Genomic DNA, 56,365 nt, shown 5'->3' on the forward strand with positions numbered 1-56,365 from the left:
GGCGCCGAGCGTGGGCTGCGGACGGCCCGTGTCGTCGGGCTCGCCGGCGCGCAGGACGCCGATGATCTCCCGCAGGTCCTGGAGTGCCTCGTGGGCGCTCTCCCGGATGACGCCGGCCGCCCTCGCGACCTCCTCGCGGGGCGCGTCCGGCCGGAACTCCAGCGCGCCGGCGTGCACGCTGAGCAGGGTCAGCCGGTGGGCGAGCACGTCGTGCATCTCGCGGGCGATGGCCTCCCGGGCGAGCCGCTGGGCCTGCTCGGCGCGGAGCTCCGCCTCGGTCTCGGCACGCCGGGCGCGGTCGCGCAGGCTGAGCATGAGCTGCCGCTTGGAGCGGACGAACATGCCCCAGCCGATGACGGTGAGGGTGAACAGTTCGGTGAACGCGACCGCGCCGGCGTACGGCAGGTCGGGGTCGGGGCGCAGCCAGAAGAAGATCGGGGTGAGGGCGAGCTGGATGCCGCCGATCCAGGCCACGTACCGGAAGGGGCGGTGCACGGCGAGGGTGAAGAGGGCGACCAGACCGGCGCCGCCCGCCGTGGTCGAGACGATGCCGACGGGGATCATGGCGATCGCCAGCCCGACCGGCCAGCGGCGGCGCAGCCACACGGTGAAGCAGGCGAGGACGCCGATCAGCTGGTCCACGACGGCCAGCGGGTGCGGGGTGGAGGTGTCGTTGTTGAGGGTCTGCGCGGCGGCCAGCCCGATGAGCACGGCCAGCAGGAAGCAGGAGGTGTCGACGACCCAGTCTCGTGCGGTACGGCGGGGCCGTCCCGGCCGTTCGACGTCGGGATCGAGTTCGTCCGCCACGGCGGACGGCAGCAGCCAGCGGCGCCCCGCGAACGCCGGCGGTACCTGCGCGGTCCTGTCATCGGTCACGGTCGACAAATCTACGCAGGGCCGGGCCCGGCAACCCCGCTCCGACGGGGATCGTCGACCAAAGTCGCGGGATCACAGACTTTCGGCGGACATGCCTCACCCTGCGGCCCATGGAGGCGGTCCCCGCCCGTGCGGGGACCGCGTGGAGACGGTGCGCGCCAAGTTAACTTCCCGAAAACTCATCGGACTTGACGGGAAAAATCTCCGTGGTTGTCATTGACATGCCACTATCTACGCGCGTCATCATGAAGCCATGAGATTCCCCCCACGGATCACCGGCATCGGCGCGGCAGCCGCCGTCCTGTCCACTCTCCTCATCGGCGGCACCGTCGCCACCGCGACCCCGGCGGCAGCCGCGGTCGGCAGCATCTGTTACAGCGACCTGCCTTCCCAGGCGTACGACACGCTCGACCTGATCGCGACGAACGGGCCCTTCCCGTACTCGCAGGACGGCGTCGTCTTCCGCAACCAGGAAGGTGTCCTCCCCAGCCAGGCGTCCGGCTACTACCACGAGTACACGGTCAAGACTCCCGGCTCGTCCACGCGCGGAGCGCGGCGGATCGTCACCGGGAAGAAGACCCAGGAGGACTACTACACCTCGGACCACTACGTCACGTTCAACCTGATCAACTTCGGCTGCTGAGCCGGTCGGTCAGCTCCGTTCCGTAGTCACCCGGGCGTCCGGATCCCATCGGCTGCACCATCGCTCACCCCTCGCCCCGCGGCTCCCCCCACGATCATGGGCCGCGGGGCGAGGCACGTCCTCAGGTCTGCCGCTCCGGTGCGTACGCCTCCTCGTCCAGGCCGAAGGTCCAGGCCACTCCCGCTCTGGCCGTGCGCGTCGACGGGGGCACCCGCAGCCAGTACGTGCGGTGGGTGCCGTCGGGCTCCGGTGTGGAGTTGAGGACCTCCACCATGACCACGGGCTCGTCGTCGGCCAGGTCGATCCGCCACAGCGTGCCCGTCTCGTCCCGGTGCAGGGGGCGGGCGCCCGAATCGGCGAGGTACCGGTCGTAGCCGTAGTACTCCAGCATCACGCGGCGCAGCTCGGCGTTCTCCTCGGCCCGGACGCGTTCGGGGGTCAGGGCGGGCAGTTCGGCCAGGAAGGCGGCCGGGACCGGCATGCCGCGCCAGGCGTGCAGGGCGAAGCCGTCCGGGTACGCGAGCGCCGGGCCGTCCCCGTGGTCGAGCCGTCCCGCCTCGTCGCGGTGGAGGGCCGAGGGGCGCTCGGACAGCACCGCGACGCGTGCGAAGGGCCACCACCAGCCGGCGCCGCGGCACACCTCGGACAGCGCGTCGATCGGGCCGTCGTCGGCGGGGAACGCCGCGAGCCACGGCGCGTCGTGCTGCCCGAGCACGGCGTCCAGGAGAAGCAGCCGGATCTCCGCGGCCTCCTTGCCGGTGTCGCTCCCGGCCAGGTCCTCGATCACGCCCGTACGGATCCGGTCCACCAGGGCCTGCGTCGACGGCCACAGCCGCCCGCCGGTCGCCGCCCAGTGCGCCGACCACCCGGCGGGCCCCAACTCCTCGTGCAGCCGCCGCCTCGCGGCCGCCCACGGCGCGCTGCGCACCGCGTCCCGGACGCTCGGGCCACGGTCCGTCAGCTGCCGGACGAGAGCGACCGCCGCGCGCGGTGAACCCGCCCAGACCACACGCTCCGGTTCCGCGAGTCCCGCGAGCCGGTAGGCCCGCCGGACGCCGTCCTCGGTGCTCGCCCGGTCGGCGGGGCCGGTCGCCGAGGCCCACGCCCGCCACTGCGCGAGGTCGGGCGATGGCCCGAACGGCGTTCCCCCATCGCCGAGTCGGGGCCCGTCGGCGCCTGACTCCTCGACCGCCACAGCACTCTTCCAGTCCATCGTCCCGTCCACTCCCGCGTCCGTCCCGCCCACGTGCCTCTCCTCCACTCCCTGTCCGGCGCTCTCGTACCGCCGGTGCGTCCCGGTCCGTCCCTCAGTCGGCCACGATCCGTACGGACCCGGGCACGTACTCCCGCTGTCTGACGACCCGGAACCACCCCCTGGGCAGCACGATCACCGCGTGCTCCTCGTGCACCACCCGCCCGCCCTGCGGCAGATGGAGCAGCAACGGACCGTAGGGACCCGGTTCGCGCACCAACTCCCCCGACCCGACGACCGCGTGGGCGTGGCCCGTCACCTCCCCCAGCGCCAGCACGAGCCGCCCGCGTCCGTCGCGCCGCTCGCGCGGGGCGTGCGCCGCGTGGGCGGGCACCGCTTCCTCCGCGACCGGCACGATCAGCACGTCTCCTTGTCGGTACATGGCTGTCCCCTCACCGCCGGGTGCTTCGCGCACCGGCCTCATGACCACGACGTTAGGCGCCACCACTGACAACGCACGTGCCGCGCCCCGCCGTTGGGCACTGTCAGTGCCGGTTGGTAGAAATGCGCATCACACACCACGCACTCTTCTTCTCAGGAGCGGCCGCATGACCATCGGTGAGCACCTCGACGCGCTGTACCGGCTGCCGTCGTTCACCTTTCCCGGGCCGGACGCCCCGGCCGACCGGCTGCCCGAGCCGGACGCGGTCGCCTGGCGTCTGGGCGGCAACGTGTACGACGACGACGAGGCGTGGACCGACTCGTTCGCCCGCTTCCGTGCCGCCGTCGACACGACCCGGGTGCGGGCGCTGATCATCGGCGGCTGGGAGGACGCCTACGACTCCGCGCCCACGCCGATCGTCGAGGCCCTCGTGGAGGCCCGGGACGCCTTCCCCGCGCTGCGCGCGCTGTTCCTCGGCGACCTGGTGATGGAGGAGTGCGAGATCTCCTGGATCCACCAGTCCGACGTCAGCCCGCTGCTCAACGCCTACCCGGCGCTTGAGGAGTTCGGGGTGCGCGGCGGGACCGGCCTGGAGTTCACCGCGCTGCGGCACGGCGCGCTGCGCAGGCTGGTGGCGGAGACCGGCGGACTCCCCGTCGAGGTCGTGCGCGGCATCGGCGCCAGTGACCTGCCCGCCCTGGAGCACCTGGACCTGTGGCTCGGCACGCCGGACTACGGCGGTGACAGCGAGGCCGCCGACCTGGAGCCGATCCTCTCGGGTGCCCGGCTGCCGCGGCTGCGTCATCTGGCCCTGCGCAACAGCGAGATGCAGGACGCGGTGGCCGCCGCCGTCGCCGCCGCCCCGGTGGTGGAGCGGCTTGAGGTGCTGGACCTGTCGATGGGCGTGCTGACCGACGAGGGAGCGGTCGCGCTGCTGAGCGGGCAGCCGCTGACGCATCTCAAGAAGCTGGACCTGCACCACAACTACCTCACCGGGGCCGTCGCGGAGCGGGTGCGGGAGACGCTGGTGGCGGCGGGCGTGGAGGTCGACCTGGACCGTGACGACGCGGACGAGGACACGGAGGACGACGGCACGGTCTGGCGCTACGTCGCCGTCGGGGAGTGACCGCGTCCGCCGCGACGGGGCCGGCCGCCTTCGCATCGTCCACCGCGGCCGGTCCGGCCGCCGTCACGTCGCCGGCCCGCACCGGCCTCCGGTTCGCGGTGGTCGGCAACCCCGAGAACCGCAGGGTGTCCCTCTTCGCGGAGGCCGTGCGCGCGGCCGGGCTGCCCGCGCCCCGTGTCGTCGCCTGGACGGACGTCCTGCGCGCGGGGGGCGCGGACTTCGCCGCCGACGAGTTCGTCCGGGTCGACTCCCCCGGTGAGAACCCCGAGGTCGACCGGCTGCTGCGGGGTGCCGCGGATCCGACCCGGGTGGAGGGCTCGGCCCGCTGGTACGCGCGGTTCACCGCCGCGCTGCGCACCCTGCGCGGCGGCATCCCCCTCGCCGACCCGGACGACCTGGCGGTGCTGTTCGACAAGCGGACGTGTCACGCCGTGCTGGACGCGGCCGGTGTGCCCGTCCCGGAGTCCCCGACGTCGGGTGCGCGCGGCGCGCGTGTGCGCGGCTGGGACGACGTACGGGCGCTGATGCGCGAGCACCGGATGCCCCGCCTGTTCGTCAAGCCTGCGCACGGTTCGTCGGCGTCGGGTGTCCTCGCGGTGGAGACGGCGGGCGGCGGTCGGATCAGGGCGACCACGTCCGTCGAGACCGGCCTTGACGGCGCGCTGCACAACTCCCTGCGGGTGCGGCGGTATCACGACGAGCGGGACGTCGCCCGCATCGTGGACGCGCTGGCGCCGGACGGGCTGCATCTCGAACGCTGGGTGCCGAAGGCCTCCCAGGCGGGCCGGGCCGCGGATCTCCGGGTGGTCGTCGTGGCCGGCCGGGCCACCCACGTGGTGGTCCGCACCAGTCGCGGGCCGCTGACCAACCTCCATCTGGGCGGCAGCCGCGGTGACTTGGCCGGCGTCCGGCAGGCCGTCACCGCCGCGGGCGCCCGGTGGTCCGACGTCCTGGACGTGTGCGAGCGCGCCGCGTCCTGCTTCCCGCGCACGCTGTGCGTCGGGGTCGACCTGCTGCCGGCCGTGGACTGGCGGCGCGCCTTCGTCGGCGAGGTCAACGCCTTCGGCGACCTGCTGCCCCGGCTCACCGGCCTGCCCGGCAGCGGCGCGGAGGGCCTGGACACCTACGGCGCGCAGGTGGCGGCCGTCCTGCGCGCACCGGCCGGCGACGGCCCGCGTCATCCGTACAGAACAGGAACTGCCCATGCCTGAGCCCGACATGAACGCGGTCGTCGGGGACCACGACATCCTGCTCGTCACCCTCGACACACTGCGGTACGACGTGGCCGCCGAGTTGGCGGCCGAGGGGCGCATCCCGCACCTGGCCCGCCAACTCCCCGGCGGGCGCTGGGAGAAGAGGCACGCCCCGGGCAGTTTCACCTACGCCTCGCACCAGGCGATCTTCGCCGGGTTCCTGCCCACTCCGGCCCGACCCGGCCCGCATCCACGGCTGTTCGCGGCGAGCTTCGCCGGCAGCGAGACGACCGCCGAGGGCACCTTCGTCTACGACACCCCCGACCTGGTGTCCGGACTGGCGGCGGCCGGCTACCGCACCGTCTGCGTCGGAGGCGTGGGCTTCTTCAACCGGCGCGGCCCGCTGGGCTCCGTGCTGCCCGGCCTGTTCCAAGAGGCGTACTGGGAGGAGGAGTTCGGCGTCACCTCGCCGCACTCCTTCGAGAACCAGATCGCCCGCGTGGAACAGGTGGTGGACCGACTGCCGGCCGAACAGCGCCTGTTCCTCTTCGTGAACGTGTCGGCGCTGCACCAGCCCAACTGGTTCCACCTGCCCGGCGCGACCCGCGAGGCGGGTGACACGAGGGAGACGCACGCCGCCGCGCTGGAGTACGTCGACCGGCACGTCGGGCGGCTGTTCGCCGCCGCGAGCTCCCGGCGCCCCTGTTTCGTCATCGTCTGCTCCGACCACGGCACCGCCTACGGCGACGACGGCTACACCGGCCACCGCCTCGGCCACGAGTCCGTGTGGACCGTGCCGTACGCCCACTTCTTCCTCGACCCCGCGGAGGCCGTCCGATGACCACCGCGCAGCGGACCAGTCCCTACCAGCACTACGTGTACGCCTATCCGCACAAGACGGCGTACCGGCGCCTCCAGGACCGGCCCGCGCTGCGGGAGTTGTGGGCGGCGGAGGACCGCAGCGCCCTCTCGCTGTACCTGCACATACCGTTCTGCGAGGTCCGGTGCGGGTTCTGCAACCTCTTCACCCGCATCGGTGCCCCGGACGGGCTGACCGGCGCCTATCTGGACGCCCTGGAGCGGCAGGCGGACGCCGTCCGTGCGGCGCTGGGCGACGCGGAGCCACCGCGCTTCGCCACGGCGGCGTTCGGCGGCGGCACCCCGACCTTCCTCACCGCGGCCGAGCTGGAGCGCCTGTGCGACATAGCCGAGCGGCGCATGGGCGCCGACCTGCGCGCGGTCCCGCTCTCCGTGGAGGCCTCGCCCGCCACGGCCACTGCCGACCGGCTCGCCGTCCTCGCGGAACGCGGCGCGACCCGCCTCAGCCTGGGCGTCCAGAGCTTCGTCGACTCCGAGGCCAGGGCCGCCGTACGCCCGCAGCGCCGCGCCGACGTGGAGGCGGCGCTCGACCGGATCCGGGACGCGGGCGTCCCCGTCCTCAACATCGACCTCATCTACGGCATCGACGGCCAGACCGAGCGGACCTGGCGCGACTCGCTCGACGCGGCCCTGGCGTGGCGGCCCGAGGAGCTGTACCTGTACCCGCTCTACGTACGGCCGTTGACCGGTCTCGGCCGCCACCAGGGGGACGCCGCAACCGATCCGGCGTGGGACGAGCTGCGGCTGCGCCTGTACCGGGCGGGACGCGACCACCTCCTCGCGCACGGCTATGTCCAGCAGTCGATGCGGATGTTCCGCCGGGCCGACGCCCCGCCCCAGGGCGCCGACGACTACGCCTGCCAGACGGACGGCATGATCGGGCTCGGCTGCGGGGCGCGCTCGTACACGTCGGCGCTGCACTACTCCTTCGACTACGCGGTCGGCATGCACGAGATCCGCGGCATCATCGACGACTACGTCACGACGGCGGACTTCGCGCACGCGGAGGTCGGCTACCGAGTGGACGGACACGAGGCGCGCCGCCGTCATCTCCTCCAGTCCCTCCTCCAGGCCGAGGGGCTGTCCGTCGCCGACTACCGCGCCCGCTTCGGGAGTTCACCCGACGACGACTTCGGGACGGAGCTCGACCGACTGGCCGCGCGCGGCTGGCTGGCCGACACGGCGGGGGGCCTGCTCGTCCTCACCCCGGAGGGCCTGGCGCACTCCGACGCCATCGGCCCGGAGCTGTTCTCCCCCGAGGTGCGGTCCGCGATGGCCGCCTACGAACGGAAGTGACGGACCGTCATGGATCTCACCGTCCTGTACCGGGGCCCGCTCGCGTCCTGCGACTACGACTGTCCCTACTGCCCGTTCGCCAAGCGCCGCGACTCGACCGCCCAACTCCGCGCGGACCGCGATGCGTTGGAGCGGTTCGCGCGCTGGGCCGCGGACAGCGAGGACGAGTTGTCGCTCCTGTTCACGCCCTGGGGCGAGGGGCTGGTCCGCTCCTGGTACCGGCGCACCCTCACCGAGCTGTCCCGACTGCCGCACGTGCGCCGGGTCGCCATCCAGACCAACCTGAGCTGCCGCACCGGCTGGCTCGCCGAGGCCGACCTGGACACGCTCGCCCTGTGGTGCACGTACCACCCGGGCCAGACCCCCTATGACCGTTTCCTCGCCAAGTGCCGTGAACTGGCCGACCGCGGGGTGCGGTTCAGCGTCGGCGTGGTGGGCCTGCCCGGCCATCTGGCGGCGGCCCGCCGGCTCCGCGCCGACCTGCCCCCGCACGTCTACCTCTGGATCAACGCGGCCGAGGGACACACCTACGGCGACACCGAGGCCGACGACTGGACCGCGCTCGACCCCCTCTTCCCGTACAGCCGGCACCCGCACCGCAGCGCCGGACTCCCGTGCCGTACCGGCGAGTCCGTGATCTCGGTCGACGGCACCGGCACGGTCCGCCGCTGCCACTTCGTCCGCGACGAACTGGGGAACCTGTACGACGGCTCGTACCGGGCGGCGCTGCGGCCACGCGCGTGTCCGCTGGCCGTGTGCGACTGCCACATCGGCTATGTCCACCTGGAATCACTGCCGTTGTACGACGTCTTCGCGGGCGGCGTCCTGGAACGGGTGCCGGCCGCACTCCCCTGAGCCGACGGGTCGATGTGCATCGCAATGTCGAGATCGTGTCCTCAGTGATGCCGTCCCTTCTCAGACGTGTCTCAGGAGTGTCATCGGCTGAGGGATCGCCTCGGGGGCCCCGTGATGGAGGGAGAACGACCGCGGGGCAACCGCGGATCGGCAATCACGGGGAGAACGAGACACATGATGTTCAAGCGATTCGGGACCGTCGCCGCGGCCGCGCTCACCGGCACCCTGCTCCTGACCGCCTGCAACGGCGTGGACGGTGCGGCCGACGCCACCGTGTCCCATCCGGCGGCGGGGGCGACGCAGGCGGCGGGTGCCGTCGGCCGCTACACCCAGAACGCGCCGGGGGCGCGGTACTTCACCACGATCCTCACCGGTGACAACGAGGTGCCCGTCAAGGGCAAGCCGGCGGTGGGCGACAAGGACGGCAGCGCGGTGGCCCTCATGCGGATCCAGGGCGACGAGGTGTCCTTCGCGTTCGCGTGGACCGGGATCGGCACCCCGACCATGGCCCACCTCCACCAGGGTGCGCGGGGCACCAACGGTGACGTGAAGATCCCGTTCTTCATGGAGAAGCTCAAGGGCGGCACGCCGTTCGTGTTCGGCACGGTGAAGGTCAAGGACGCCGGCCTGCTGCGCAGCATCAAGGCGCATCCCGAGCAGTTCTACTTCAACCTGCACACCGCCGAGTTCCCCGGTGGCGCGGTCCGCGGACAGGCCGTCGCGCTGCCGGGCGCGGTCTCGCTGCCCGACGCCATCCGGCACTCGGCGCTGGCCGGTGTCGTCAAGGGGGCCCAGATCTACGCCTGCACCAAGCAGGAGGACGGCTCCTACGCCTTCACCCAGGACAACGTCGACGCCACCCTCCAGGGCGGCATCCAGCACAGCTTCGCCAAGCACGGCCCGGCCGGCCCGCCGCAGTGGATCGCCCCCGACGGCTCCTCGGTGACCGGCACCGTCGTCAACAAGTTCGACAACGGCAAGGGCAACGTCCCCCAACTCCTGCTCCGCGCCCAGCAGACCGGCAGGAGCAAGGGCCTCCTGTCCAGGACCACCTCGGTCCTGCGGCTCAACACCGCCGGCGGCGTCGCGCCGTCCGGCACCTGCAACCCGACCACGCGGCCCACGGCCCGCGTCCCGTACACGGCCGACTACCTGTTCCTCGCCACCAAGTAGCACCTCCCTGGCCGTCCGGCCCGAACACCACCAGGCGATGCGAGTCCCGCGCGGACTCGCATCGCCGTGTGTTCCGTCCCGGTGCCGTCAGGTGCCGCTCGGCGTCCGGGATGCGGGCGAGGCGGGCTCGGGGTCACCGTGCGGCGCCGCGCCCCCACGCCGTCCCCACCAGGACGAGCACACCGCCCGCCAGGCCGAGCGCGCCGAGCCGTTCCCCGCCGAGCGCGATGCCGGCCGCGGCGGCCCACAGCGGCTCGGTGCCGAGCAGCAGACTGACCCGGGAGGGGGAGGTCCGGCGTACGGCCCACATCTGGACGAAGAACGCGAAGAGGGTGCAGCACACCGACAGGAACAGCAGCCCGGCCCACTCACGCGCCCCGAAGTCAGCCGCCGTCGCCCACGGTGTGGTGTCGGCGCCGGCCGACAGCAGCGCGAACACCCCTACGGCGGCGCCGAGTTGGACGGTGGTCAGAGGCAGCGCGTCGGCGCCCCGGACGGACTTCACGCGGGACATGGCCAGGACGTGCAGGGTGCGGGCCAGGGCCGCGAGCAGCATGAGGAGGTCACCGAGGGAGGGGCGGCTGAAGCCGGCGCCCTGGGTCAGCAGCAGTACGCCGAGCACGGAGAGGGCGGCGGCCCCGAGGAAGGCGCGGGAGGGCCTCGTGCGGGTCACCGCGGCCTCGGCGAGCGGGGTGAAGATCATGGTGAGGCTGATGATGAGGCCCGCGTTGGTCGCCGAGGTGTGGACGACGCCGTAGGTCTCCAGGAGGAAGATCCCGGCGAGGATCAGCCCGAGCAGCCCGGCGCCGCGCCACTGGGCGGCCGTCAGGGCGCGCAGCGAGCGGTGGCCGACGACCGCCAGGACGGGCAGGACGAGGGCGAAGCGCAGGACCAGGACGGCGAGGACCGTGCGGGCGGTGGTGATGTCCTTGGCGGCGAGATAGCTGGCGCCCCAGACCACGGCGACCAGCAGGACGGGCAGGTCGGTCTGCCAGGTGCGGCGGGGCGCGGCGGCGCGCGGTACGGCGATCGAGGACATGGGGGCGGCTCTCCCGGTCTCCGGCGAAGGGGTGGAGACATCGGCGGCTGCCACACGGAACGATCACCGTACCCGCGCGGACCTCGGCTGACTAGGCGTTTTCCGGGTCGGCGTACGAGCCGTAGGTCGGGCGGCCCGCAAGGTCGTACGACTGGATGGAGACGCCGGTGCTGGTGACGGTGCCGCCCGTGCGCTTGAAGGCCTTCGGCGTGGTGCCCTCGGGGAACAGGCGCAGGCCGGTGCCGAGCACGACCGGGAAGGTCACCAGGTGGACGGTGTCGAGGAGGTCGAGTTCGAGGAGGGAGCGGACCAGGGCGCCGCTGCCGTGCACCTGGAGCTCGCCCTCGGTGCGCTCCTTGAGGTCGGTGACCTCCTTGGCGAGGTCGCCGCCGAGGACGGTGGTGCCGGCCCAGGATGGGTCGGTGAGGGTGGCCGAGGCGACGTACTTCGGCAGGGCGTTCAGCTTGGACGCGATCGGGTCGGCGGGGTCGGTCATGTTCGGCCAGTACGAGGCGAAGATGTCGTACGTCCGGCGGCCGAGCAGATAGGCGCCAGACCGGTCGAAGACGTCGACCACGAACCGGCCGAAGTCGTCGTCGCCGTACACGAAGCTCCAGCCGCCGTGCTCGAAGCCGCCGCGGGTGTCCTCTTCGGGGCCGCCGGGGGCCTGGTAGACGCCGTCGAGGGTGACGAAGATGGTGGAGACGAGCTTGCCCATGTCGGGTGCCTGCTTCCTGGTGCGGGGGTTGGTGTCATCAGCTCAGACCCGGCCCGCCCCCGCAACTCATCGGTCGTCGCTACGGCACCTCACCCGGCGTGGGTCGAGAACATGCCGCCGGTCGGGCCCTGCTTGTCGCCGCCCTGGGCCTTCTTCAGGGCGTTGGCGAGGCTCTCGATGGTGAGGGACTGGAGGATGACGCGGCCGTTGCCCTCCAGGGTGGCCAGGGAGAGTCCCTCGCCGCCGAAGACGGCGTTCATCAGGCCCTGGCGGTTCAGGCCGCCGATGCGCTGGACGCCGTACTGGATGCCCTCCTCGAAGGCGACGAGGCAGCCGGTGTCGACCTCGATGCGGCCGCCGAAGTCGGCCGGGTTCAGGTCGATGAAGTTGCCCGCGCCGGCGATGATCACCGTGCCGCGGCCGGTGAACTTCTCCAGGATGAAGCCCTCGCCGCCGCTCATGCCGGTGCGGCCGCCCTGGAAGGCGATGCCGAACTGGACGCTGGACTCGGCCGCCACGAAGGCGTCCTTCTCCGCGAACCACGCGCGCGTGCCGTCCAGTTCCAGCGCGCGCATCTCTCCGGGGAGTACGCCCGCGAAGCCGACGGTGCCCTCGCCGCCCTGGGAGGTGAAGTACTGGAAAGCCAGCGACTCGCCCGCGAGCGCGCGCTGGCCGACCTGCATGGCCGTCCCCATGGCCTGCCGGAGGATGCCGCCCATGCCGCCGGAGCCGGCGCCGCCCTGCTGCTGTCCGGCGCCGGGCGGGCCGCTCAGCCGGGTCTCCATGGTCACGTTCGTCGTCTTGAAGAGGAACTTCCCGGCCTCGCAGTACACGGTCTGGCCGGGGCTCAGGTTGACGACCGCCATCTGCATGGCGTTGCCGACGATTTCTTGCTGAAGGGTCACAAGGGGAGAACGCCGGAGACAGCGGAATCAGTTCCGGCCCCCGCGAGGTCGGCGTCCGTCCGCCGCCGGCACGCGGGTGCGCGGGCCGCCGGGATGGGCCGATGACGACGACTTACGGAACTCTGAACGGCAAGGTCGCCCTGCTCACCGGCGGCAGCCGCGGCGACGGCACTGCGGCTGGCACGGGACGGCGGACGAGGTGGCCCCTGGGGGCTGCGCCCCCAGCCCCCGCTTCGGCCCTGAAGGGGCCTCGTCCTCAAACGCCGGACGGGCTGGATATTGCTGGCCTGTGTCGAGAAGGCGCCGGACAGGCCGAGGATGCCTGTCCGGCGTTTGGAAGCTCGCCTCAGCCGCCCAGCTCCTGATGCCTGGCCGCCAGTGCCGCAGCCCCCTGTTCCGTCAGGGAACCGAACAACCGCAGGCGCGAGATCCCGCCGTCGGGATAGATGTCCACGCGCGCGTGCGTTCCGATAGCCGGGGTGGGGAGGACGAAGCGGTGGTTCGTGTCGGGCTGGAGGCGGGTGCGCGGGAGGATCTCGTGCCAGTCGCCGGACTCGCCGTCGCGTACCGAGACCGATGCCCAGCCCGCGCTGTTGCCCTTGAGGTACGCCGTGTCGATCTCGACGGCGCGGATCTGCGCCTGGGCCGCGAGGGCATAGCGGATCCAGTCGTTGCCCCGGTCGCGGCGGCGGCGGGTCTCCCAGCCGTCGTCCATCTTGCGGGAGCGGCCGGGCTGGATGGTGTTGGTGGCGGGTGAGTAGAAGAGGTTGGAGGCGTCCTCGGCCCGGCCGCCGTTCTCCAGGGCGACCACGTCGAAAGTACCCAGCGCCGCCAGCCAGTTGGGGTCGGGGACCACTTCGCCGTAGACCCGCAGGCGGGCGATGCCACCGTCCGGGTGCTGGTTGACGCGGAGGTGGGTGAAGCGTTGCTCGACCGAGATGGCGAAGCCGTTCGCCGCGTGGCCGCCCACCGGCGTGCGCGGGACCAGGGTCGTCCACTTCACGTCGTCGGAGAGCAGGTCCTCGGGGGACGGGGAGCCCGGCACCGAGGTGGCTTCCACGGACACCGCCTGGGGGTAGTTGCCCCGGAAGTGGGCCGTGTCGACGACGATCCCCCGGATCACGCCCGGCGCGCCGAGCCGGACCAGTGCCCAGTCGTGGTCCTCCGGCGTCGGCCAGGGGTGGTCCGCCGAGGCGCCGCGGCGGCGACGCGTCTCCCAGCCGTCCATGATCTTGCCCTTGTGGCCGAAGTGCTCGGGGTCGAACTCGGCGGGCCCGGGCACCAGGAGGTTCTCGCGCTGGGCGAAGAACTCGTCGTTGGCGGCGATGACTCCGGCGCCGAGCTGCCGGTCGGCGAGGTTGGCGTACTGGGTGAAGGGGAAGTCGGCCGTGCGGTAGTCCGCGTACGGGTCACCGCCTCCGTAGGGGTTCGCGTCGCCGGTGAAGTTCGGAATCGCCGTCACTGAATGTGCCTTTCGGGAGTCGGCCGCTGCGGGTGCGGGGAATCGGTCGATCAGGGGGTACGGGTCAGGAGTTGGCCCTTCGGGTCGGTGAACTCGCCGTCCAGCACGATGCGTTCGCCGCGCAGCCAGGTCGACTTCACGACACCGCTGAGGGTCTTTCCGGCGTACGCCGTGACGCGGTTGCGGTGCTGGAGGGCGGCCGGGTCCACGGTGAACGTCTCGTCGGGCGCGAGGACCGCGAAGTCCGCGTCGCGGCCCGCCTCGATGGCACCCTTCCGCTCAAGTCCCGCCAGTTGTGCGGTCCTTGACGACATCCAGCGGACCACGTCCTCAAGGCCGTACCCCCGCTTGCGCGCCTCCGTCCACACCGCCGCGAGGCTCAGCTGGAGGCCGGAGATGCCGCCCCACGCGGTGGCGAAGTCGGCGGTCTTGAGGTCTGCCGTGGAGGGCGAGTGGTCCGTCACGACGCAGTCGATCGTGCCGTCGGCCAGCGCCTGCCACAGCAGGTCCTGGTTGGCGGACTCGCGGATGGGCGGGCAGCACTTGAACTCGCTCGCGCCGTCCGGGACTTCCTCGGCCGTGAGAGTCAGGTAGTGGGGGCACGTCTCCACCGTGATGCGGACGCCCTCGGCCTTGGCGGCGGCGATCAGCGGCAGCGCGTCGGAGGAGGAGAGGTGCAGGACGTGCACGCGCGCGTCGAGGCGCTTGGCGGCGGCGATCAGCCCGGCGATGGCCGTGTCCTCGGCGTCGCGGGGGCGGCTGGCGAGGAAGTCGGCGTACTTGGGGCCGCCGTGCTGCGGGGCCGCCTCCAGATGGTGCGGGTCCTCGGCGTGCACGATGAGCAGGCCGCCGAAACCGGCGATCTCGGCCAGGGAACGGGCCAGTTGGTCCTGGTCCAGGTGCGGGAACTCGTCCACGCCGGACGGCGACAGGAACGCCTTGAAGCCGAAGACACCGGCGTCGTGCAGCGGGCGCAGGTCCTTCACGTTGTCGGGCAGGGCGCCGCCCCAGAAGCCGACGTCGATGTGGGCCTTGGCCGCGGCGACCTCCTGCTTGGTACGGAGGTTGTCGACCGTCGTCGTCGGCGGAAGGGAGTTGAGCGGCATGTCGATCAGGGTGGTGATCCCGCCGGCCGCCGCCGCGCGCGTGGCGGTCCAGAAGCCCTCCCAGTGAGTGCGGCCCGGGTCGTTCACATGCACATGGGTGTCGACCAGGCCGGGCAGCAGGACGTCGTCGCCGAAGTCCTCGAACCGTGCTCCGGACGGGACTTGGGCGTCGTGGGGGAGAACGGCCGTGATCCTGCCGCCGGTTGCGGCGACCGCCGCGGCCCGCGTCCCCTCGGGAGTGATGACGCGCGTGGAGCGCACCACCAGTTCAGCGTCGGACACCCTGACCCCTCTCTGCCGCCGTCGTCGCTTCCGTTACTTGCGGGAAACGGGATTTACGCCCACGTAACGGAATTCAACGTTCTGTTGAAGGAGTCTTCACTCCCGCTCCCGTACCGTCAAGGGCACACTTCTCCACGGTGCGCCCACCGCGCACACTCTGGACGTTTCCACAAAGCGGAATTAAACTTCCGACAAGCAGAACGTAGCTACGCACAGGCGGGGAGTCAACCGACCCCCGGGTAGGCTTCAGCCCTTCCCGCCCGTGCCGAAAGGAACGCGCCGTGCCGCCGTCCAGCGCCAGCAGCACCGACTCCACCAAGTCCGCCACGGGTGGGGTCCAGTCCCTCGAGCGCGCCTTCGACCTGCTGGAGCGGATGGCCGACGCGGGCGGTGAGGTCGGCCTGAGCGAGCTCTCCGCGAGCAGCGGCCTGCCGCTGCCCACCATTCACCGGCTGATGCGCACGCTCGTGGTCTGCGGTTACGTCCGCCAGCAGGCCAACCGGCGGTACGCCCTCGGCCCGCGCCTGATCCGGCTCGGCGAGTCCGCGTCCCGGCTGCTCGGCACCTGGGCCCGCCCCTACCTCGCCCGGCTGGTCGAGGAGACCGGAGAGACGGCGAACATGGCGCTGCTCGACGGCGACGAGATCGTGTACGTGGCGCAGGTGCCGTCCAAGCACTCGATGCGCATGTTCACCGAGGTCGGCCGGCGCGTCCTGCCGCACTCCACGGGCGTCGGCAAGGTGCTGCTGGCCAACACCCCCGACCAGGAGGTGCGCGCGCTGCTCGCCCGGACCGGCATGCCCGCCGCGACCGAGAAGACGATCACCACGCCCGACGGCTTCCTCGCGGCCCTGGACGACGTGCGCCGGCTCGGCTACGCGATCGACGACAACGAGCAGGAGATCGGCGTCCGCTGCCTCGCGGTCTCCGTGCCCAACTCCCCCACCGCCGCCGCGATTTCGATCTCGGGCCCGGCGGGCCGGGTCACCGAGTCGGCGACCGGGAAGATCGTGCCGATCCTCCAGCAGGTGGCCGGCGAACTGTCGGAGGCGCTCGCCAGCCAGAACCCGGCGTGAGCGCCACGCAGCGCTGGCCGGGCCGGTACACCGACCGGTACGGCGCCGAGGACCTCGTCTTCGAGTCGGACGGCCGCGAGCTGATCCGCACGACGATCCGGGGCGTCCGCTTCGAGGGCGACAGCATGGACGACCTCGGCGCGCTCGGCGGCGAGCCGCCGGAGGCCCCGTTCGCCTTCTTCGACGGGGCGCTGTGCTCCTGCCTGCTGGAGTGGGAGGTGCCGGTGTCCGTCACGGCCGAGGGGCAGGGCGTGCGTACGGCGGTGCTGGACTGCTCGTTGCGGCTCGGGGGACCGGCCGGACCCGGCAGGGGCCTGGATGCGGAGACACTGACCACCGCCCTGCGCCTCGACGGACACGAGTACCGCAGCACCAAAGGGCACGACGTCTTCGAGAACGCGCTGAACGAGCTCCAGCGCCGACTCCCGCCAGGGATACGGCTCCGGTCCTGCGTCGCGTGCGCCTGGTCCGACTACAGCCCGTTCGGCAACGGGCTGATGGCGGGGCTGGCCTGCTTCCGTGACGTCAAGGACCGCTACCGCCTCGTCGACGGCAAGCACGGCCCGACGGGCATCTTCGAGCTCTGGGACGAGCACACCGAGTTCGTCCAGGAGACCTGGCTGTGCGGGGAGTTCGAGCACCGGTCCGGGAACGCGGGCTACCGAGGAGCGTTCCCCGCGCCGTCGAACTAGCCCTGCCCGCCCCGCGGTTGCCCGAACAGGTCCACCGCGTTGCGTACGTCCGTCAGACCCCTCGTGAGGGCGCTCACCGAGCCGATCGCGCCGGCGATCAGGAGCAACGAGCGGCGCAGACGCGGGATTTCGGGGATGCCGTCGATGGTCATCGCGGCCAGCGCCGCGAGTTCGTCCTCGGCGATGACCCGGTCGGGGAACTCGGCCGGATGCGCGGCCAGTTCGCGGCGCAACCGGGACACCGCGGTCCGCAGTTCCGCCACCCTCGGGTCCTCGTCGCTGCCGGTCACTGGCCTCTGCCCCAAGCTCCGCAACACAGCTCTCCCCCCTCGCACGCCGTCGTGCGCAAGAACTTTGTGATCCCGCCGCGCACCCCGCGACACTGGTCGGGCACCGAGGGACGCGGGCCAGTAAACGCCACCCGGTACGGGCTGCGCCACTCCACGGACCGAAATTAAGTCGGAGGATTCCGTGCCGTCGCCGCCCGGTCAGGTATGCAGGAGGTATGACGCGAAACGAAGACCAGGTGGCCGGGCTGCTGCTCGCCGCCGGGGGCGGCCGGCGGCTCGGCGGGCGGCCCAAGGCGCTGCTGGAACACCGGGGGCGGCCCCTCGTGGAACACGCGGTCGGGGTGCTGCGCGCGGCCGGGCTCACCCGCGTCCACGTGGTTCTGGGGGCGCGCGCCGACGCCGTACGCGAGCGGGCGGAGCTGACCGGGTGCGTGGTCGTGGAGAACCCGGAGTGGGAGCGGGGGATGGGGTCCTCACTGCGGGCCGGGCTCGACTCGCTGGCGGGTACGGGGGCGCGGGCGGTGCTCGTGTCGCTCGTCGACCAGCCCGGGATCGGTGCGGAGGCGGTGGCGCGGGTGCTGGCGGCCCACCGCTCCGAGGACTCGCTCGTCTCGGCCGCCTACGACGGGGTGCGCGGGCATCCGGTGCTGTTCGGGGCCGCGCACTGGGCCGGGATCGCGGAGAGCGCGACCGGGGACCGGGGGGCGCGGGCCTACCTCAAGGCGCACGCGGATTCGGTCGTGCTCGTCGAGTGCGGGGATGCGGCGGAGCCGTACGACATCGACACTGAGGCGGATCTCGTCCACCTTGAGTGAACGGGGTGACACTGAGCGCCACTTTGGCTCGATGCGGAGAATCTCGACGTCAACAAACCATTGAACTTCCACGATGAGGAAACTAGTATCCACTGTTCAGAAGCGCCCGGCGGCCCCTCGGGTGCTCTCCGTCCTACCCGGGTCATCTGGCACCCGGTGCCACGCTCGCTGAAGGAAGTGACAGTTCATGTCCGCACCAGCGCCGTCCTCGCCGGTCGTCGTCGACGCCGAACCGCTGCCCCGGCAGGAGGAGGTCCTCACCGACGAGGCCCTCGCCTTCGTGGCCGAGCTGCACCGCCGGTTCACGCCCCGCCGGGCCGGACTCCTCGCCCGCCGGGCCGAGCGCCGCGCGGAGATCGCCCGTACCTCGACGCTCGACTTCCTGCCGGAGACCGCCGCGATCCGCGCGGACGACTCCTGGAAGGTGGCCCCCTCCCCCGCCGCGCTGAACGACCGGCGGGTCGAGATCACCGGCCCCACCGACCGCAAGATGACGATCAACGCCCTCAACTCCGGTGCGAAGATCTGGCTCGCGGACTTCGAGGACGCCTCGGCGCCGACGTGGGAGAACGTCGTCACGGGCCAGCTCAATCTGATCGACGCCTACACCCGCGCGATCGACTTCACCGACCCGGGCTCCGGCAAGTCGTACGCCCTGAAGGCCGATGACGAGCTGGCGACCGTCGTGATGCGGCCCCGGGGCTGGCATCTCAACGAGCGGCACCTGCTGGTCGACGGTGAGCAGGTCCCGGGCGCCTTCGTGGACTTCGGGCTGTACTTCTTCCACAACGCGCAGCGGCTGCTGGACCTGGGGAAGGGCCCGTACTTCTACCTTCCGAAGACCGAGTCGCACCTCGAAGCCCGGCTGTGGAACGACGTGTTCGTCTTCGCGCAGGACTACGTCGGCATCCCGCAGGGCACGATCCGCGCGACCGTGCTGATCGAGACGATCACCGCCGCGTACGAGATGGAGGAGATCCTCTACGAACTCCGCGACCACGCCTCGGGGTTGAACGCGGGCCGCTGGGACTACCTGTTCTCCATCGTGAAGAACTTCCGTGACGGCGGGCCCAAGTTCGTCCTCCCGGACCGCAACGCGGTGACGATGACGGCCCCGTTCATGCGGGCGTACACCGAACTCCTCGTCCGTACCTGCCACAAGCGTGGCGCGCACGCGATCGGCGGCATGGCCGCGTTCATCCCGTCCCGCCGGGACGAGGCGGTCAACAAGGTCGCGTTCGAGAAGGTCAAGGCCGACAAGGACCGTGAGGCGGGCGACGGTTTCGACGGCTCCTGGGTGGCCCACCCGGACCTGGTGCCGATCGCCCTGGCCTCCTTCGACGCGGTGCTCGGCGAGAAGCCGAACCAGAAGGACCGGCTGCGCGAGGACGTCGATGTCAAGGCCGCCGACCTGATCGCCGTCGACTCGCTGCACGCGAAGCCGACGTATCCGGGGCTCGTCAACGCCGTTCAGGTGGGCATCCGTTACATCGAGGCGTGGCTGCGCGGGCTCGGCGCGGTCGCCATCTTCAACCTGATGGAGGACGCGGCCACCGCCGAGATCTCGCGCTCGCAGATCTGGCAGTGGATCAACGCGGACGTCGAGTTCGAGAACGGCGAGCGGGCAACTCCCGAGCTGGCGCGCAAGATTGCCGCCGAGGAGCTGGAGAACATCCGTGCCGAGATCGGCGCGGACGCCTTCGCCGCGGGCCACTGGCAGCAGGCCCACGACCTGCTCCTGGAGGTCGCGCTCGACGCCGACTACGCGGACTTCCTGACGCTGCCCGCGTACGAGCAGCTCAAGGGCTGAGCCCTCAGGAGGCTTCGGGTTTGTCCGAGTGGCCCAGGGACCTTCCCGGGGCCACTCGGTCGCGTACGAGCTGCTTCACGGCCGTGGGTTCCGGGAAGCCCTGTTCGCGGCGGTCCCAGACGACCTCGTCGTTGACGCGGACGACGAAGACGCCGCCGGTGCCGGGCTTCAGGGACAGTTCCGTCAGCTCGGTCTCGAAGGTGGTCAGCAGCTCCTGCGCCAGCCATGCGGCGCGCGGCAGCCAACGGCACTGGGTGCAGTACTCGATCTGAACTCTTTGCGTCATGTCCGTCGTCTTCCCGTCATCCCAGGTGTACCGACCAATCCTGTTCCGCCGCCGGTTTGCCATGCAGGTCGGGGACCCGCTTGAGCCAGCTCGGGCGGCCCTGCTGAGTCTTCGCCGCGCGCCGGGCCTCCTCGGCGGCGAGTTCCTCCCTGCTCGGGAAGTCGGTGGGCAGCCAGGCCGCGGAGGCCTGCACGCGCGCGTGGAGGTGGTCGACGTACGCCTCGCGGACGATGTCCGGGGTCTCCAGGCCCGGTTCGCCGGCCAGCCAGGCGTCCGGGACCTCGGCCACGATCCGGCGCAGCAGTTCCTCGGTCACCCGGGGCGCGAGTTCCGCGTCGGCGGCCCGGGTGTCGGGCGTGTAGCGGCCGAGGGCGTGGTGGCGGAAGTCGTAGGCCTTCGTGGGGTCGGCGCCGTCCCAGCGGTGGTGGAAGACGAGGGCGGCGCCGTGGTCGATGAGCCACAGGCGCGGGGGCGCGATGCCGAGGGTCGGCCAGATCATCAGGTTCGAGCTGTGGACCGTGCGGTCGACGTTGACGGTCAGCGCGTCGAGCCAGACGATCCTCCCGGCCTCCAGCGGGTCGACCGTGCAGCGCGCGGCGACCTCGGGGGTGAAGTCCTGCGCGCCCGAGAGATAGTCCATGCCGAGGTTCAGACCCGCGCTCGCGCGGTGCAGGTCCCGGACCTCGTGGTGCGGTTCCCCGTCGGCGATCTCCGGGTCGAAGTGCACGAGCACGAGCTCGGGGAAACGCAGTCCCAGGGCGCGCGCGAGTTCCCCCACGACGACCTCGGCGACGAGTGCCTTGCGGCCCTGCGCGGAGCCGGTGAACTTCACGACGTAGGTCCCGAGGTCGTCGGCCTCGACGACTCCGGGGACGGAGCCGCCGGAGCGCAGGGGTGCGACGTAGTGAGTTGCGACGACCTCTCTCAGCATGTCCTCAGGCCACCATCCTCATCGGCCCCGGGAGAATCCGGGGCCGTCCGTCCCTTGCTTCCAGCCTGCGGCATGAAGTGAACATAGTAACCGAGGGTGATCGCCACCCGCTCGCTGTCCTCACCCCGGCGTCGGCCCGACCGGGCAATGGCTCGTATCCCGAACGGCCATGCCCCGTCGGCGGATTCACAGGCGCCGGTCACTTCTGCTGCTCCAGGCTCGCTGGTTCACTCCCTGCCACACCGCCTCGATCGATCGCCCCATGAACACCGTTGGGTCGCAAGGGAGTTGTTCATGTCCGAAGTCACCACACGTGATGCTGCCCGCCGTCGGGGACATCGTCGCGGCACCGGCACTGCTCGCACCGACCACCGCCCACGAAGCTCGACGACCTAGTGGAGCACGGCGCCGACGGCGACAAAGTGATCGTCAAGGATGCGCGCCGGCAAGAACCTGATCGGTGCCTTCCGTCGGGCCCCCCCCGCAGCGGGATGCTCCCCCTCACTCACTGCCCCCCGGACGAACTGGAGACCTCTGTGACGTCACCCCTCCCCCGCTCGTGCGTCCGGCGCATCGCCGCGACGCTCGCGGCCCTGCTCGCGCTGGGCATCGGCACCGCCGACGCGGTGACCCGGAGTGCCTCGGAAGCGGACACCACCACGGCCGCCACCGCCACCTCACCCGCCATGGACTGCGCCGGTGTCACCGGGCTCGATCTGAGCGGCATCTCCGGCGCCCCCACACAGATCGCCTCGGCGACCGTCCTGGCCGCCGCCGACAACACCCTCGGCAACTGGGCGGCCTGCGAGGTCAAGGGCCTCATCGCCCCACAGATCCAGTTCGACCTGCGGCTGCCGATGACGACCTGGCAGGGCGACTACCTCCAGACCGGCTGCGGCGGCAACTGCGGTGTGGTGACCACGGGAAGCGCCCCGGCCGCCACCGGCTGCGTCCCGCTCACCAGCGGCGCCTTCGCGGTGGCCACGGACAACCAGGGCCACTACGGCACCACCATGAGTTCCGGCCTGTTCGGCACCGACCCGACACTCAAGGTCGACTTCGGCTACAGGTCCGAGCACCAACTCGCCGTCGCCGCCAAGGACATCATCAAGCGTTTCTACGGCGAGTCCGCCGGCCACTCCTACTACGACGGCTGCTCGCAGGGCGGCCACGAGGCCCTCACCGAGGCACAGCGGTATCCGACCGACTTCGACGGCATCATCGCGGGCGCCCCCGCCAACAACTGGACCGCGCACACCTTCCAGCACGCCTGGAACGCGCAGGCGGTCTTCGCCGACGGCACCGACGCCACCCTCGTCACCGCCGACCTCGCGCCACTGCACGCGGCCGTCCTCAAGGGCTGCGCCGCCGGGACCGACGGCATCATCGAGGACCCGCTCGCCTGCACCTGGGACCCGGGCAGCATCGGGTGCGCGAGCGGACAGACCCCGACCACCGCCGACTTCTGCCTCACGTCCGAACAGGTCACCACCGTAAGGAAGTTGTACTCGGGCCCCCGCGACAGCGACGGCAGGCTGCTCTATCCCGGGTGGCAGCTGCGCGGCAACGAACTCAACTGGGCCGGTGTGATCGTCCCGAGCACCAGGACGGGCTCGACCTCGAACAAGACCAACGTCGACGAACGGGTCCGCTACCTCCTCTACCCCGAGGCCCACCCCGAACTGACCTACAAGGACGTCGAGTTCACCGCGACCGCGTACCGGCGGCTGATGCGTCTCGACGAGGGCACCATGGACGCGACCGATCCCGATCTGTCGGCGTTCGAGGCGGCCGGCGGCAAGCTGATCATCTGGCAGGGTCTCGCCGACCCGAACATCTCCTCCGTCGCGGCGATGGCGTACTACAAGGCGGTCCAGAAGGAGATGGGGGGCGCGGCGAGGACATCGGACTTCGCCCGCCTGTTCCTGCTGCCGGGTGTCGCCCACTGCGGCGGTGGCCAGGGTCCCGACAGCATCGACGCGCTGTCGGCGATCGTCGGCTGGGTCACGGCCGGGCGGGCCCCCGGCAGCCTCCTCAGCCAGTCCGTCGACAGGACCAGCGGCAAGGTCACCGCCTCCCGGCCGATCTATCCGTTCCCGTACATCGCGGTGAACACCACCGGCGGCCCGGACGACGACGCGTCAAGCTACACGGCCCGGCTGTCCACCGCCGAGCAGCACCTGACCGTCGACTACCTCGGCTCCTTCCGGTCCGGATACGAGACGGTCAGCGGCTGGGTCGACGGAAAGTGGGTCACTCGCCCGGGAAAGAGCTGAGCCCGTCCCGCTCCGGTGGCGACTGAGCCAGCCGACGCAGCAGGTCCCTGCTGGCCGTGGAGACCAGCGGGGGCACGCCGAGGTCGTCCAGCATGTCGGCTGCGGCCTGCATTTCCACGGTCCGGCGTACGGCGTGCCGGTGACTGCCCTCGACCAGCCGGTCCAGGGTCGCGGCGCTCGCGCGGGTCAGCTCGTCGGCGACGATCTGGCGCAGCCACTCCTCGCAGCCCGCGGCCCCGGCCGCTTCGAGGGCCTCGACCACGGCCGCGGCCAGGCCCTTGTAGAACACACTGCGCAGCAGCTTGCGTTCGGCGGCCAGCCCCGCCGGTCCGTCGAGGACGTCGGTTCGCGCACCCAGCGGGCGGAGCAGGTCGGCGTAGCGTCGGGCTCCGGGTCCGGAGACGAGCATCGGTGTCCGCAGGCCGTTTCCCGGCACGGTCGCCATCAAGGACACGTCGACGAACTCGATCCCGGCCTCCCCGGCGATCACCCCGAGCCGGCGCTTCACTCCGGGAGCGGCGGTGTTGAGGTCGGCCCAGAGGCAGCCGGGAGCCGCTGCGGAGAGGCCCGCCCGGAGGGCGTCCACAGCGGCCGAGGCACTGTTGACGCTCAGTACGAGGTCGCTGCCCCGGGCCGCCTCCGCCTCGCTCCCCGTGTCCACCGCGCCCGGGGGCGCCGGGGCCTTCGGGTCGTAGCCGCGTACGCGTGCGCCCGCGGCCACCAGGTCGGCGGCGATCGCGCCGCCCGCCTCTCCGAGGCCGAGTACGGCGACGCGCGGGCCCTGAACCCGAGTGGAACCCACGGGCACTCCCCTCTCCATCTCTTACCTGAGGTTCCTTACCTGAAGATCCATCAAAAACCTCACAGGCAAAGGCTGTTGCTCAACCCATTGACGCCTTCTTACCGAATGTTAACAATCTGGTTCACCAAATTGGCAACAGGGAGACGGGCATGACCGACCTACCAGCCACGCATCCGACACCCTCGGACCTTGCCCGCGAATTGGTCGCGGGGGCATACGACATCCACGTCCACATCGCACCCGACCTGATGAAGCGCCGGGTCGACGACATGACCCTCGCGTCCCGCTTCACCGAGGTCGGCCTGAGCGGGTTCGTACTCAAGTCGCACTACGTACCGACCGCGGAACGGGCGGAAGTGGTGCGCGGCGCGTTACCCGGCTTCGACGCGGTCGGAGCGATCACCCTGAACGGCTCGGTGGGGGGCATGAACCCTGTCGCCGTGGAGATCGCCGGCCGCGGCGGCGCACAGTTCGTCTGGTTGCCGACCGTCGACAGCGCCAACGAGCGGGCCTGCACGGCGAGCGCTCCGGAGGGCGCCTCGCCACCCATGTGGGTCCGGCTCCAGGACGAGATGCGGGCCGCCGGGATGGCCGCGGACCCGGTCGACGTGGTCGGGCCCGACGGCAAGGTGCTGGACATCACCCGGCAGGTGCTCAGGGTGATCGCGGCCCACGACATGACACTCGCCACCGGTCATCTCGGCTCCGACGAGATCGCCGCCGTCGTGGACGCGGCGGTCGAGGAGGGCGTCCACCGGATCGTGGTCACCCATCCGGAGTTCACCTCCCAGCAGGTGGGGATCGAGCGACAGCGCGAACTCGCGGCCCGGGGCGCCCTGTTGGAGCGGTGCTTCACCACACCGCACACCGGAAAGGTCTCCTGGGACCTGTGGCTGGAGAACATCAGGGCGGTCGGCCCGGAGCACTCCGTGCTCTCCAGCGATCTCGGCCAGCCCTTCAATCCACCGGTGGAGGACGGACTGCCGCTCCTCGCCGAGCGGTTGCTCGCCGCGGGCTTCACCGAGCAGGAGATACGGATCATGGCCGTGGACAACACCCGCCGGCTCGCCGGGGCGGGGCGGGACCGATGAAGAGCGTCCTCGAAATCCGTGATCTGACCAAGCAGTTCGTCAAGGACGACCTGGGCATCGTGGCGCTGCGCGAGCTGAGTCTGGAGATCGAGGAGGGCCGCTTCGTCACCGTGCTCGGCCGCAGCGGCTGCGGCAAGTCGACGATGCTCAACATGATGTCCGGGCTCATGCCGCCCACCTCGGGTGTCGTCAGGTTCCGGGACAAGCCGGTGACCGGGCCGCGCACCGAGGTCGGCTACCTCACCCAGTCCGACACCCTCATGCCCTGGCGCGACGTCCGCCGCAACGTCGAGATGCCCATGGAACTCAAGGACGTCGAGGCGAAGGAGCGCCGGGAACGCGCGGCGGATCTCATCGAACGGGTCGGCCTCACCGGTTTCGAACGCCACTACCCGCGCGAGCTGTCCGGCGGTATGCGACGCCGGGCGAGCCTGGCCCGGATGCTCGCCGGCGCCCCCGAGGTCCTGCTGCTCGACGAGCCGTTCGGCGCCCTCGACGCCCAGCTCCGCTCCGTCCTGCAGGCCGAGTTGCTGCGGCTGTGGCAGGGCAGCGGACAGACCGTGGTGTTCGTGACGCACGACATCGAGGAGGCGCTGCTGCTCGGCGACCGGGTCGTGGTGCTCGGGCGGATCGGCCGGATCGTCCTGGACAGGGCCGTGGACCTGCCGAGGCCGCGCGACGCCGACGAACTGCGGGTGGATCCCCACTTCGTCGCCCTGCACAAGGAAATGACCGATGCGCTGCGGGAGGCGCGATGAAGACGGTGGCCGGGACGACGGCGGACGTCGAGAAGACCATGGGACAGTCGGTGACCGTGCCGCTGAACCGCACCTGGTGGGAGAAGTACGGCGGCACGGTGGTCATCTGGGGCGGCCGGCTCGTCTTCGTCGTGGTGCTGCTGGTCACCTGGCAGCTGTCCGCCGGGCGGCTGTTCGACGAGACCTTCACCAGCCGACCCCTGGACGTGGCGCACCGGCTGGCCGAGTGGCAGCGGGACGGCCTGCTCTGGTCCAACACCTGGGTCACCGTCCAGGAAGTGCTTCTCGGGTTCTTCTTCGGAGCCGGGGCGGGAGCGGTGACGGGGTTCGTCCTCGCTTCCCTGCCGACCTTCTACCGGGTGGTCGATCCGTTCGTGGTGGCGCTGTACTCACTGCCGAAGGTGGCCCTCGCACCGTTGTTCATCGTCTGGTTCGGCATCGGCATGGAGATGAAGGTGCTGCTCGCCGCGGCCACCGTCTTCTTCCTGGTCTTCCTCAACACCGCAGTGGGCGTGCGCGAGGTCGACCGCGGGCTGATCGACGCGGTCCGGCTGATGGGGGGACGCCGCCGTGACGTCGTGCGGAAGGTCGTCCTGCCCGGCTCGATGACCGGCCTGCTCACCGGTCTGAAGATCGCCGTGCCGTACTCGCTGATCGGCGCGGTCATCGGTGAACTGGTCGCATCCAACCGGGGGTTGGGCTATCTGATCAGCGACGCGGCCGCCAACTTCGACACGGCGGGAGTCTTCGCCACGCTCGTGGTCCTCGGGACCATCGCCACGATCCTGAACCTGATCGTCGGTCTGCTCGATCGCAGGGCCAACCGCTGGAAGCCTCTGGAGGTCCGGAAATGAACCGTCGGCAGCTCGTCAAGACCCTGTTCGCCACCGGCGCGGTGGCACTGACCGGCGCGGGATGCGCCGGGTCCGGTGCCTCGACGGCGGTCGGCAAGCTGTCGGTGGGGCAGGTCAGCAAGTCGATCGCGTTCTTCCCGATGTTCGTCGCGACCGAGAAGGGCTACTTCAAGGAGGAGGGCGTCACCTTCGGCGACCCTCCGGTGCTCGGCACCGGCGCCAAGGTGGCGGCCGCCCTGAAGTCCGGCAGCATCGAGCTCGGCGGCGGGGTGATGACCGACGTCCTCAAGCTCTCGGAGATCGAGAACGACATCCGCCTGGTGGCCGACCTGGTCGACAGGTACTACATCGACATCGTCACCGGCACGAAGTTCAAGGGAGCCGCGGTCAGTGCCTCGCTGGACGAACGGATCGCGTCCCTCAAGGGCAAGAAGATCGGCATCACCGGGCCGGGCAGCGGCACCGAGGCACTGGTCGTCTACCTCTTCAAGAAGGGCGGGATGGACTCACGGAAGGACGCCGAACTCGTCAACCTCGGCAGTGAACCCTCCGCCGCGCTCGGCGCGCTCAAGAACGGCCAGGTCGACGCCCTCTCCTTCGCCCAGCCGCTGGCCCAGCAGGCGGAGGGAACCGGGGTCGGCACGCTGTACATCTCCCCGTCCCGCGGCGACATCCCCGACCTGGTAGACGTCGCCCACGGGGTCTTCTTCACCACTCAGGGTGTCCTGAAGGACAAGGCCAAGGAGATCGCCGCCTTCCAGAAGGCTCTCGTCCGGGCGAAGAGCGACATCCACGACGACGACGCCGCCAAGGTCAAGAAACTGCTCGCCGAGTACCGCAGCGGGATGTCCGACGCCACGCTCGACGCGCTGCTGCCGCTGCTCAAGACGGAGATCCCGACGACGAACGCCTTCAAGCGCTCCTCCTTCGACACCGCGGTGGCCTTCCACAAGTCCGCCGGCCTCATCACGAAGACCCCCGACTACGATCTGCTCGTCCCCGAGAACCTGCGCGCCCGGTGAACGCGGACGTCCTGGTCGTCGGCGGCGGCAACGCCGCGCTCGTGAGCGCGCTGACCGCCGCCGACGGCGGAGCCCGGGTACTCCTGCTGGAACGCGCGCCCACGCACTTCCGCGGCGGCAACAGCCGGCACACCCGCAACATCCGGTGCGCACACGACACCGGCGACGAGTTCACCACCGGTTCCTATCCCTTCGCGGAGCTCTGGCGCGACCTGTGCACCGTCGGCGACGGGCCGAGCGACGAGCGGCTCGCGGAGCTGACGGTCCGTCAATCCACCGACGCACCGGCCTGGATGGCCGCACACGGCGCCCACTGGCAGCAGGCCCTCTCCGGCACCCTGAACCTGGCCCGCACCAACAGGTTCTTCCTCGGCGGCGGCAAGGCGCTGCTCAACTCCTACTACCGGACCGCCGACCGGGCCGGGGTGCGGATCGAGTACGACACCCGGGTCACCCGCCTGGAGTGGGACGGCGACACCTGCACGGGCGTCCGCACCGAGGACGGCCGCCGCGTCCGGGCCGCCTCCGTGATCTGCGCGAGCGGCGGCTTCGAGGCCAACCTCGCCTGGCTGCAACGGTATTGGGGCAAGGCGGCGGAAGGCTTCCAGGTGCGCGGACCCGCGTACAACGAAGGATGCGTGCTGTGGGAGTTACTGGACGCGGGCGCCCAACACGCGGGGCAGGAACGAGGGTTCCACGCCGTCGCGGTGGACGCCCGCGGCCCGCAGTACGACGGCGGCATCGCCACCCGCATCGACGCGATCCCCTTCGGCATCGTGGTCGACCGGTACGGCCGCCGCTTCTACGACGAGGGCGAGGACATCTGGCCCAAGCGGTACGCGATCTGGGGACGCAACATCGCGCTGCGACCGGGCCAGATCGCCTACGCCCTGTGGGACACGAAGGTCCAGGGCGCCTTCCTGCCGCCCATGTACGGCACGTACACCGCGCGGACCGTCGAGGAACTCGCCGTATCGCTGGGGCTGGACGCGCGGCACCTCGCCGGGACCGTGGGCGCCTTCAACGCGGCCGTCGACCGCGGCGACGCCGCGTCCCGCCCGTTCACCATGGCCTGGCCGGACGGCCGGGCCACCGCCGGGCTCGAACCGCCGAAGAGCAACTGGGCCCAGCGCCTCGACACCCCGCCCTATCACGCCGTACCGATGCGTCCCGGGATCACCTTCACCTACCTCGGTGTCGCGGTCACCGACCGGGCACGGGTCCGCCGGGTGGACGGCGGGGTCTTCCGGAACGTCTTCGCCGCCGGGGAGATCATGTCGGGGAACATCCTCTCCACCGGCTATCTCGCCGGGTTCGGCATGACCATAGGCACCGTGTGGGGCCGTATCGCCGGAACGGAGGCGGTGCGTCATGCCCTTGGATGATCTCTTCGAAGAGGCCGGGCGGCAGCTCACCATCTGCAACTCCTGCCGCTACTGCGCCGGTTACTGCCCCGTCTGGCCGGCCCTGGAGCTGCGGACGGCGCTGGAGCAGCGGGACATCACCCACCTCGCCAACCTCTGCCACGACTGCGGCGACTGCCTCAGCGCGTGCATGTACGCCCCGCCGCACCAGTTCGCCGTCGACCCGCCGGCGGTCTTCGCCGCGGTACGGGAGGACACCTACCGCCGCTACGTCTGGCCCCACCGCGCACCGGGACCGCGCGGCACAGGTCTCGCCTTCGCCGCGGCCTGCGTCGTACTCGCCCTGCTGGCCCGGCTGTTCACCGGCCGGTGGTTCACCGCGGGCCCCACCCCCGGCGACCCGTACGAGATCCTCCCGCACGTGCCGCTGCTGATCGCGGTCGGTGTGCCGAGTCTGTGGGCGGCCGGCGTGCTCGGCCGGGCGGTGCTGCGGTACTGGCACGACATCCACGGCCCGTTCACCGACCTGGTCCGCCCCCGGGTGTGGCTGACGACGTTCACGCAGGCCGTGCAGTTGCGGCACATGACCGGCGCGGACGCGGGCTGCGAGCGGCCCGGCCGGCGCGGCTTCCACCTGGTGCTGCTGTACGGCTTCGGACTCTGCGTCCTGTCGACCACGGCGGCGGCCTTCGCCCAGAACGTACTGGGCGCGCATCCGCCCTACCCCTGGCTGTCCGTTCCGGTGATCAGCGGGGGCATCGGCGGGGTCGCCGTGCTCGTCGGCGGCACCGGGCTGTGGGTGCGCGGTGGCGGCAGCGGATTCCTGTGGGCGCTGCTCGTGCTCGCCGCCACCGGGATGCTCACCCTGCTCCTGCGGGACACCGTCGTCTTCGGGCCGCTGTTCCTGCTGCACGTGGCCGCGGTCGTCGTCGCCTTCGGGACCGCTCCGTACAGCAAGTTCGTCCACGGGATCTTCCGGATGCTGTCCATCCACCACGACAACCTGGAGCGATGACATGGCCAACACCGCCGCGGTGATCGCCGAGCATGTGCGTGCCTCGGGGGCCGGGGTCGTCTTCGCCTATCCGGGCGACCCGGTCATCGAGCTGATGGAGGCGCTGCGCGCCCTGGATGTGGAGGTCGTCGCCGGCACCCGCGAGGGCACCGCGGTGTTCATGGCCGAGGCGCAGGCGATGGTGACCGGGCGGCCCGGTGTCTGTCTGTCGACGCTGGGGCCCGGCTCGACCGCGATCGTCAACGGGGTGGCCGCGGCCACCTGGGACCGGGTGCCGCTGCTGGCGATCTCCGGGCAGATCGACGCGGGGCGCGAGGACCTGGTCACGCACCAGGTCGTCGACCACAAACTGCTCTTCTCGCCGGTCGCCAAGTGGGCCGGGCGGATCCACCCCCGGTCCGTCGACGCCGTGCTGCGCAAGGCCCTCCGCCTGGCCGTCGCCGAACGGCCCGGGGCGGTCCATCTCACCGGCTCCGCCGAGACGTTCGCCGCGCCCGCGCCGGACACGGTCGTCACGACTCCCCCGCTCGACGGCGCCGGCGGAGGCGTCCGGGTGCACCGGACGCCGAACGGCCCGGATCCCGAGGCGCTGCTGCGGTCGGCCCGGCGCCCGGTGCTGCTGGCCGGGGCCGGCGCGACCCGGTGCGGCGCGTCCGAGGCCCTGATCGGGCTGGCGGAGGGCGTCGGAGCCCCGGTGGTCGTCTCCCCGATGGCCAAAGGGGTGTTCCCCGAGGACCACCCGTACTTCGCCGGCGTCCTCGACATGGCCTGCAACAAGGTGCTGTGGGACTTCCTCGCGGGCGCCGACCTCGTCGTCGCCGCCGGATTCGACCCGGTCGAACTGATCAGGCCGTGGTCCGTGGCGGTACCGGTCCTGCACGTCGACACCACACCCAATGTCGACCAGGTCTACCCCAGCGCCTGCGAGGTGGTGGGGGACGTCTCCACGAGCCTGGAGTGGCTCGCGAACGGCCTTCGCGGCGAGCCCCGTTGGCGGGAGGCGGACATCGCGGCCCACCGCGACCGGCTGCGTACGGCCTACTACGCGGGCCGGGTACCCGGCCGCCTCAACCCCACGGACGTCATCGACGTCGTACGTGCCGCCGCGCCCCCCGAAACCGTCGTCACCTGCGATGTCGGCTCGCACAAACTCCTCGTCGGCCAGGGCTGGCGGGCCCGCCGGCCCCGGAGCGTCCTCATGAGCAACGGCCTGTCCTCGATGGGCTTCGGTCTGCCCGGGGCGATCGGCGCCCAACTCGCCCTCGGCGACGTTCCCGTGGTCGCCCTGATCGGTGACGGCGGCTTCGCCATGGCCGCCACCGAACTCCGGCTGGCCGCCTCACGCGGGCTGCGGCTCGCGGTGGTGGTCTTCGCCGACGGCAGCCTCAACCGCATCGAGCTCAAACAGCGGGCACTCGGCTATCCCGGTACGGCGACCCGGCTGGACGACGTCGATCTGGTCGCCCTCGCGGGGTCCATGGGGTGCGCCGGGGTGCGGGTGACCTCGACGGCCGAACTGGAGAAGGCCACGGCCGGGCTGGGCTGCCTGACCGAGCCCCTGCTCATCGAGGCACGGATCGAACCCGGCCAGTACGAGGCGCAGTTCTAGGGAGCGGAGCCGAGATGACCGACGCGGAAGCCTTGACGGACGTAGCACCCCCGACCGACGCAGAACCCCCGGCCGTCGTACAACAGCCCACTGCCGTACAGCAGTTGGCCGAGTTCGCGGTCGCCCGGCGGGCGACGCCGCTCGACGAGGACGTGCGGCACGCGGCGGTGCGCGCGACCGTGGACTGGGTCTCGGCCACCGTCCCGGGCGCGGACACCCGGGCCGCCCGCGCGCTGACCGAAGCGCTGGACCCCGGCCCCGGGGCCGCCCGGCTGATCCCGTCGGGGCGGGCCACCGACGTCCGCACGGCCGCGCTGCTCAACGGCACCGCCGCGCACGCCGCGGAACTCGACGACATCTACCGGGACGCCTTCTACCACCCCGGTGCGCCCACCATCGCCGCCGCGTTCGCCGTCGCCGACCTCCTGGACGCCTCCGGCGAGGACTTTCTGCGCGCCGTGACCATCGGGTACGAGATCGGCGCGCGGATCGCGCTCGCCACCGGACCGGAGCACTACCGCAACTGGCACACCACCGGAACGGTGGGCACCTTCGGCGCCGCCGCCGCGGCGGCGGAACTGCTCCGGCTGGACACCGGCCCCTTCGCGGGCGCGCTGGCGCTCGCCGCGACCATGGCCGCCGGGTTGCAGCAGACCTTCCGCTCGCCGTCCACGGGCAAACCGCTGCACGCGGGGCACGCGGCCGAGGCCGGGGTGGTGGCCGCGCTCGCCGCCGGGAAGGGGCTCGCCGGCGCCCTCGATGTGCTGGAGGGACCGGCCGGCTTCGGCGTGGCGACGGCCGGGGTCACCGACCTCTCGGTCTCCGGGCTGGGTGATCCGTTCTGCGTCACGGCCACGACGGTGAAGTACCACGCCTGCTGCGGTCACACCTTCGCCGCGATCGACGCCGCGCTCGAACTCCGCGCCGACGGACCGGGGTTGGAGGAGATCACCGGCATCGAGATCGAGACCTACGGGACGGCCGTCCGGGTCGCCGGACGGGTCGACCCCACCGAGGCCGACGAAGCGAGGTTCAGCCTGGCCTACACGGTCGCCGCCGCGCTGGTCCTGGGCAGCGTACGGCTGCGCGCCTTCGACCCCTCGGCACTGGGCGATCCCGCGATCCGGAACCTCATGGCGAGGACCACGGCACGGGTCGACCCGGAGCTGGACGAGCTGGCCCCCGGCCGCCGGGCCGCCCGGGTCCGGATCACCGACCGGCACGGCGTCGTACGTGAACGGCTGCGGCTCACCCGCAAGGGCGACCCCGAGGACCCCCTGAACGACGAGGAGTTGCGGGCGAAGTACGACGAGCTGGTGCCTCCCTTCATCGGCCGGCCACGGGCAGGGTCGATCGCGGGCGCGCTGTGGGAACTGCCCGCTCTCCCGCGGATGAGCGCCCTGGACTGGGGGTGAGGTGATGGACGACGGCACGGGACTTCTGGTCGCCGGGACGTGGGTGAACGGCCCCGGCAGGCTGCCGGTCGCCGACAAGTACACCGGCGACGTCATCGCCGAACTCCACGTCCCCGGGCCCGGCCAGGTCGACGCGGCGATCGCCTCGGCGGCCCGCTCCGTGGGACAACTCCCCCACCAGGAAAGGGCCTTGGTCCTGCGCCGCGCCGCCCGTCTCCTCGACGAGCGGCGTGACACGGTCGTCGACCAGTACGTGGCCGAGACCGGTTTCACTCCGGCGGACGCCGTCACCGAACTCGACCGCACCCTCCTGATCCTCGAACTCTGCGCCCAGGAGGCCCTGCGGCTCACCGGAGAGATGGTCCCGGTGCAGGCCGCCGCCGGTCACCACGACTCGCTCTGCTTCACCCTCCGCGTCCCGGTCGGTGTCGTCGCCGCCGTCACGCCGTTCAACGCCCCGCTCAGCACGGTCGCCCACAAGATCGCCCCCGCCCTCGCGGCGGGCAACGCGGTGGTCCTCAAACCCTCCGAGCAGACCCCGCTGTCCGCGATCGCCCTCGTCCACGCGCTCCTCGACGCGGGACTGCCGGAAGGGCTCGTCCATCTGCTGCCCGGCCCCGGCGAAACGGTCGGCGACCAGCTCGTACGCCACCCTGACGTCCGCTACATCACCTTCACCGGGTCGACCGCGGTCGGCCGCCGCATCCGGGCCGTCAGCGGTCTGGCCCGCACCCACCTCGAACTCGGTTCCAACTCACCGACGCTGCTCTGGCGCGACGCCGACCTCGACCTCGCCCTGCCGCTCCTCGCCCGCGCCGGGTACCGCAAGGCCGGACAGGTGTGCACCTCCGTGCAGCGCCTGTTCGTGCACGAGACGATCGCGGACGAGGCCACCACACGCCTGACCGCCCTCGTCCAGACCATCGCGTACGGCGATCCGCGCGCCGCCGGTACCCAGGTGGGCCCGTTGATCGACACCGGGGCGGCCCGGCGCGCGCAGGCCCTGGTCGAGGACGCCGTGGGCCACGGCAGCCGCCTGCTCACCGGCGGAGCCCGGGAGGGCGCGGTGATCGCCCCCGCGCTCCTGGCCGGGCTGCCCGACGGCGCCCGCCTCGCCGCCGAGGAGGCGTTCGCCCCGCTGATCGCCGTGGCCTCGGTCGGCTCCCTCGACGAGGCGGTGCGCCAGATCGAGGCCACCCGGTACGGCCTCCAGGCGGGGGTGTTCTGCCAGGACCTCGACGTCGCGCTCGGCTTCGCACGCCGGCTGCACACGGGCGGCGTGATCATCAACGACACGTCGAGCTGTCACCCCGATCCGATGCCGTACGGCGGGGTGAAGGACAGCGGTCAGGGAGTCGAAGGACCCGGGTACGCCGTCCCCGACATGACCGACTCCCGAACGGTCCTGATCCGGCACCGCCACCCCCTGGACTGACACATCGGCGAATTCGATATCAGGCGGAGAAAATAGCGCCCGCACGCGCCGCCATCCGTCGCACCGATATATCCGCGATCAACCTCAACTCGCCCTGGATTCAACCAAGTTGATAAAAAATCATGAGGAAATCAAAGTCCCCTTAGACGGCAATCACAGAGTTAAAAGATGGAATTCATTTGTCCAAACAGAAGCCCTGAGGATTTCTGAATCCCATCCACTGCGGGGAATGTTCTTTGGAAGTCCTCCGGGCCGCCCCGGAAAGGAACATTGAATTGCAGGACAAAAACTCTCATCGCAGGTCGCACCGGCGCGGAAGGAAAGCGGCGCTGGCTGTCGCCGCCGCGTCGGCCCTTCTGTTCGGAGCCCTGTACGCCAACGCGAACGCCGCCTCCGTCCAGGGCAGTTCTTCTTCCAGCACGTCGGCGGCCACGACCGCGTCCAGCACGTCCGCCACAACCGTCTCCGACGTGGTGGACGCCGCCAACACCTTCCTGGACACCCTGGACGACGACCAACAGGCCGAGGTGCTCCTCGACTTCACGGAGGCGAACGCCACCGCCTGGTCGAATCTTCCGTGCGGTTCGACCTGCCGGGTCGGCATCGAGCTGAGCACGCTCAGCGACTCACAACTCACCGCGGCCAAGGCGGTGATCGAGGCGGCGACGGGCACCGGCACCGACTCCGGATACGACCAGATCACGCAGATCCTGGCGGCCGACGACGTCCTCGGCGAGACCGCCAGCGGCTACGGCAGCGGCAACTACTACCTGGCGTTCCTGGGCACGCCGAGTACGTCCGGCACCTGGCAACTGCACTTCGGCGGCCACCACCTGGCGCTGAACCTCACCTACAAGGACGGAGAAGTCGAGGGCACCACCCCGTACTTCGTCGGCGTCGAGCCCACCAGCTGGACCGACGACGACGGCACCTCGTACGCACCCCTGTCCGGGATGCGCGACGGGATGCTGTCGATGCTCGAAGGGCTGAGCAGCACCGAACTGTCGGAGGCGAAGCTCTCCGAGTCGTTCTCCGACGTGCTCCTCGGTCCGGGTGACGACGGTGACTTCCCGGAGACCAAGGAAGGCCTCGCGGTCAGCGAACTCACAGACGCCCAGCAGCAGTTGGTACTCGACGCGATGGAGCCATGGGTCGACGTGGCGGACGACACGACGGCGGCTTCCACGCTGAGCACGTACGAGTCGGAGCTGGACGACACCTACATCGCGTACTCCGGCAGCAGCGACCTGGACGCCCAGGGCGACTACGTGCGCATCGACGGACCGGGGGTCTGGATCGAGTTCGTCTGCCAGGACGGCGTGGTCTACACGAGCCAGATCCATTACCACACCGTCTACCGGGACCACGACACCGACTACGGAGGAGAGTTCACGTTCTGATGAGCCGCCTGCCGATCTCACTGTCATCAGCACTGCGCAAGATGGCCGGGATCGCGGTGACGGCAACGGCGGCGCTGCTTCTGGCGGCGCCGCCCGCCGTCGCGCATCCCATGCCCCACTCCGTGATCCTGCTCGACGTGCACAAGACGTCGGTGACCGCCGAACTGGACCTGCCGGTCGGCGACTTCTCCACGGCGAGCGGCATCGACCTGAACGACTCCACCACGGCCGCGCTGACGAAGCAGACCCCCGCGATCCGCGCCTACCTGGCCGCCCACCTTCGCCCCACCACCCTCCAGGGCACGGCATGGACCGTCACGTTCGGTGCCCTCGCACTGGGCCGTACCGAGCAGACCTCCACCGGCCCCTACCGCGAACTGACCGTCCACGCCACGCTCACGGCGCCGCAGGGCGGGGACACCCGCCACTTCGCCCTCGGTTACGACGCCGTCGTCCACCAGGTCGTCACCCACACCGTCCTGGTCTCCGTGCGTCAGGACTGGGCCACCGGCAAAGTGGCCGACGGGGACGAGAACACCGCCACCCAGGTGGGCGTCATCCGCATCGACTCCCGGACCATGAAGGTCACGCCCCTCACCGTCGACCTGGAGAGCGGGAGCGTCTGGAGCGGGACCTTCGCCATGTTCCGCCTCGGCGCCACCCACATCCTCGAAGGCACCGACCACCTGCTCTTCCTGCTCATCCTGCTGTTGCCCGCGCCCCTGCGCGCGGCCCGAAATCGCTGGCGCGGGACGGTCGACGCCCGGACAGCCGTCGGCCGCATCGCCCGTACCACGCTCGCCTTCACGCTCGGCCACTCCCTCTCACTCGCCCTGAGCGCCTTCGGCGACCTCGACATCCCCGCCCGGCCGGTCGAGGCGTTCATCGCGTTCAGCATCCTCGTCGGCGCCGTCCACGCCGTACGTCCGCTCTTCCCCGGACGCGAGGCCGTGATCGCCGGCTTCTTCGGACTCGGACACGGCATGGCGTTCTCCCTCGTCCTCGCCGACATGCATCTCTCCACCACCCAACTGGCCCTCAGCCTTGCGGGGTTCAACCTCGGCATCGAGGCGATGCAGCTGCTGCTCGTTCTCCTCGCCCTGCCGAGCCTGCTGCTCCTCACCCGGGTGCGCGGGCGGTCCGCCCTGCGCTGCACGTGCGCCGCGCTGACCGCCTGCGCCGCCGTCGGCTGGCTGCTCGACCGCGTCGGCGTGCCCAATCCCGTCGCCCGAGCCGCGGACAGCGCCGGATCCCATACGTCCCAGCTGTTCCTCGTCCTCGCCTGCACGGCCGTGCTCTCCACGGTCCGGCTGGGCATCCGCCACCGTCGTGGACGAGGAGTGACGGGAGATGAGCATGAACCAGGAACTGCCCGGACTCCGGTACTGACGGCTCGCGGCGTCAACGAGCCTTCGCAGCAGGGTGGTTGACGGAACACGGAGCTGATGGACGGACGCGGGTGACCGGACGTGACGGCCGGGGCGGCGCGGGTCAGCGCCAGGAGGGGTGGCCCTCGGGTGTGCTGCCGGTGGTGAGCCTGCGCAGGCCCGTGCCGTCCGCGCGGACGGCCCAGATCACCGGCCGGTCGAAGGGGCCCCGGACGAATGCCACCCACTTGCCGTCCGGTGACCACACCGGGTCCATCTCCTGGGCGGCCGTCCGCACCAGGGTCCGGTCGTCGGTGCCGTCCACCTTGACGATGTGGATGTCTCCCCCGGTCCCCACGCCGGGTGCTCCGGCGGTGTAGGCGAAGTAGCGGCCGTCCGGGGACCAGACGGGGTCGAGCGCGCGCCGGGACTGGTGGGTGACCTGGCGGGGTTCGGCGCCCGGCCGCGACGGATCGACGACATGGATCTGCCAGCCCGACGTCTTCTGGAGGCAGACTGCGATGTGCTTGCCGTCGGGGGACCACGCCGGGTCCTCCACCGCCCCGGAGCCGGTGGTCAGTTGCTGTGCGGAGCCGTCCGAGACGTTCACGACGAACAGCTGCTGCACGCCGTCCGCGCGGCGCAGGACGGCCAGTCGCCCGCCGTCCGGGGACCAGGCCACCCGGCCGCCCGCGACGGCGGCGATCCGGCGGAGGCCGGTACCGTCCGCGTTCGCCGTCCACACGGCCGACCCGTCCGCCGTCTTGCGGGTGAACGCGAACGACTTGTGGTCGGGGGACCATTGCGGAAGGGCGTCACAGGTCCCGTCGATCAGCTGTTTCGGATGGTCCGTGGTGGAGTCGCGGCGGCCGATCACGCTGTGGCACGTCGACGACCCGGGATCCGTGTCCATCCGGACCAGCAGCGGGGCGTCGGGAAACGCGGCGGAGGTGGATCTCCGGGCCGACGAGGACGCACTGGAACTGGCACCGGCACCGGCGTCGTCCTGTCCGGAACCGGAACGGGAACCGGACCAGGGATGCCACACCAGCAGCCCGGCGGTGGCCGCCGCGACCAACAGCGCCGCCACGGCAGCCGTCCTGCCGCGCCCGCGCCGCGCCCGCACACCGCCCACAGGTCCGGCACCGCCCACCGTGCTCGCGCCGCCGGGCGGGACAGGAGCGGGTACGAACACCCGCGCGGGCCCGAAGCCCGGGCCGGGCGACGACTGGACGGTCGGCGGATGCGAGGCCATACCCTGCCCACCGGCAGACGCCGCCGGTGCGCCCACGGCCGACGGCCCCCCGTCAGCCGTCGGCACGTCGGTCACCACGGGCCGAAGGCCGGCAGCGACATCCGAACGCTCCCCGGCCACCGGCTCACCAGCCGCCACCGCCCCCGGATCAACACCCTCAGCCGACCACTCCCCGGCCACCGGCAGGCCGGGCACAACGGAACCGCCGTCGGCACCCACGACCGACCGCTCACCCACCACCGGCGCGCCCGGCGCCACCAGCCCAGGGCCGGCACCCACGACCCACCGCTCACCGACCCCCGACACACCAGGCACCACGGCCCCTGCATCGGCCGCGACAACCGGCCGCTCCCCGGCCACCGGGTCACCAGCCACCACCAGACCCTCCCCAGCCACCGGCGCTCCGGACAGCGCCGTGCGCGGATCGGCCGACCTGGACGGCGGGCGGTCCGGCGGTGCGACGTGCGCTGCCGCCGGGTCCTGGCTCCGTACGATCGCTGTCGCCTCGGCGGGCAGCCAGAGGTCCGACGGATGCCGGACCGTGAGCCGGTCGAGGAACTCCGACGGGTCGGGGCGGTCGCGCGGGTCCTTGGCCAGACAGGCCGCGACCAGTTCCCTCAACTGGCGCGGCACGTCCGTGAGATCGGGCTGTTCGTGGACGACGCGGTAGGGCCAGGCGGCCGACACCCCGTCCCCGAAGGGGGCACGGCCCGCGGCCTGGCAGAGCACCACGCCCAGGGCGAACATGTCGACCGCGGGTGTGAGCGTGCCGCCGGTGAGCTGCTCCGGCGAGAGGAAGCCGAGGGTGCCGATCTGGAACCCGGTCTGGGTCAGGGCCGTTCCGTCGAGGGCCCGCGCGATGCCGAAGTCGATGACCCGGGGACCGTCCTCCGCGACGATGATGTTGGCGGGCTTCAGGTCGCGGTGGATGACCCCGGCCCGGTGGATGGCCGTCAGCGCCTCGGCGAGGCCCGCGGCCAGCACGGTGAGTGTGTCCGCGGGCAGCGGGCCGACCCGGTCGAGCAGGACCTGCAACGTGGGGCCGGGTACATAGGCCGTCACCAGCCAGGCCGGCTCGCCCTGCGGGTCGGCGTCCACGACCGGCGCGGTGTGGAAGCCCCCGACGCGACGGGCCGCGTCCACCTCGTCGGCGAACCTGCGCCGGAAGCCCGGTTCCGTGCTCAGTTCGGGCCGTACGACCTTGACGGCCACCGCCCGGCCCGACCGCGACCGGCCGAAGTAGACGACCCCCATTCCACCTCGGCCGAGCCGTCCGACCAGCCGGTATCTGCCGTCACCGACAGAGGCGGGATCACCTGCTTCGAGCGGTTTCATGACTCCCCCGTCCCGCCCCGTCGAGCAACGGTAATCAGCCGCGGGACTCCCCAGTCCTGGCCATCAATCTAGGTGCTCCGCTCATGACGTCAGGGGGTCCGGGACGGTTCCCTTCACCCCTCACCTTCACCCCGCGAGCGGGTTCGGAAGGGGGAGATAGCGGGCGTCCGCACCGTCCGCGCCCGTCCAGCGCAGCAGCAGATTGGTCTTGCCGGGCAGGGTGGGCGAGGCGAGGAGGGCGGCGATCTCGGGAAGGTCGTCGCGGCGGGCCAGTTCGGCGCGGACGGCGGGCCAGGGGTCCAGCTCCGGGTGGCACTCGGCGAGGACCCCGGCGACCTCCACGAGGTGGTTGACGACGAGGCAGTACACCAGCCGCTCCCACCCGGCGGCCCGGTCCACGTCCGACAGCAGCTTCACGCCCTCGGCGTCCCGGTACAGCGCCTGCACGGGCGTCCCGTCGGCGTCGACGGCGACCACCGTGTTCTGGAGGTGCGCTTCGAGTACGACGCCGTGGTCCGCGAAGGCGCCCAGCGCGGGCGGGACGACCGTCCGCAGATACGCCTCCCACCAGGCCGCCGGGTCCGCCGTACCGTCGAGCGGGTCGCCGTCGAAGCCCTCCACCAGCCCGGCGGCGAGCAGCGGGGTGGTGGAGGGCAGGAGATGGTCGCGCAGGCCGTCGCGGACCATGACGGCGAGTTCCTCGAAGGCGAACGCGGCGGTGCGGTAGCCGCGGTCGCTGAGCCAGCCGGCCGGGCCGCCCATGGCCGCGAAGGCGTCCCGGGCGGCCGCGTCGGTGCGCCGGAGTCTCAGCAGGTCGTGGCGCCAGAGCCGGCGCACGTCGTTGGTGATCCGCACGTCCAGGCTGAACTTGAGGAACAGGTCGTCCCCAGCGGCGTTCTCGGGGCTGTACACCGTGCGGATCGCGGCCGTCGGCCACGCCTCGGTCGCGGTCGTGCCGAGCCGGATCAGCCGGCCGTCCGCGAAGGCGTCCCCGAGTCCGTCGCCGACGAGGTCGAGCTGCCAGGGGTGCGCGGGCAGCAACCGGTAGCCGGGCGGGGCCTCGCCGAGCGCGTCCAGGGCCGAGACGTCGCCCTCCTCCACGACCGCGTCCTCGCGCAGCCCGAGCAGCACCAGCGGGAAGCGGGCGTACGCCTCCGGGGCGTAGGGCAGCCAGCCCGCGACGGGGCCGCCGCCGCGGGCCTTGGGCGCGGGATGGTAGGGATGGCCGGTGATCAAGGACTGTTCGGAGCGGAGATACGGGTCGTCGGGCGCCGTCGCGCTCTCGCGCGCGGCGAGCAGCGCGGTGACCGCGTCACGGCTGTCCGTCATCTCTGCGGGCAGCTCGTGGTTGGACACCCCGGTGTGCCCGCGCAGCTCGTCGGCGACGAGTTTCACGAGTTCGGCGTGGCCGACGTGGTGCCAGTGGCCGTCCGCGTACACCTCGGGTTCGGCGGGCCGCCGCGCGCCGCGCACCCGCAGCAGTCGGCCGCTCGCCGGCAGCCGGTACACCCGCCGCTCCCCGGGATCCGGGAGCGGCCGGGCCACCTCCCGGAGCAGACAGTTGAGCAGGGGCGCCGCCGCGTACGCGTCGGCCCGCTCGGCCGTGCCCGCGCCCGGAGGTGTGAAGTCGACGCGATCCATTCGTTCCCTAAGTCCGTGTCCTGCGATCGCGATCAGTATGTCTCTCGTCGTCACCGACCCTGACGCCCCGTCCGCACCCGAGGAGTCGACCGTGGACCGTCCCCCGCATCCCGAGGCAGAGGTGGCCGAGGAGCTCGCCGCCGTACGGCCCGACCTCCTGCAACGGTACGCGGCCGAGCTGCCCGGCGCCCGTGCGGCGGTCCTCACCCGCCTGTGGCGGGCACTCGCCCACGAGCCGCTCCCGTGGATCACCGGCCGGTCCCCGGGCCTGGTCCTACGGCTCTCCGGCGGCCGGACGCTGCACGGCCCGCCCGCCGACCCGTACGCGACCGACGCCTACGTCACCGTCGTCCACCTCGACGGCACGGCCTACGACGATCCGGCGCGCCTGATGACCGACCTCGCGGTCCCGCACGGGTCCGCCTTCGCGGCCGAACTCGGGCACAGCGTCGCCTCGTTGGCGCTGTCGCGGGCCGACCAGCCCGCCCGCACGGAGGAGTGGCCGACGCACGACTGGGAGTGGGAGCAGCGGATCGTGGACGGGCATCCCTTCCACCCCAACTGCCGTTCCCGGCCCGGGTTCTCGGTGGCCGAGCAGCTCGCGTACGGGCCCGAGCACCGGCCGGTGGTGGAGCTGGGGTCGCTGCCGGTGCGGGCGGAGGAGTGTCTGCTGACCGGCGCGTGGCCGGACGAACTGCGGGACGCGGGGCGGCTGTTGATCCCGGTGCACCCGTGGCAGGCGGCCCATGTGCTGAAGCGCGCGGGGGACGCTCCGGTGGACGCGCATCCGCTGATGTCACTGCGCACGCTGGCCCTGGCGGGCGGTACGCACGTCAAGACCGCGCTGAGCGCCCGGCTGACGTCCTCGGTGCGGGACATCTCCGTCTACTCGATCGGATTGTCGGCGGCCTTGTCGGCGTTCGGGGAGACCCTGGCGGCGCGCTCGGACGGCCTGTTGCACGTCACCCGCACACTCGGCGCGGCCACGGCCAACTCCCCCGACCTGGCCGCCGTGTTGCGGGAGTCGCCGCAGACGTACGCGGACACGGAAGCGGGCGAGCGGGTGCTGCCGGTGGCCGCCCTCGCGACCACCGAACTGCCCCGATCGCCCGTCTGGCTGGCCGAGTTCACCCGTCTCGCCCTCGTCGTCGGTCTGCGCCTGCTGGAGTCCGGTGTGGCCCTTGAGGCGCACGGTCAGAACCTGCTGGTGGTGCTGGACCGGACGGGTGCCCCGATCCGCCTGGTCTACCGCGATCTCGCCGACATCCGGGTGAGCCCCGACCGCCTCGCCCGGCACGGGATTCCGGTCCCCGAGCTGAGCGGACGGATCGTCACCGACGACGAAACGACCCTGCGCCGCAAGCTGTTCGGCTCGCTGGTGGCGGGCGCCCTCGCGGGCACGGCCGGTTCCGGTACGGCGCTCAGGGCGGCGCTGGCGAGTGTCGTGCCGAAGCTGGAGCGGACGCCCGATCTCCTCGCGCTTCTCCAACAGCCGCTGCCCACCAAGGCGTTGACGCTGATGCGGCTGTCGCCGGAGCTGCCCGGGGACCAGTGGACGGGGCTGCCCAACCCGCTCGTTTTGGAGCCCGGTCCATCTGATCAATAGGATCCGGCGATGATCACAAGACAACGGCTGGCGGCGGGGATCTGTGCCCTGCTCGCCACCCTCTCGGCCGGGGTCGCCTTCCCGGCCGGAGCGGTCGCCGACGAGACGGACTCCACGGCCTCCCCCAAGGTCGAACTCGTGCTGGACGTCAGCGGATCCATGAGCGCCAAGGACATGGACGGCGGCTCGCGGATGGCAGCGGCGAAGCAGGCGTTCAACGAGGTGCTCGACGCGACACCGGAGGAAGTGCAGCTCGGCATCCGCACGTTGGGCGCCAACTACCACGGCAACGACCGCAAGACGGGCTGCAAGGACACCGCGCAGCTCTACCCGGTGGGCACCCTGAACCGCACCGAGGCCAAGACCGCGGTGGCGACGCTCCAGCCCACCGGCTGGACGCCGATCGGGCCCGCGCTGCTCAAGGCGGCGGACGACCTGGACGGCGGTGACGGCACCCGCCGTATCGTCCTGATCAGCGACGGCGAGGACACCTGCCAGCCGCTGGATCCGTGCGAGGTGGCCCGCGAGATCGCGGCCAAGGGCATCGGCCTGACCATCGACACTCTGGGGCTGGTCCCGGACGCCAAGACCCGCGACCAGCTCAGCTGCATCGCGGACGCGACCGGCGGCACCTACACGTCCGTACAGCACAAGGAGGAACTCTCCGACCGCGTGGGCCAGTTGGTGGACCGCGCGGCCGACCCGGTGGTGACTCCGGTCGCCACCGACGGCACCGCCCAGTGCGCCGGCGCCCCGACCCTCAAGTCCGGTCTCTACACGGACCGCGAGGAGTTCGGCAAGCAGCGCTTCTACCGCGTGGACGTCAACCCCGGCCAGGAGCTGCGCGCTTCGGTCAGCGTCGGCGCCGACCGTGAAGTCAACCCGGACTACGGGGTGTTGCTGCGGGCCGTCACCGTGCACGGCCGCGAGATCGTGCGCGGCGAGGGCACGGGCAACGGCCGTACGGACGTCATCTCCACCGGCCTTCGCTACCCGAAGGCGGAGAGCGACGACGACAACGCCCCGGCCGAGACCGTGTGTCTCCAGGTCACCAACTCCTTCTCGGCGGCCTCGGGCGTGAAGACCACGCCCGGCCTTCCCCTGGAACTGACCGTCGACGTCGTGGACGCGCCCAGCAGTTCGAGCGACGTGGCCTCCTTCGGCCTCGGCCGCGGCTGGTGGCTGCTCGGCGCCCTCGTGCTGACCGGCTTCGTCGCGGGTCTGCTCTGGGGCTGGCTGTCGCGCTGGCGTCTCGCGGTCTGGAGGACCAACTGATGCGGATCACACGTGTGTTGAGCACGGCCCTGCTGCTGGCGGGACTGACGGCGGGGCCCGCGATGGCGGACTCCTCGCCCTCCGCGAGCCCCTCCGCCTCCTCCTCCGACGACAGCTCGGCCCCCACCCAGGCCGGCACCTCCTTCCGTACGGCCACGGAACTCGACCAGGGTCAGCAGGCCACCGCGAGCGGCTCCACGGGTGACTACCTCTACTGGTCGTTCGCCGCCGACGCCGGCCAACGCCCCACCGTCAAGGCCACGGTGAAGCTCCCGGACACCCACGCGGGCGAGACCTGGCAGCTCGACGTCTACGACGGACTGCGGCGCCGCCAGGCCTGCCAGTACGGTGCCGCGACGCGCACCGCCGCGCAGGGCACCGCCTCCCTGGACCTGGCGTGCACGCTGCGCACGGTCCGCGCCTGGTCGGAGCAGTGGGCCAACGACCCGTTGCCCGGCACCTATTACGTCCGGCTGACGGTCGTGGACCTCCAGTCCTCGGACCTGGGCGAGCCGGTGAGCACCGAACTGCGGGTGGACTCCAAGGACATCGGCGGTTCGGCGGCGGTGGACGGCTCACTGGCGGAGCCACTGACCCCCGGGATCGCCGTCAAGTCGACGTCGGACGAGGACAGTTCGTCGACCACGTCGGCCGCGCTGTCGAGCATCGAGCCCGACGGCGGCTGGTCGTCGGGCTGGTGGTCCGACCGCTGGGTGTGGACGGGCATCGGCGGTGTGCTGGCCGCGCTCGCGGGCATCGGCGGGTATGCGCTGACGCGCGGGTCGGGACGGCCCCGGCGCGTGCCGCCGCCCGGTATGTGACGACTCATCAGAAGGCCCGCCCCTGGCGGGCCTTCTGCCGTTCCGAGGCGCTTCTTAGGCCTCCCGCAGGCCCTTCGCGAGCGTGCCGTCGCCGCTCACCTCGATGCGTCCGGCGCGCACCCCTTCGGCAAGGCTCAACTCCCCCTGGGCGACGGCCGTGCACGTCTCGACGCCGAGGACCAGCCGGGCATCGGGCTCGACGGGCGCGGGCCCTTCCCCGTACACCGCCTCCTCCCCGCCCTCCCCCACCCGCAGGTGGAACTCCCCTTCGTCCAGCCGGACTTCGACGAGCCCCTCACCCTCCAGCGCCCGCAGCAACGGCAGCGCGAACCAGTGTGCGCGTACCGCGTCCGTGGGCCGCCGCTCTCCCAGCTCGGGTGCGCCCCAGGCGCCGAGGGCTTGCAGCACGGGCAGCAACTCCCGCCCGCGTCCGGTGAGTTCGTAGACGTAGGCGGCACCGGGCGGCGGCAGCCGTCGCCGGGTCGTCAGCCCGTCCTTCTCCATGTCCTTCAGCCGTGAGGCGAGTACGTCCGTGCTGACACCCGGCAGATCGGCGTGCAGGTCCGTGTAGCGGCGCGGTCCTGCGAGGAGTTCGCGGACGATCAGCAGGGTCCAGCGGTCGCCGACGAGGTCGAGGGCCCGGGCCGCGGAACAGTACTGGTCGTAGCTTCGGCGAGGTGACATGCGACGCAGTCTAGACATGTTGTTGGACTTTCCAAGCTCACACTTGGTAAAACCAAGCAACACACGAAGCCGATGGGGCGAGGGCGCAATGGAGTTCCGGCAGTCGAGCAAGCTCAGCGAGGTCTGTTACGAGATCCGCGGTCCGGTGATCGAGCACGCCAACGCACTGGAGGAGGCGGGCCACAGCGTTCTGCGCCTGAACACCGGCAACCCCGCCCTCTTCGGCTTCGAGGCGCCCGAGGAGATCCTCCAGGACATGATCCGGATGCTCCCCCGGGCGCACGGCTACACGGACTCGCGCGGCATCCTCTCGGCCCGCCGCGCGGTCGCCCAGCGCTACCAGACCCTGGGCCTGGAGGTGGACGTCGACGACGTGTTCCTCGGCAACGGCGTCTCCGAGCTGGTCTCCATGGCCGTACAGGCGCTGCTGGAGGACGGCGATGAAATCCTCATCCCCGCCCCGGACTTCCCGCTCTGGACGGCGGTGACGACGCTCTCCGGCGGCAAGGCCGTGCACTACCTCTGCGACGAACAGGCCGACTGGTACCCGGACCTGGACGACATGGCGGCGAAGATCACCGACCGCACCAAGGCCGTCGTCATCATCAACCCGAACAACCCCACCGGCGCGGTCTACCCCAAGGAGATCGTCGAGGGCATCCTCGACCTCGCCCGCCGGCACGGCCTGATGGTCTTCGCCGACGAGATCTACGACCAGATCCTCTACGACGACGCCGTGCACCACTCGGCCGCCGCGCTCGCCCCCGACCTGGTCGTCCTCACCTTCTGCGGGCTGTCGAAGACGTACCGGGTGGCCGGCTTCCGCTCGGGCTGGCTGGTGGTGACGGGCCCGAAGCAGCACGCGAAGAACTACCTGGAGGGCCTGACGATGCTGGCCTCCATGCGGCTGTGCCCCAACGCGCCCGCGCAGTACGCCATCCAGGCCGCGCTGGGCGGCCGTCAGTCCATCCGCGACCTGACCGTGCCGGGCGGGCGGCTGTACGAACAGCGGAACGTGGTGTGGGAGAAGCTCAACGAGATCCCCGGGGTGTCGTGCGTGAAGCCGAAGGGCGCGCTGTACGCGTTCCCCCGCCTCGACCCCAAGGTGCACAAGATCCACGACGACGAGAAGTTCGTCCTGGACCTGCTGCTCCGCGAGAAGATCCAGGTGGTCCAGGGCACCGGCTTCAACTGGCCCACCCCCGACCACTTCCGCATCCTCACGCTGCCGCACGCGGACGACCTGGAGGCGGCGATCGGCCGGATCGGGAGGTTCCTGGGCGGCTATCGCCAGTAGCAGATACCTTCGCGCCGCCCTGGGTAGCTCCTCCGCATGACAGACCGCCCGCTGCTGCTCCTCGATGTCGACGGCCCGCTCAACCCGTACGGCGCCCGGTTCCTGCGCCACCGCGGCTATGTCACCCGTCGGATGTGGCCGCCGAACTGGGCGGCGCGCCAGCGGGCGGGCTCCCGGCGGCTGCGGCGCGGGCTGCGGGTACGGCTGCACCCGGGGCACGGCGAGCGCATACTCGCCCTGCCGTACGAGCCGGCCTGGGCCACCACCTGGATGCACCACGCCAACGAGATGATCGCTCCGGTGATCGGACTCCCCGGCGACCTCCCGGTGATCGAGTTCACCGACCTGTTCGCGAAGGACCCGGAGGGGCTGTACTGGAAGACCCGGCAGGTCGTGACATGGGCGGCAGGACGCCCCTTCGTCTGGGTCGACGACCTGGTCACCGACCTGGACGTACGGCATGTCGAAGCACACCATGACGGGTCGGCGCTCCTCCTCAAGGTGGACCCGCGCCGGGGTCTGCGGGAGAGCGATTTCGCGACGTTGAGGCAGTGGGCCCATAGCCTGTGAGGTATGGGTGACCTTTTCCTGGTACGGCATGGAGAGACCGAATGGTCCCGGTCGGGGCGGCACACCGGCTGGACCGATGTCCCGCTGACCGCGAAGGGGCGGGCGGAGGCACGCGGCCTGGTCCCGCTGATCCGCTCGCACCGGGTCGGCGCCGCGTTCGTCAGCCCCTTGCAGCGGGCGCGGGAGACCGCCGAGCTGATCGGCCTGACGGATGTACGGATCGACCCGGATCTGCGGGAGTGGGACTACGGCGGCTACGAGGGGATCACGACCGTCGAGATCCAGCGCACCCGGCCGGGCTGGTTCCTGTTCACCGACGGGGTCGCCCCCGGGCCGACCGACCACCCCGGGGAGACCCCGGAGCAGGTGGGGCAGCGCGCCGACCGCGTGCTGGCCAAGGTCGACGCGGCGCTCGCCAACACCGAGGGCGTCGTCGTCCTGGTGGCGCACGGTCATTTCCTGCGGGTCCTCACCGCGCGGCGGCTCGGGCTGCCGCCGTCGGACGGGGCGCTGTTCCAGCTGGCGACCGGGACGCTGTGCCGGTTGGGCACGGAGCACGGGCGGCCGGTGATCGCCGCCTGGAATGTCAGACCCCCGTCGTAGCCTTCGAATGAGCCGCGGACACCCGTCGCCCCGGCGGGGAGGAGCACGCCGTGACACGACCGCCGACCGCCGCGCAACGGCGTGTCATCGACACCGCCGATCCCGTCACCGGGCGGCTGCGGGGTACGGAGGCGCAGCTCGCCGCGCTGGTGAAGCGGGGGCTCGCGTTCCGGCATCCGCGCCCGCCGCACGACCACTTTCTGACGCCGGTGGGGCATCGCATACGGGAGGCGCCGCCCCAGGTCGCCGAACCGGTCGCGGAGTCCCCCGCGACCGCCGGGGTCTTCGCCGCGCGGATCGGCGGCGAGGATCTGCCGGACACCGGTCCGGCCCGCACCCGTGAGGTGCACAGCGCCTGGCAGGGGCTGCTGGAGCTGCGCCGGATGACCAATCCGGACGGCTCCGTGGAGCGGCCGTGCGGCTGGGAGCGCTCGCATCTGGTGCAGGCCGCCGCGCTCGCCCTGGAGGCGGCGGGGCACCGGCCGGCGGGGCGGGAGGGCACGGAGGGCTACCGGGTGCGGGCGACCCCGCAGCCCGAGGCCGTCGCCGTGCGCGACCCGGACGGGGCGGCGCTGCGCGCCTGTGCGGAGACGCTGGAGCGGGCGGGCTGGCAGGTGAGCGAGCACAACGAGCCTCGTACGGGGGCGAGTTATCTGCTGGCCTCACCGCGGAGAAGCTGAGGGGCGTGCCAAGATCGGTGGGGCAGATCGTCCGTCAGTACGAGTTCCGTCAGCGTGAGTGCCGTCAGTACGAGTTCCGTCAGCATGAGAAGGGAACGCAGTGAGCGAGCCGTTTTCCGTCCCGGTGACCGTCCGCGGATACGAGACCGACAGTCTGGGGCACCTCAATCAGAGCGTGTATCTGCAGTACGCGGAGCATGCCCGCTGGGAGCTGTTGCAGGCCGCGGGGGTGGGGCAGGCCGAGCTTCTCGCCGAGGGGATAGCGCCGGTCGTGCTGGAGACGACCATCCGCTATCTGCGGGAGCTGCGCGCGGGCGAGGACGTCGAGGTGAGCTGCGTCTTCGAGTGGGGTGAGGGCAAGACGTTCCGGGTCACCCAGACGATCACGAAGACCGACGGCACGGTCTCCGCGGAGGTCGCGTCGGTCGGCGGACTGCTGGACCTGAAGGAGCGCCGGCTGACCGCCCAACCGCGGGAGTACTTCAAGCAGTTGACCACGGACCCGGGCCTGTTCGGACTCTGAGCCCGGGCGCCGTCACCCTCACTCCGGATCGTGCTCGGCGTCGTAGGCCGCGCGCGACTCCGCGATGTGGACGCGGTTGCGCTCCGCCCAGTCCGTGAGCCGTAGCAGCGTCTCGTGCAACTCCTGGGCCACCGGGGTGAGTTGGTACTCGACCTTGGGCGGCACGGTCGGGAAGACGGTGCGGGTGACGAGTCCGTCGCGCTCCAGGTTGCGCAGGGTGAGGGTCAGCATGCGGCGGCTGATGCCCTCGATGCTGCGCTCCAACTCGGTGAAGCGGATGGGGCCGTGGGCCGCCGCGACCAGGATCTGGACGCTCCATTTGCCGGCCACCCTGTCAAGAACCTCGCGCACCGGGCAGGCGTGCGCGTTCACGACCTGGGCGGTAACACCGGTGTTCCCCTGGGACATCGAAGTGCCTCCTTTTGCCTGCCTCCATGGTTCCTCACGATGTTCCCCGTAACAAGTCGTGCACCTATGGGTGCAACGGAGAACAATGGAGGCCACGAGCCATGTCGACCCTGTCCGAGGCACCGCCGCGAGGGCTGGAACGAACGTACTCCCGCTGGGCGTCCCTCGTCGTGCTGTGCGCGGGGACGCTGATGACGATCCTGGACGGCAACATCGTCACGGTCGCCATGCCGGCGATCCAGCGCGACCTCGGGTTCTCGGGGCCGGGGCTCGCCTGGGTCGTGAACGCCTACCTGATCCCGTTCGGCGGACTGCTGCTCCTCGTCGGCCGGCTGGGCGATCTGGTGGGCCGCAAGCGGATGTTCACGGCGGGGCTCGCCGTGTTCACCGCGGCCTCCGTGCTGTGCGGGGTCGCGACGAGCCAGGGCATGCTGATCGCGGCCCGGGCCGTGCAGGGCGTCGGCGGGGCGATGGCCTCGGCGGTCGTCCTCGGGATGCTCTTCGCGCTCTTCCCTGAACCGCGTGAACTGGCCCGTGCCATCGCGGTGTTCAGCGCGGTCGGCGCCGGCGGCGGAGCCCTCGGCACCTTCCTCGGCGGGGCGCTGACCCAGGCCCTGAACTGGCACTGGATCTTCCTGATCAATCTGCCGATCGGGGTCGTGGCCTGGTTCGCCGCCGTCCGTGTCCTGGCCCCGGAGCAGGGCGCCGGACTCGGCAGGGGCGCCGACTACCCGGGCGCCGCGCTGGTCACCGGCGCGCTGATGCTCACGGTGTACGTCATCGTCGGCACCGGCGCCCGCTCTCTCACCGCCACCCTGCTGCTGGCCGCCCTCGCCCTGGCGCTCTTCGTGGCGTTCACCGTCCGCCAGGCCAGGGCCGCCCGCCCGCTGCTGCGCCTGCGACTGTTCCGCTCCCGGCTGCTGACCGGCGCGAACGCCGTGCAGATCCTGATGATCGGCACGATGTTCGGCTTCCAGTTCATCGGCGCGCTGTACGTGCAACGCGTCCTGGGCTTCAGCGAGTTGCTAACCGGCACGGCGTTCCTGCCGGCGCCGGTCGCGATCGGCGTCCTGATGCTGGGCCTGTCGGCGCGGACCATCGGCCGGTTCGGCGCGTACCGGGTGCTGCTGGCCGGGCTGGTCCTGATCGTCGCGGGCATGGCCCTGCTGAGCCGCGCGCCCGCCGACGGTTCGTACGTCGCCGACGTCCTGCCGCCGCTGCTCCTGCTCGCCACCGGGTTCGCCGCCGCGATGCCCGCACTGACCGGGCTCGCGATGTCGGGTGCGCGGGAGGAGGACGCGGGGCTGGCCTCCGGGCTCTTCAACACCACGCAGGTGGTGGGCGGTTCACTGGGGCTCGCGGTGCTGTCGACACTGGCGGCGGGCCGGACCGACGGACTGGTCGCCCGGGGCGCGGAGTTGATCCCGGCGACCGCGGCGGGATACCAACTGGCTTTCCGGGTCGCCGCGTTGATCGGGGCGGGGGCGCTGGTGCTGGCGGCGGGGGTGCTGCGGGGGCGGCGCGACTGACGCCCCCGCAGCGGGTCGGGAGCGCCACTTCCCGAACGCCGCCCCCGCAGCAGGTCGAAGCACCACTCCTCGAACACCGCCCCCGCAGCCCCTCGCGCGTCACCCCTCCCCGAACGCCGCCCTGTGGTCCTGGGCCCACTCCCGGTAGGTGCGCGGCGGGCGGCCCAGGACCTCCCGCACCTCCCCGGTGACGACCTCGTTGCCGCCGCCCCGGACGAACTCCCTGCTGATCTCGGAGGCGTCGATGAACGTGTCGCTGAAGCCGAGACCGAGCAGATACTCACGCGCCTCGGCCGAGGACAGGTCCCGCACCTCCACGGGGCGCCCCAGGACCTCGGCCAGCACGGCGGCCTGGTCCGGCACGCTCAGCACCTCGGGTCCGGTCAGTGTGTACGTCCGCCCCGAGTGGCCCGCGTCGAGCAGCGCGGCCACCGCCACCTCGGCCACGTCGCGCGGGTCGACCACTCCCTGGCCGCCGGTGCCGCTGGTGTTCGGCAGCGGAGTGCCGGCCCGTATGGATGCCGCCCAGCCGAGCGTGTTCGAGGCGAAGGCGGAGGGGCGCAGGACCGTCCACTCCAACCCGCTGTCCCGCACGGCCTGTTCACCGGCCACGTGCCAGCCGCCGACCGGTCCGACGGCGGGGTCGCCGGTGCCGATGCCGGAGAGCTTCACGATCCGGCGCACGCCCGCCGCCCGTGCGGCCTCGACCAGGCCCCGGTCGTGTTCCGCGTCGTCCGGGCCGAACACGCCCACCAGAAAGGCGACTTCGGCACCGGTCAGCGCCGCGTCCACGGCGGCCCGGTCGGCGGGACCGCCCCGCACCGTCTCGACCCCCGAGGGAATCCGGGCCTTCCCGGGGTCCCGGGTCAGGGCGCGCACCTTCTCGCCGCGCGCCACGAGCTGTCGTACGACCTCGCTGCCGATGGTGCCCGTGGCACCCGTCACTAGGATCATGACAACCACGGTGGGCGGGTGGGGGTCTTCGGTTCTAGGAGATTCCGGCACGTTCGGGGGCCCGGTGCGGGCCGGTGGCGCGCTTACCGTGGAGGGGTGACCAACGCCGACGTGTCCGAACGGGAGTTGCCCCTGCCGGAGGAGCTGCGCCCCTGGATCGCGCGCATCGCCGATCTGACCGTGAACCGCCTCCCGGTGGAGCCGTTCGTGCATCTCCCGGACGCGGCCACGAAGTTGGTGGTCCGCGTCGAGGGGAACGGCCGCCGCAGCGTCCTCGTCGTCGGCCCGCGCGTCCGGGCCACCTATCACGCGGCCAAACACCTCGTGGCCTGCGCCGAGCTGCGGCTGACGCCGGGCACCACACGGCCGCTGCTGGGCGTTCCGGCGGTCGATCTCGTCGGCCGGGCCGTGCCCCTGGGCGAGCTGCCCGGCGGGGTCGCCCGTCAACTGGCCGCCGAGCTGCGCGGGTTGGAGCCCGATGCGGCGGTGGCGCGGCTGACGGAGGTCGTCCCCGACCGCCTCACCGCCGCAGAGGACTCCGCACGCGCCGAACTGGTGCGGGCCGGTGTCGACGCGATGTCGATCCGCACCGGCCACCTCCCCGGCCCGGTACCCGCCGTCGCCCGTGAACTCGCCGTCAGCGAGCGGCAGTTGCGGAATCTCTTCGCCGAGGGCGTCGGCCTCTCCCCCAAGCACTACGCCCGGATCAACCGGGTGCGCGCCGTGGTGGCCCACGCCACCGAACTCTCCTGGGCCGAACTCGCCGCCGTCACCGGCTACTACGACCAGTCCCACATGACGTCCGACTTCCGCGCCCTGATGGGGGTACCGCCCCGGTCGTACTTCACGGGCCGGCTCCCCGAGGCCATGCCGTGCCGGGCGGTCGGGGGCGGCTGAATTCGGGTGCGGGCCACCCCGTCCACCTGCGATGCTCCGGCCCATGTCCGCACGACGCGTCAAGCCCGGTCTGTACATCTCCGTCGACATCGAGGCCGACGGTCCGATCCCGGGGCCGTACTCCATGCTGAGCCTCGGCGCGGCCGTCGCCGGGACGCAGGACGCCGACGGGTTCACCGCGGCGGACCCGGAGAAGCAGACCTTCTACCGCGAACTGCGGCCGATCGGCGCGGAGTTCGTGCCGGAGGCGCTGGCGGTGAGCGGCCTCGACCGGGAGCGGCTGCTGAGCGAGGGTGCCGAACCCGCCGCCGCTCTCGCCGAGTTCAGTGCCTGGGTGCGTGAAGTCGCCGTGGGCGCCCAGCCGGTGATGTGCGGCTACCCGGCGTCGTACGACTGGATGTTCCTGTACTGGTACCTGATCCGCTTCACCGGTGCGAGCCCCTTCGGGCACTCCGGCTGTCTCGACATGAAGACGCTGTACGCGACGAAGGCCCGGCTGCCGTTGCGTGCCGTGGCAAAGGGCACGATGCCGCGCGGGCTGCTGTCCCGGCGGCGGCACACCCACCACGCGCTCGACGACGCGATCGAGCAGGCCGAGCTGTTCGCCAACCTCATGGCGTGGCCTGGGAATTCACAGTGACTTCCTAACGTCACCCCACGGCTTTCCCAAGGTGACCGGCGAGTCTCAGCTGCCTTTCACAGTTGCTGTGTACCACGCCCGCCTTGGAGTCGACGTGCCGTTCTTCCGAAGAAAAGCCACCCGCCGCACCCTGCTCGCCGCCCTCGGCACCGCGGTGATCGCGAGTCAGTGGCCGTCCGCCGACGCCTCGACCTCGGGTGCGACGGGACTCGACGCCCCGGCGAAGAAGGACCTCGCGATGCGGCTGGTGTCGAGCGCGGAGAACTCCTCCCTGGACTGGGAGGCGCAGTACAAGTACATCGAGGACATCGGCGACGGCCGCGGCTACACCGGCGGGATCATCGGTTTCTGCTCCGGTACGAGCGACATGCTCGCGCTCGTCGAGCTGTACACGAAGCGGGTCCCGCACAACGTCCTCGCCGGCTATCTGCCCGCGCTGCGCGCCGTCAACGGCACCGCCTCGCACAAGGGGCTGGCCCCTGGCTTCCCCGCCGCCTGGCGCAAGGCCGCGAGGACGTCCGCCGCGTTCCGCAAGGTCCAGCGCGACGAGCGGGACCGCGGCTACTTCGACCCGGCCGTCGCGCGTGCCAAGAAGGACGGGGTGCGCACGCTCGGGCAGTTCATCTACTACGACGCGATGGTGATGCACGGCCCGGGCACGGACGCCCTCTGCTTCGGCGGCATCCGCGCCCGGGCCCGCAAGCACGCGGCCACGCCCGCCGACGGCGGCAACGAGACGACGTACCTCAACGCCTTCCTCGACGCCCGCGTCTGGGCGATGAAGCAGGAGGCGGCGCACAGCGACGTGACCCGGGTCGAGACCGCCCAGCGGGTGTTCCTGAAGAAGGGCAACCTCGACCTGGACACACCGCTCAAGTGGAAGGTGTACGGGGACAGTTACACGATCGGCTGACCGGCGAGGGGTACGGCCTCGGTCGTACCCCTGGTCTGTTCGCGGACACGGCCGAGGTGGTTGAAGACCAGGTTCAGGGCCACCGCCGCCACACAGCCGGTGGAGATGCCCGAGTCGAGGACGATCCTGACGGTCACCGGGAACGCGTGGTAGAAGTCCGGTGCCGTGATCGGGATGATGCCGACGGCCAGCGAGACGGCCACGACCAGGACGTTGTCGCCCTTCTCCAGGCCCGCCTTGACCAGGGTCTGGATGCCGCTCGCGGCGACCGAGCCGAACAGGACGACGCCCGCGCCGCCGAGCACCGGGCGCGGTACGACGGCGATGAGCGACGCGGCCATCGGACACAGGCCCATCAGCACCAGGAAGCCGCCGCCGGTGGCGACGACGTAGCGGCTGCGGATGCGGGTCATGGCGACCAGGCCGATGTTCTGGGCGAAGGCGCTGCACATGAAGCCGTTGAAGAGGGGGCTGATCGCCGAGCCGAGGGTGTCGGCGCGCAGGCCCGCCGCGATGGTCGCCTCGTCCGCCGGGCGTTCGACGATCTCGCCCAACGCCAGCATGTCCGCGGTGGATTCGGTCATCGAGACCACCATCACGACGCACATGGAGACGATCGCGGCGAGCTGGAACTGCGGTGCGCCGAAGTGGAAGGGGGTGGGGAAGCCGATCACGTCGGCGTCGGTGACCGGGCCGAAGTCCGTTGCTCCGAAGGGGATCGCGAGGAGCGTGCCGAGCAACAGGCCCAGCAGGACGGCCACTTGCCTGGCGAAGCCGCGGGTGAAGCGACGGAGCACGAGGACGATGACGAGCGTCGCCGCCGCGAGTCCCAGGTTCGTCGTCGAACCGTAGTCGTGCGCCGAGGGGTTGGGCCCCTGCGCCCAGCCGAAGGCGACCGGCAGCAGGGACACGCCGATGAGGGTGATCACGGTGCCGGTGACGACCGGCGGGAAGAAGCGGACCGCCCTGCTGAAGAAGGGAGCGGCGAGGAAGCCGAGCAGGCCGGCGACGATCACCGCGCCGAAGATCACGGGCAGCGCGTCGGACTTGTCCTTGGTGGAGGCGGCGATCGCGGTCATCGGGGCGACCCCGGCGAAGGTGACGCCGTTGACGAAGGGCAGCCGGGCGCCGATCCTCCAGATCCCGAGGGTCTGGAGGAAGGTGGCGAGACCCGCGGTGAAGAGGCAGGCGCCGGTGAGGAAGGTGAGTTCGGTGCCGGAGAGGCCGACGGCCGCCCCG

At 71.5% G+C, this 56,365-nt stretch carries 53 protein-coding genes (2 of these 53 running past the window's edge); 35 read left to right on the forward strand and 18 right to left on the reverse strand.

The annotated features are described in order from the left end of the window. A protein-coding gene (locus ACQHII_RS10090) for a sensor histidine kinase (RefSeq protein ID WP_427918962.1) crosses the window boundary here: on the reverse strand, positions 1 to 885 show its 5' portion. It extends 372 nt beyond the left edge of the window; the window shows 885 of its 1,257 coding nt (coding positions 1–885); the start codon lies at positions 883 to 885; its stop codon lies off the left edge, out of view. 244 nt (positions 886 to 1,129) lie between these two features. On the opposite strand from ACQHII_RS10090, the gene ACQHII_RS10095 reads away from it, so the two are divergent. Next, entirely contained in the window at positions 1,130 to 1,519 is a 390-nt protein-coding gene (locus ACQHII_RS10095) for a ribonuclease (RefSeq protein WP_200713514.1), read from the forward strand. Positions 1,520 to 1,640: 121 nt separating this feature from the next. Here the strand turns inward: ACQHII_RS10095 and ACQHII_RS10100 are convergent, their stop codons facing one another. Together ACQHII_RS10100 and ACQHII_RS10105 are read right to left on the reverse strand one after the other, a co-directional pair. Beyond that, the gene (locus ACQHII_RS10100) at positions 1,641 to 2,732 is read right to left on the reverse strand and encodes a DUF6745 domain-containing protein (protein ID WP_427925275.1); all 1,092 of its coding nucleotides are present in this window, start codon (positions 2,730 to 2,732) and stop codon (positions 1,641 to 1,643) included. Between the two features lie 94 nt (positions 2,733 to 2,826). Beyond that, entirely contained in the window at positions 2,827 to 3,153 is a 327-nt protein-coding gene (locus tag ACQHII_RS10105) for a hypothetical protein (RefSeq protein ID WP_427918963.1), read from the reverse strand. Positions 3,154 to 3,319: 166 nt separating this feature from the next. Between ACQHII_RS10105 and ACQHII_RS10110 the strand changes: the two genes are divergently transcribed. From ACQHII_RS10110 to ACQHII_RS10135, 6 genes are all read left to right on the forward strand, one after another. Next, complete coding sequence (locus tag ACQHII_RS10110; RefSeq protein ID WP_427918964.1) at positions 3,320 to 4,279, forward strand: STM4015 family protein; 960 nt, start codon at positions 3,320 to 3,322, stop codon at positions 4,277 to 4,279. A gap of 98 nt (positions 4,280 to 4,377) precedes the next feature. Next, a complete protein-coding gene (locus ACQHII_RS10115; protein WP_427925276.1) occupies positions 4,378 to 5,490 on the forward strand; it encodes an STM4014 family protein in 1,113 nt (370 codons plus the stop codon). A gap of 7 nt (positions 5,491 to 5,497) precedes the next feature. Beyond that, positions 5,498 to 6,313, forward strand: coding sequence for an STM4013/SEN3800 family hydrolase (locus ACQHII_RS10120; RefSeq protein WP_427925277.1), 816 nt, complete (start codon positions 5,498 to 5,500; stop codon positions 6,311 to 6,313). Further along, positions 6,310 to 7,647, forward strand: a complete 1,338-nt coding sequence (locus tag ACQHII_RS10125) for an STM4012 family radical SAM protein (RefSeq protein WP_427918965.1) — start codon at positions 6,310 to 6,312, stop codon at positions 7,645 to 7,647. The genes ACQHII_RS10120 and ACQHII_RS10125 overlap by 4 nt, the downstream gene beginning before the upstream one ends. 9 nt (positions 7,648 to 7,656) lie before the next feature. Further along, positions 7,657 to 8,502, forward strand: a complete 846-nt coding sequence (locus tag ACQHII_RS10130; RefSeq protein ID WP_427918966.1) for an STM4011 family radical SAM protein — start codon at positions 7,657 to 7,659, stop codon at positions 8,500 to 8,502. A gap of 174 nt (positions 8,503 to 8,676) precedes the next feature. After that, positions 8,677 to 9,675 (forward strand): CHRD domain-containing protein, encoded by a 999-nt coding sequence (locus ACQHII_RS10135; protein WP_427918967.1) that lies wholly within the window; start codon positions 8,677 to 8,679, stop codon positions 9,673 to 9,675. A 133-nt stretch (positions 9,676 to 9,808) separates the two neighbouring features. On the opposite strand, the gene ACQHII_RS10140 is transcribed toward ACQHII_RS10135, so the two are convergent. From ACQHII_RS10140 to allB, 5 genes are all read right to left on the reverse strand, one after another. Next, positions 9,809 to 10,714, reverse strand: a complete 906-nt coding sequence (locus tag ACQHII_RS10140) for a DMT family transporter (protein WP_427918968.1) — start codon at positions 10,712 to 10,714, stop codon at positions 9,809 to 9,811. Between the two features lie 91 nt (positions 10,715 to 10,805). Next, entirely contained in the window at positions 10,806 to 11,432 is a 627-nt protein-coding gene (locus tag ACQHII_RS10145; RefSeq protein WP_427918969.1) for a dihydrofolate reductase family protein, read from the reverse strand. A gap of 89 nt (positions 11,433 to 11,521) precedes the next feature. Then, positions 11,522 to 12,337 (reverse strand): AIM24 family protein, encoded by an 816-nt coding sequence (locus ACQHII_RS10150; protein WP_019071205.1) that lies wholly within the window; start codon positions 12,335 to 12,337, stop codon positions 11,522 to 11,524. A gap of 346 nt (positions 12,338 to 12,683) precedes the next feature. Then, on the reverse strand, positions 12,684 to 13,799 hold the full coding sequence (gene alc / locus ACQHII_RS10155) for an allantoicase (RefSeq protein ID WP_427918970.1): 1,116 nt from the start codon (positions 13,797 to 13,799) through the stop codon (positions 12,684 to 12,686). Between the two features lie 50 nt (positions 13,800 to 13,849). Beyond that, positions 13,850 to 15,187, reverse strand: coding sequence for an allantoinase AllB (gene allB, locus ACQHII_RS10160; protein ID WP_427918971.1), 1,338 nt, complete (start codon positions 15,185 to 15,187; stop codon positions 13,850 to 13,852). Between the two features lie 281 nt (positions 15,188 to 15,468). Here allB and ACQHII_RS10165 point away from each other — a divergent pair, with 281 nt between their 5' ends. Both ACQHII_RS10165 and ACQHII_RS10170 read left to right on the forward strand, forming a co-directional pair. Beyond that, positions 15,469 to 16,263: an IclR family transcriptional regulator gene (locus ACQHII_RS10165; RefSeq protein WP_427918972.1), complete on the forward strand. Its 795-nt coding sequence runs from the start codon at positions 15,469 to 15,471 to the stop codon at positions 16,261 to 16,263. Then, positions 16,260 to 16,955 (forward strand): DUF6304 family protein, encoded by a 696-nt coding sequence (locus ACQHII_RS10170; protein WP_427918973.1) that lies wholly within the window; start codon positions 16,260 to 16,262, stop codon positions 16,953 to 16,955. Before ACQHII_RS10165 ends, ACQHII_RS10170 begins: the two co-directional genes overlap by 4 nt. On the opposite strand, the gene ACQHII_RS10175 is transcribed toward ACQHII_RS10170, so the two are convergent. Continuing rightward, positions 16,952 to 17,245 carry a DUF5955 family protein gene (locus ACQHII_RS10175; RefSeq protein ID WP_235029506.1) on the reverse strand — a complete coding sequence of 98 codons (294 nt, stop codon included), beginning with the start codon at positions 17,243 to 17,245 and terminating at the stop codon, positions 16,952 to 16,954. The two genes, ACQHII_RS10170 and ACQHII_RS10175, sit on opposite strands and share 4 nt — an antisense overlap. 215 nt (positions 17,246 to 17,460) lie before the next feature. Between ACQHII_RS10175 and ACQHII_RS10180 the strand changes: the two genes are divergently transcribed. Continuing rightward, a complete protein-coding gene (locus ACQHII_RS10180; protein WP_427918974.1) occupies positions 17,461 to 18,060 on the forward strand; it encodes a nucleotidyltransferase family protein in 600 nt (199 codons plus the stop codon). A 187-nt stretch (positions 18,061 to 18,247) separates the two neighbouring features. Then, a complete protein-coding gene (aceB, locus tag ACQHII_RS10185; RefSeq protein ID WP_427918975.1) occupies positions 18,248 to 19,870 on the forward strand; it encodes a malate synthase A in 1,623 nt (540 codons plus the stop codon). Positions 19,871 to 19,874: 4 nt separating this feature from the next. On the opposite strand, the gene ACQHII_RS10190 is transcribed toward aceB, so the two are convergent. Beyond that, complete coding sequence (locus tag ACQHII_RS10190) at positions 19,875 to 20,156, reverse strand: SelT/SelW/SelH family protein (RefSeq protein WP_427918976.1); 282 nt, start codon at positions 20,154 to 20,156, stop codon at positions 19,875 to 19,877. Between the two features lie 16 nt (positions 20,157 to 20,172). Continuing rightward, the gene (locus ACQHII_RS10195; protein ID WP_427918977.1) at positions 20,173 to 21,087 is read right to left on the reverse strand and encodes a HipA family kinase; all 915 of its coding nucleotides are present in this window, start codon (positions 21,085 to 21,087) and stop codon (positions 20,173 to 20,175) included. Positions 21,088 to 21,623: 536 nt separating this feature from the next. On the opposite strand from ACQHII_RS10195, the gene ACQHII_RS10200 reads away from it, so the two are divergent. Further along, complete coding sequence (locus ACQHII_RS10200) at positions 21,624 to 23,363, forward strand: tannase/feruloyl esterase family alpha/beta hydrolase (RefSeq protein WP_427918978.1); 1,740 nt, start codon at positions 21,624 to 21,626, stop codon at positions 23,361 to 23,363. Here the strand turns inward: ACQHII_RS10200 and ACQHII_RS10205 are convergent. Beyond that, positions 23,341 to 24,165 carry a DUF1932 domain-containing protein gene (locus ACQHII_RS10205; protein WP_427918979.1) on the reverse strand — a complete coding sequence of 275 codons (825 nt, stop codon included), beginning with the start codon at positions 24,163 to 24,165 and terminating at the stop codon, positions 23,341 to 23,343. The genes ACQHII_RS10200 and ACQHII_RS10205 overlap by 23 nt on opposite strands. Before the next feature lie 149 nt (positions 24,166 to 24,314). Between ACQHII_RS10205 and ACQHII_RS10210 the strand changes: the two genes are divergently transcribed. From ACQHII_RS10210 to ACQHII_RS10260, 11 genes are all read left to right on the forward strand, one after another. Continuing rightward, complete coding sequence (locus tag ACQHII_RS10210) at positions 24,315 to 25,256, forward strand: DUF6282 family protein (protein WP_427918980.1); 942 nt, start codon at positions 24,315 to 24,317, stop codon at positions 25,254 to 25,256. Beyond that, positions 25,253 to 26,014, forward strand: coding sequence for an ABC transporter ATP-binding protein (locus ACQHII_RS10215; RefSeq protein ID WP_427918982.1), 762 nt, complete (start codon positions 25,253 to 25,255; stop codon positions 26,012 to 26,014). The genes ACQHII_RS10210 and ACQHII_RS10215 overlap by 4 nt, the downstream gene beginning before the upstream one ends. Next, a complete protein-coding gene (locus ACQHII_RS10220) occupies positions 26,011 to 26,868 on the forward strand; it encodes an ABC transporter permease (protein WP_427918983.1) in 858 nt (285 codons plus the stop codon). The genes ACQHII_RS10215 and ACQHII_RS10220 overlap by 4 nt, the downstream gene beginning before the upstream one ends. Then, positions 26,865 to 27,890 carry an ABC transporter substrate-binding protein gene (locus ACQHII_RS10225; RefSeq protein WP_427918984.1) on the forward strand — a complete coding sequence of 342 codons (1,026 nt, stop codon included), beginning with the start codon at positions 26,865 to 26,867 and terminating at the stop codon, positions 27,888 to 27,890. Before ACQHII_RS10220 ends, ACQHII_RS10225 begins: the two co-directional genes overlap by 4 nt. After that, on the forward strand, positions 27,887 to 29,275 hold the full coding sequence (tcuA, locus tag ACQHII_RS10230) for an FAD-dependent tricarballylate dehydrogenase TcuA (RefSeq protein ID WP_427918985.1): 1,389 nt from the start codon (positions 27,887 to 27,889) through the stop codon (positions 29,273 to 29,275). Before ACQHII_RS10225 ends, tcuA begins: the two co-directional genes overlap by 4 nt. Further along, positions 29,262 to 30,269: a hypothetical protein gene (locus ACQHII_RS10235; RefSeq protein WP_427918986.1), complete on the forward strand. Its 1,008-nt coding sequence runs from the start codon at positions 29,262 to 29,264 to the stop codon at positions 30,267 to 30,269. Before tcuA ends, ACQHII_RS10235 begins: the two co-directional genes overlap by 14 nt. A gap of 1 nt (position 30,270) precedes the next feature. After that, the gene (locus ACQHII_RS10240) at positions 30,271 to 31,878 is read left to right on the forward strand and encodes a thiamine pyrophosphate-binding protein (RefSeq protein ID WP_427918987.1); all 1,608 of its coding nucleotides are present in this window, start codon (positions 30,271 to 30,273) and stop codon (positions 31,876 to 31,878) included. A gap of 14 nt (positions 31,879 to 31,892) precedes the next feature. After that, complete coding sequence (locus ACQHII_RS10245; protein ID WP_427918988.1) at positions 31,893 to 33,293, forward strand: MmgE/PrpD family protein; 1,401 nt, start codon at positions 31,893 to 31,895, stop codon at positions 33,291 to 33,293. A 4-nt stretch (positions 33,294 to 33,297) separates the two neighbouring features. After that, complete coding sequence (locus ACQHII_RS10250; protein ID WP_427918989.1) at positions 33,298 to 34,728, forward strand: aldehyde dehydrogenase family protein; 1,431 nt, start codon at positions 33,298 to 33,300, stop codon at positions 34,726 to 34,728. A gap of 275 nt (positions 34,729 to 35,003) precedes the next feature. After that, positions 35,004 to 36,128 (forward strand): DUF3500 domain-containing protein, encoded by a 1,125-nt coding sequence (locus ACQHII_RS10255; RefSeq protein WP_427918990.1) that lies wholly within the window; start codon positions 35,004 to 35,006, stop codon positions 36,126 to 36,128. Continuing rightward, a complete protein-coding gene (locus ACQHII_RS10260; RefSeq protein ID WP_427918991.1) occupies positions 36,128 to 37,558 on the forward strand; it encodes a HupE/UreJ family protein in 1,431 nt (476 codons plus the stop codon). The genes ACQHII_RS10255 and ACQHII_RS10260 overlap by 1 nt, the downstream gene beginning before the upstream one ends. Before the next feature lie 61 nt (positions 37,559 to 37,619). On the opposite strand, the gene ACQHII_RS10265 is transcribed toward ACQHII_RS10260, so the two are convergent. After that, complete coding sequence (locus ACQHII_RS10265; RefSeq protein WP_427918992.1) at positions 37,620 to 40,085, reverse strand: protein kinase domain-containing protein; 2,466 nt, start codon at positions 40,083 to 40,085, stop codon at positions 37,620 to 37,622. Between the two features lie 126 nt (positions 40,086 to 40,211). Beyond that, positions 40,212 to 41,726, reverse strand: a complete 1,515-nt coding sequence (locus ACQHII_RS10270) for an IucA/IucC family protein (RefSeq protein ID WP_427918993.1) — start codon at positions 41,724 to 41,726, stop codon at positions 40,212 to 40,214. 37 nt (positions 41,727 to 41,763) lie between these two features. On the opposite strand from ACQHII_RS10270, the gene ACQHII_RS10275 reads away from it, so the two are divergent. Genes ACQHII_RS10275 through ACQHII_RS10285 form a run of 3 tightly spaced genes read left to right on the forward strand, consistent with a single transcriptional unit; the run spans position 41,764 to position 45,428 of the window. After that, complete coding sequence (locus ACQHII_RS10275; RefSeq protein ID WP_427918994.1) at positions 41,764 to 43,332, forward strand: IucA/IucC family protein; 1,569 nt, start codon at positions 41,764 to 41,766, stop codon at positions 43,330 to 43,332. A 9-nt stretch (positions 43,333 to 43,341) separates the two neighbouring features. Next, the gene (locus tag ACQHII_RS10280) at positions 43,342 to 44,607 is read left to right on the forward strand and encodes a VWA domain-containing protein (protein ID WP_427918995.1); all 1,266 of its coding nucleotides are present in this window, start codon (positions 43,342 to 43,344) and stop codon (positions 44,605 to 44,607) included. Then, on the forward strand, positions 44,607 to 45,428 hold the full coding sequence (locus ACQHII_RS10285; protein WP_427918996.1) for a hypothetical protein: 822 nt from the start codon (positions 44,607 to 44,609) through the stop codon (positions 45,426 to 45,428). Before ACQHII_RS10280 ends, ACQHII_RS10285 begins: the two co-directional genes overlap by 1 nt. 54 nt (positions 45,429 to 45,482) lie before the next feature. On the opposite strand, the gene ACQHII_RS10290 is transcribed toward ACQHII_RS10285, so the two are convergent. After that, positions 45,483 to 46,112: a winged helix-turn-helix transcriptional regulator gene (locus ACQHII_RS10290; RefSeq protein WP_427918997.1), complete on the reverse strand. Its 630-nt coding sequence runs from the start codon at positions 46,110 to 46,112 to the stop codon at positions 45,483 to 45,485. Positions 46,113 to 46,200: 88 nt separating this feature from the next. On the opposite strand from ACQHII_RS10290, the gene ACQHII_RS10295 reads away from it, so the two are divergent. The 5 genes from ACQHII_RS10295 to ACQHII_RS10315 all read left to right on the forward strand — a co-directional run bounded on the left by ACQHII_RS10295 (position 46,201) and on the right by ACQHII_RS10315 (position 49,785). Continuing rightward, positions 46,201 to 47,409 (forward strand): pyridoxal phosphate-dependent aminotransferase, encoded by a 1,209-nt coding sequence (locus ACQHII_RS10295; RefSeq protein ID WP_427918998.1) that lies wholly within the window; start codon positions 46,201 to 46,203, stop codon positions 47,407 to 47,409. Positions 47,410 to 47,445: 36 nt separating this feature from the next. Further along, a complete protein-coding gene (locus tag ACQHII_RS10300; RefSeq protein ID WP_427918999.1) occupies positions 47,446 to 47,979 on the forward strand; it encodes an HAD domain-containing protein in 534 nt (177 codons plus the stop codon). 3 nt (positions 47,980 to 47,982) lie between these two features. After that, positions 47,983 to 48,582 carry a histidine phosphatase family protein gene (locus ACQHII_RS10305; RefSeq protein ID WP_427919000.1) on the forward strand — a complete coding sequence of 200 codons (600 nt, stop codon included), beginning with the start codon at positions 47,983 to 47,985 and terminating at the stop codon, positions 48,580 to 48,582. 50 nt (positions 48,583 to 48,632) lie between these two features. After that, positions 48,633 to 49,262: a hypothetical protein gene (locus ACQHII_RS10310; protein WP_427919001.1), complete on the forward strand. Its 630-nt coding sequence runs from the start codon at positions 48,633 to 48,635 to the stop codon at positions 49,260 to 49,262. A gap of 100 nt (positions 49,263 to 49,362) precedes the next feature. Continuing rightward, on the forward strand, positions 49,363 to 49,785 hold the full coding sequence (locus tag ACQHII_RS10315; protein ID WP_019071186.1) for an acyl-CoA thioesterase: 423 nt from the start codon (positions 49,363 to 49,365) through the stop codon (positions 49,783 to 49,785). 18 nt (positions 49,786 to 49,803) lie between these two features. Here the strand turns inward: ACQHII_RS10315 and ACQHII_RS10320 are convergent, their stop codons facing one another. Next, entirely contained in the window at positions 49,804 to 50,193 is a 390-nt protein-coding gene (locus ACQHII_RS10320; RefSeq protein ID WP_427919002.1) for a winged helix-turn-helix transcriptional regulator, read from the reverse strand. 101 nt (positions 50,194 to 50,294) lie between these two features. Between ACQHII_RS10320 and ACQHII_RS10325 the strand changes: the two genes are divergently transcribed. Next, positions 50,295 to 51,722, forward strand: coding sequence for an MFS transporter (locus ACQHII_RS10325; RefSeq protein ID WP_427919003.1), 1,428 nt, complete (start codon positions 50,295 to 50,297; stop codon positions 51,720 to 51,722). Between the two features lie 99 nt (positions 51,723 to 51,821). Here ACQHII_RS10325 and ACQHII_RS10330 read toward each other — a convergent pair whose 3' ends face one another. Next, entirely contained in the window at positions 51,822 to 52,676 is an 855-nt protein-coding gene (locus tag ACQHII_RS10330; protein ID WP_427919004.1) for an SDR family oxidoreductase, read from the reverse strand. Positions 52,677 to 52,772: 96 nt separating this feature from the next. On the opposite strand from ACQHII_RS10330, the gene ACQHII_RS10335 reads away from it, so the two are divergent. The 3 genes from ACQHII_RS10335 (at position 52,773) to ACQHII_RS10345 (ending at position 55,126) form a co-directional block, all read left to right on the forward strand. Then, the gene (locus ACQHII_RS10335) at positions 52,773 to 53,573 is read left to right on the forward strand and encodes a helix-turn-helix domain-containing protein (protein WP_427919005.1); all 801 of its coding nucleotides are present in this window, start codon (positions 52,773 to 52,775) and stop codon (positions 53,571 to 53,573) included. 43 nt (positions 53,574 to 53,616) lie between these two features. Beyond that, positions 53,617 to 54,213, forward strand: coding sequence for an exonuclease (locus tag ACQHII_RS10340; protein ID WP_427919006.1), 597 nt, complete (start codon positions 53,617 to 53,619; stop codon positions 54,211 to 54,213). A 94-nt stretch (positions 54,214 to 54,307) separates the two neighbouring features. After that, positions 54,308 to 55,126, forward strand: a complete 819-nt coding sequence (locus ACQHII_RS10345) for a chitosanase (protein ID WP_427919007.1) — start codon at positions 54,308 to 54,310, stop codon at positions 55,124 to 55,126. Here the strand turns inward: ACQHII_RS10345 and ACQHII_RS10350 are convergent. Beyond that, a protein-coding gene (locus ACQHII_RS10350) for a nucleobase:cation symporter-2 family protein (protein ID WP_427919008.1) crosses the window boundary here: on the reverse strand, positions 55,111 to 56,365 show its 3' portion. It continues 110 nt past the right edge of the window; only the last 1,255 of its 1,365 coding nucleotides appear in the window; the start codon falls outside the window, past its right edge; the stop codon is at positions 55,111 to 55,113. The two genes, ACQHII_RS10345 and ACQHII_RS10350, sit on opposite strands and share 16 nt — an antisense overlap.

This window comes from Streptomyces sp. cg40, assembly GCF_050320165.1.
GTDB classification, from domain to species: domain Bacteria; phylum Actinomycetota; class Actinomycetes; order Streptomycetales; family Streptomycetaceae; genus Streptomyces; species Streptomyces hokutonensis.

What these genes read in the sequence shown, in the direction of transcription:
- ACQHII_RS10110 (WP_427918964.1), top strand. Translation starts at nt 3,320, where the DNA reads ATGACCATCGGTGAGCACCTCGACGCGCTGTACCGGCTGCCGTCGTTC.
- aceB (WP_427918975.1), top strand. Translation starts at nt 18,248, where the DNA reads ATGTCCGCACCAGCGCCGTCCTCGCCGGTCGTCGTCGACGCCGAACCG.
- ACQHII_RS10275 (WP_427918994.1), top strand. Translation starts at nt 41,764, where the DNA reads ATGTCTCTCGTCGTCACCGACCCTGACGCCCCGTCCGCACCCGAGGAG.
- ACQHII_RS10250 (WP_427918989.1), top strand. Translation starts at nt 33,298, where the DNA reads ATGGACGACGGCACGGGACTTCTGGTCGCCGGGACGTGGGTGAACGGC.
- ACQHII_RS10270 (WP_427918993.1), bottom strand. Translation starts at nt 41,726, where the DNA reads ATGGATCGCGTCGACTTCACACCTCCGGGCGCGGGCACGGCCGAGCGG.
- ACQHII_RS10130 (WP_427918966.1), top strand. Translation starts at nt 7,657, where the DNA reads ATGGATCTCACCGTCCTGTACCGGGGCCCGCTCGCGTCCTGCGACTAC.
- ACQHII_RS10195 (WP_427918977.1), bottom strand. Translation starts at nt 21,087, where the DNA reads ATGCTGAGAGAGGTCGTCGCAACTCACTACGTCGCACCCCTGCGCTCC.
- ACQHII_RS10225 (WP_427918984.1), top strand. Translation starts at nt 26,865, where the DNA reads ATGAACCGTCGGCAGCTCGTCAAGACCCTGTTCGCCACCGGCGCGGTG.
- ACQHII_RS10240 (WP_427918987.1), top strand. Translation starts at nt 30,271, where the DNA reads ATGGCCAACACCGCCGCGGTGATCGCCGAGCATGTGCGTGCCTCGGGG.
- ACQHII_RS10235 (WP_427918986.1), top strand. Translation starts at nt 29,262, where the DNA reads ATGCCCTTGGATGATCTCTTCGAAGAGGCCGGGCGGCAGCTCACCATC.
- ACQHII_RS10095 (WP_200713514.1), top strand. Translation starts at nt 1,130, where the DNA reads ATGAGATTCCCCCCACGGATCACCGGCATCGGCGCGGCAGCCGCCGTC.
- ACQHII_RS10140 (WP_427918968.1), bottom strand. Translation starts at nt 10,714, where the DNA reads ATGTCCTCGATCGCCGTACCGCGCGCCGCCGCGCCCCGCCGCACCTGG.
- ACQHII_RS10300 (WP_427918999.1), top strand. Translation starts at nt 47,446, where the DNA reads ATGACAGACCGCCCGCTGCTGCTCCTCGATGTCGACGGCCCGCTCAAC.
- ACQHII_RS10125 (WP_427918965.1), top strand. Translation starts at nt 6,310, where the DNA reads ATGACCACCGCGCAGCGGACCAGTCCCTACCAGCACTACGTGTACGCC.
- ACQHII_RS10280 (WP_427918995.1), top strand. Translation starts at nt 43,342, where the DNA reads ATGATCACAAGACAACGGCTGGCGGCGGGGATCTGTGCCCTGCTCGCC.
- ACQHII_RS10100 (WP_427925275.1), bottom strand. Translation starts at nt 2,732, where the DNA reads ATGGACTGGAAGAGTGCTGTGGCGGTCGAGGAGTCAGGCGCCGACGGG.
- ACQHII_RS10305 (WP_427919000.1), top strand. Translation starts at nt 47,983, where the DNA reads ATGGGTGACCTTTTCCTGGTACGGCATGGAGAGACCGAATGGTCCCGG.
- ACQHII_RS10105 (WP_427918963.1), bottom strand. Translation starts at nt 3,153, where the DNA reads ATGTACCGACAAGGAGACGTGCTGATCGTGCCGGTCGCGGAGGAAGCG.
- ACQHII_RS10120 (WP_427925277.1), top strand. Translation starts at nt 5,498, where the DNA reads ATGAACGCGGTCGTCGGGGACCACGACATCCTGCTCGTCACCCTCGAC.
- ACQHII_RS10210 (WP_427918980.1), top strand. Translation starts at nt 24,315, where the DNA reads ATGACCGACCTACCAGCCACGCATCCGACACCCTCGGACCTTGCCCGC.
- ACQHII_RS10135 (WP_427918967.1), top strand. Translation starts at nt 8,677, where the DNA reads ATGATGTTCAAGCGATTCGGGACCGTCGCCGCGGCCGCGCTCACCGGC.
- ACQHII_RS10330 (WP_427919004.1), bottom strand. Translation starts at nt 52,676, where the DNA reads ATGATCCTAGTGACGGGTGCCACGGGCACCATCGGCAGCGAGGTCGTA.
- ACQHII_RS10220 (WP_427918983.1), top strand. Translation starts at nt 26,011, where the DNA reads ATGAAGACGGTGGCCGGGACGACGGCGGACGTCGAGAAGACCATGGGA.
- ACQHII_RS10180 (WP_427918974.1), top strand. Translation starts at nt 17,461, where the DNA reads ATGACGCGAAACGAAGACCAGGTGGCCGGGCTGCTGCTCGCCGCCGGG.
- ACQHII_RS10285 (WP_427918996.1), top strand. Translation starts at nt 44,607, where the DNA reads ATGCGGATCACACGTGTGTTGAGCACGGCCCTGCTGCTGGCGGGACTG.
- ACQHII_RS10295 (WP_427918998.1), top strand. Translation starts at nt 46,201, where the DNA reads ATGGAGTTCCGGCAGTCGAGCAAGCTCAGCGAGGTCTGTTACGAGATC.
- ACQHII_RS10265 (WP_427918992.1), bottom strand. Translation starts at nt 40,085, where the DNA reads ATGAAACCGCTCGAAGCAGGTGATCCCGCCTCTGTCGGTGACGGCAGA.
- ACQHII_RS10340 (WP_427919006.1), top strand. Translation starts at nt 53,617, where the DNA reads ATGTCCGCACGACGCGTCAAGCCCGGTCTGTACATCTCCGTCGACATC.
- ACQHII_RS10190 (WP_427918976.1), bottom strand. Translation starts at nt 20,156, where the DNA reads ATGACGCAAAGAGTTCAGATCGAGTACTGCACCCAGTGCCGTTGGCTG.
- ACQHII_RS10320 (WP_427919002.1), bottom strand. Translation starts at nt 50,193, where the DNA reads ATGTCCCAGGGGAACACCGGTGTTACCGCCCAGGTCGTGAACGCGCAC.
- ACQHII_RS10145 (WP_427918969.1), bottom strand. Translation starts at nt 11,432, where the DNA reads ATGGGCAAGCTCGTCTCCACCATCTTCGTCACCCTCGACGGCGTCTAC.
- ACQHII_RS10215 (WP_427918982.1), top strand. Translation starts at nt 25,253, where the DNA reads ATGAAGAGCGTCCTCGAAATCCGTGATCTGACCAAGCAGTTCGTCAAG.
- ACQHII_RS10325 (WP_427919003.1), top strand. Translation starts at nt 50,295, where the DNA reads ATGTCGACCCTGTCCGAGGCACCGCCGCGAGGGCTGGAACGAACGTAC.
- ACQHII_RS10260 (WP_427918991.1), top strand. Translation starts at nt 36,128, where the DNA reads ATGAGCCGCCTGCCGATCTCACTGTCATCAGCACTGCGCAAGATGGCC.
- ACQHII_RS10290 (WP_427918997.1), bottom strand. Translation starts at nt 46,112, where the DNA reads ATGTCACCTCGCCGAAGCTACGACCAGTACTGTTCCGCGGCCCGGGCC.
- ACQHII_RS10245 (WP_427918988.1), top strand. Translation starts at nt 31,893, where the DNA reads ATGACCGACGCGGAAGCCTTGACGGACGTAGCACCCCCGACCGACGCA.